The organism is Waddlia chondrophila WSU 86-1044 (assembly GCF_000092785.1).
GTDB lineage: Bacteria > Chlamydiota > Chlamydiia > Chlamydiales > Waddliaceae > Waddlia > Waddlia chondrophila.
On the sequence record NC_014225.1, the window covers coordinates 632,987 to 690,657 of the forward strand.

At 43.1% G+C, this 57,671-nt stretch carries 54 protein-coding genes and 1 pseudogene (2 of these 55 running past the window's edge); 37 read left to right on the forward strand and 18 right to left on the reverse strand.

Annotated features, from left to right (window positions below):
• The 8 genes from nusG to WCW_RS02840 form a co-directional block, all read left to right on the forward strand.
• Positions 1–230: the final stretch of a transcription termination/antitermination protein NusG gene (gene nusG / locus WCW_RS02805; RefSeq protein WP_013181680.1), read on the forward strand. It extends 313 nt beyond the left edge of the window; only the last 230 of its 543 coding nucleotides appear in the window; its start codon lies off the left edge, out of view; it ends in the stop codon at positions 228–230.
• Positions 231–247: 17 nt separating this feature from the next.
• Positions 248–673, forward strand: coding sequence for a 50S ribosomal protein L11 (gene rplK, locus WCW_RS02810; RefSeq protein WP_013181681.1), 426 nt, complete (start codon positions 248–250; stop codon positions 671–673).
• An 8-nt stretch (positions 674–681) separates the two neighbouring features.
• Complete coding sequence (rplA, locus tag WCW_RS02815; protein ID WP_013181682.1) at positions 682–1,380, forward strand: 50S ribosomal protein L1; 699 nt, start codon at positions 682–684, stop codon at positions 1,378–1,380.
• A gap of 14 nt (positions 1,381–1,394) precedes the next feature.
• Positions 1,395–1,919: a 50S ribosomal protein L10 gene (rplJ, locus tag WCW_RS02820; protein ID WP_013181683.1), complete on the forward strand. Its 525-nt coding sequence runs from the start codon at positions 1,395–1,397 to the stop codon at positions 1,917–1,919.
• Positions 1,920–1,948: 29 nt separating this feature from the next.
• Positions 1,949–2,341: a 50S ribosomal protein L7/L12 gene (gene rplL / locus WCW_RS02825; RefSeq protein ID WP_013181684.1), complete on the forward strand. Its 393-nt coding sequence runs from the start codon at positions 1,949–1,951 to the stop codon at positions 2,339–2,341.
• 255 nt (positions 2,342–2,596) lie between these two features.
• On the forward strand, positions 2,597–6,367 hold the full coding sequence (gene rpoB / locus WCW_RS02830; RefSeq protein ID WP_013181685.1) for a DNA-directed RNA polymerase subunit beta: 3,771 nt from the start codon (positions 2,597–2,599) through the stop codon (positions 6,365–6,367).
• A 22-nt stretch (positions 6,368–6,389) separates the two neighbouring features.
• Positions 6,390–10,553 carry a DNA-directed RNA polymerase subunit beta' gene (gene rpoC / locus WCW_RS02835; protein WP_013181686.1) on the forward strand — a complete coding sequence of 1,388 codons (4,164 nt, stop codon included), beginning with the start codon at positions 6,390–6,392 and terminating at the stop codon, positions 10,551–10,553.
• A gap of 292 nt (positions 10,554–10,845) precedes the next feature.
• Positions 10,846–12,411 carry a hypothetical protein gene (locus WCW_RS02840; protein WP_013181687.1) on the forward strand — a complete coding sequence of 522 codons (1,566 nt, stop codon included), beginning with the start codon at positions 10,846–10,848 and terminating at the stop codon, positions 12,409–12,411.
• Here WCW_RS02840 and WCW_RS02845 read toward each other — a convergent pair.
• The 3 genes from WCW_RS02845 to WCW_RS02855 all read right to left on the reverse strand — a co-directional run bounded on the left by WCW_RS02845 (position 12,408) and on the right by WCW_RS02855 (position 15,189).
• Positions 12,408–13,799 (reverse strand): Npt1/Npt2 family nucleotide transporter, encoded by a 1,392-nt coding sequence (locus tag WCW_RS02845; protein ID WP_013181688.1) that lies wholly within the window; start codon positions 13,797–13,799, stop codon positions 12,408–12,410. The two genes, WCW_RS02840 and WCW_RS02845, sit on opposite strands and share 4 nt — an antisense overlap.
• A gap of 66 nt (positions 13,800–13,865) precedes the next feature.
• A complete protein-coding gene (gene tal, locus WCW_RS02850) occupies positions 13,866–14,813 on the reverse strand; it encodes a transaldolase (RefSeq protein ID WP_013181689.1) in 948 nt (315 codons plus the stop codon).
• 4 nt (positions 14,814–14,817) lie between these two features.
• Positions 14,818–15,189 carry a hypothetical protein gene (locus WCW_RS02855; RefSeq protein WP_013181690.1) on the reverse strand — a complete coding sequence of 124 codons (372 nt, stop codon included), beginning with the start codon at positions 15,187–15,189 and terminating at the stop codon, positions 14,818–14,820.
• A gap of 143 nt (positions 15,190–15,332) precedes the next feature.
• On the opposite strand from WCW_RS02855, the gene WCW_RS02860 reads away from it, so the two are divergent.
• A complete protein-coding gene (locus WCW_RS02860; protein WP_013181691.1) occupies positions 15,333–17,219 on the forward strand; it encodes a hypothetical protein in 1,887 nt (628 codons plus the stop codon).
• Positions 17,220–17,222: 3 nt separating this feature from the next.
• On the opposite strand, the gene WCW_RS02865 is transcribed toward WCW_RS02860, so the two are convergent.
• From WCW_RS02865 to WCW_RS02880, 5 genes are all read right to left on the reverse strand, one after another.
• Complete coding sequence (locus tag WCW_RS02865) at positions 17,223–17,462, reverse strand: hypothetical protein (RefSeq protein WP_013181692.1); 240 nt, start codon at positions 17,460–17,462, stop codon at positions 17,223–17,225.
• Between the two features lie 15 nt (positions 17,463–17,477).
• Positions 17,478–17,762 carry a hypothetical protein gene (locus tag WCW_RS02870; RefSeq protein ID WP_013181693.1) on the reverse strand — a complete coding sequence of 95 codons (285 nt, stop codon included), beginning with the start codon at positions 17,760–17,762 and terminating at the stop codon, positions 17,478–17,480.
• 93 nt (positions 17,763–17,855) lie between these two features.
• On the reverse strand, positions 17,856–18,365 hold the full coding sequence (locus tag WCW_RS02875; RefSeq protein WP_143876341.1) for a hypothetical protein: 510 nt from the start codon (positions 18,363–18,365) through the stop codon (positions 17,856–17,858).
• On the reverse strand, positions 18,313–18,570 hold the full coding sequence (locus WCW_RS10125) for a hypothetical protein (RefSeq protein WP_143876342.1): 258 nt from the start codon (positions 18,568–18,570) through the stop codon (positions 18,313–18,315). The genes WCW_RS02875 and WCW_RS10125 overlap by 53 nt, the downstream gene beginning before the upstream one ends.
• A gap of 14 nt (positions 18,571–18,584) precedes the next feature.
• Complete coding sequence (locus WCW_RS02880) at positions 18,585–19,106, reverse strand: hypothetical protein (protein WP_013181695.1); 522 nt, start codon at positions 19,104–19,106, stop codon at positions 18,585–18,587.
• Positions 19,107–19,222: 116 nt separating this feature from the next.
• Between WCW_RS02880 and WCW_RS02885 the strand changes: the two genes are divergently transcribed.
• The 10 genes from WCW_RS02885 (at position 19,223) to WCW_RS02930 (ending at position 30,554) form a co-directional block, all read left to right on the forward strand.
• A complete protein-coding gene (locus WCW_RS02885; protein WP_013181696.1) occupies positions 19,223–19,852 on the forward strand; it encodes a V-type ATP synthase subunit E in 630 nt (209 codons plus the stop codon).
• Positions 19,853–19,859: 7 nt separating this feature from the next.
• A complete protein-coding gene (locus tag WCW_RS02890; RefSeq protein ID WP_013181697.1) occupies positions 19,860–20,636 on the forward strand; it encodes a DUF2764 family protein in 777 nt (258 codons plus the stop codon).
• Positions 20,633–22,423, forward strand: coding sequence for a V-type ATP synthase subunit A (locus WCW_RS02895; RefSeq protein ID WP_013181698.1), 1,791 nt, complete (start codon positions 20,633–20,635; stop codon positions 22,421–22,423). The genes WCW_RS02890 and WCW_RS02895 overlap by 4 nt, the downstream gene beginning before the upstream one ends.
• On the forward strand, positions 22,424–23,722 hold the full coding sequence (locus WCW_RS02900) for a V-type ATP synthase subunit B (protein ID WP_013181699.1): 1,299 nt from the start codon (positions 22,424–22,426) through the stop codon (positions 23,720–23,722). It abuts the gene before it with no gap.
• An 8-nt stretch (positions 23,723–23,730) separates the two neighbouring features.
• Complete coding sequence (locus WCW_RS02905) at positions 23,731–24,348, forward strand: V-type ATP synthase subunit D (RefSeq protein WP_013181700.1); 618 nt, start codon at positions 23,731–23,733, stop codon at positions 24,346–24,348.
• Positions 24,345–26,261 (forward strand): V-type ATP synthase subunit I, encoded by a 1,917-nt coding sequence (locus WCW_RS02910; RefSeq protein WP_013181701.1) that lies wholly within the window; start codon positions 24,345–24,347, stop codon positions 26,259–26,261. Before WCW_RS02905 ends, WCW_RS02910 begins: the two co-directional genes overlap by 4 nt.
• 19 nt (positions 26,262–26,280) lie before the next feature.
• A complete protein-coding gene (locus tag WCW_RS02915) occupies positions 26,281–26,703 on the forward strand; it encodes an ATP synthase subunit C (protein WP_013181702.1) in 423 nt (140 codons plus the stop codon).
• Positions 26,703–28,088, forward strand: coding sequence for a class II fumarate hydratase (fumC, locus tag WCW_RS02920; protein WP_041941489.1), 1,386 nt, complete (start codon positions 26,703–26,705; stop codon positions 28,086–28,088). The genes WCW_RS02915 and fumC overlap by 1 nt, the downstream gene beginning before the upstream one ends.
• 69 nt (positions 28,089–28,157) lie before the next feature.
• Complete coding sequence (locus WCW_RS02925) at positions 28,158–28,475, forward strand: hypothetical protein (protein WP_013181704.1); 318 nt, start codon at positions 28,158–28,160, stop codon at positions 28,473–28,475.
• 3 nt (positions 28,476–28,478) lie between these two features.
• Complete coding sequence (locus WCW_RS02930) at positions 28,479–30,554, forward strand: hypothetical protein (RefSeq protein WP_013181705.1); 2,076 nt, start codon at positions 28,479–28,481, stop codon at positions 30,552–30,554.
• Here the strand turns inward: WCW_RS02930 and WCW_RS02935 are convergent.
• The gene (locus tag WCW_RS02935; protein ID WP_013181706.1) at positions 30,545–34,105 is read right to left on the reverse strand and encodes an AAA family ATPase; all 3,561 of its coding nucleotides are present in this window, start codon (positions 34,103–34,105) and stop codon (positions 30,545–30,547) included. The genes WCW_RS02930 and WCW_RS02935 overlap by 10 nt on opposite strands.
• A gap of 182 nt (positions 34,106–34,287) precedes the next feature.
• Here WCW_RS02935 and WCW_RS02940 point away from each other — a divergent pair, with 182 nt between their 5' ends.
• The gene (locus WCW_RS02940; RefSeq protein WP_143876343.1) at positions 34,288–35,472 is read left to right on the forward strand and encodes an F-box protein; all 1,185 of its coding nucleotides are present in this window, start codon (positions 34,288–34,290) and stop codon (positions 35,470–35,472) included.
• Positions 35,473–35,494: 22 nt separating this feature from the next.
• On the opposite strand, the gene WCW_RS02945 is transcribed toward WCW_RS02940, so the two are convergent.
• The 5 genes from WCW_RS02945 to WCW_RS02965 all read right to left on the reverse strand — a co-directional run bounded on the left by WCW_RS02945 (position 35,495) and on the right by WCW_RS02965 (position 37,764).
• On the reverse strand, positions 35,495–36,190 hold the full coding sequence (locus WCW_RS02945) for a putative quorum-sensing-regulated virulence factor (protein WP_013181708.1): 696 nt from the start codon (positions 36,188–36,190) through the stop codon (positions 35,495–35,497).
• Positions 36,180–36,641, reverse strand: coding sequence for a YbjN domain-containing protein (locus tag WCW_RS02950; protein ID WP_013181709.1), 462 nt, complete (start codon positions 36,639–36,641; stop codon positions 36,180–36,182). The genes WCW_RS02945 and WCW_RS02950 overlap by 11 nt, the downstream gene beginning before the upstream one ends.
• Positions 36,642–36,715: 74 nt before the next feature.
• Positions 36,716–36,913 carry a carbon storage regulator gene (locus WCW_RS02955; RefSeq protein WP_013181710.1) on the reverse strand — a complete coding sequence of 66 codons (198 nt, stop codon included), beginning with the start codon at positions 36,911–36,913 and terminating at the stop codon, positions 36,716–36,718.
• A gap of 109 nt (positions 36,914–37,022) precedes the next feature.
• A complete protein-coding gene (locus WCW_RS10240) occupies positions 37,023–37,199 on the reverse strand; it encodes a hypothetical protein (RefSeq protein WP_169302729.1) in 177 nt (58 codons plus the stop codon).
• A gap of 124 nt (positions 37,200–37,323) precedes the next feature.
• Positions 37,324–37,764: a FliO/MopB family protein gene (locus WCW_RS02965; protein WP_013181712.1), complete on the reverse strand. Its 441-nt coding sequence runs from the start codon at positions 37,762–37,764 to the stop codon at positions 37,324–37,326.
• 146 nt (positions 37,765–37,910) lie between these two features.
• On the opposite strand from WCW_RS02965, the gene WCW_RS02970 reads away from it, so the two are divergent.
• The 7 genes from WCW_RS02970 (at position 37,911) to WCW_RS09920 (ending at position 45,951) form a co-directional block, all read left to right on the forward strand.
• Positions 37,911–43,070, forward strand: a complete 5,160-nt coding sequence (locus WCW_RS02970) for an RHS repeat-associated core domain-containing protein (protein ID WP_013181713.1) — start codon at positions 37,911–37,913, stop codon at positions 43,068–43,070.
• A complete protein-coding gene (locus WCW_RS09670) occupies positions 43,070–43,561 on the forward strand; it encodes a barstar family protein (protein ID WP_049767110.1) in 492 nt (163 codons plus the stop codon). The genes WCW_RS02970 and WCW_RS09670 overlap by 1 nt, the downstream gene beginning before the upstream one ends.
• 313 nt (positions 43,562–43,874) lie before the next feature.
• Positions 43,875–44,279: an IS5 family transposase gene (locus tag WCW_RS02980; protein ID WP_013181716.1), complete on the forward strand. Its 405-nt coding sequence runs from the start codon at positions 43,875–43,877 to the stop codon at positions 44,277–44,279.
• Positions 44,276–44,374: a hypothetical protein gene (locus tag WCW_RS10505; RefSeq protein ID WP_227738832.1), complete on the forward strand. Its 99-nt coding sequence runs from the start codon at positions 44,276–44,278 to the stop codon at positions 44,372–44,374. Before WCW_RS02980 ends, WCW_RS10505 begins: the two co-directional genes overlap by 4 nt.
• A 48-nt stretch (positions 44,375–44,422) precedes the next feature.
• On the forward strand, positions 44,423–44,701 hold the full coding sequence (locus WCW_RS02985) for a transposase (protein ID WP_013181285.1): 279 nt from the start codon (positions 44,423–44,425) through the stop codon (positions 44,699–44,701).
• Positions 44,698–45,459, forward strand: coding sequence for an IS3 family transposase (locus tag WCW_RS02990; protein WP_013181286.1), 762 nt, complete (start codon positions 44,698–44,700; stop codon positions 45,457–45,459). Before WCW_RS02985 ends, WCW_RS02990 begins: the two co-directional genes overlap by 4 nt.
• Before the next feature lie 171 nt (positions 45,460–45,630).
• A complete protein-coding gene (locus WCW_RS09920) occupies positions 45,631–45,951 on the forward strand; it encodes an IS5/IS1182 family transposase (protein ID WP_063124745.1) in 321 nt (106 codons plus the stop codon).
• A gap of 31 nt (positions 45,952–45,982) precedes the next feature.
• Here WCW_RS09920 and WCW_RS03000 read toward each other — a convergent pair.
• Positions 45,983–47,112 (reverse strand): IS3 family transposase gene (locus tag WCW_RS03000; RefSeq protein ID WP_143876344.1). Its coding sequence is split into 2 segments (ribosomal slippage): positions 45,983–46,854 and positions 46,854–47,112, totalling 1,131 coding nucleotides; the frame shifts between segments, so codons are not numbered across the junction.
• 278 nt (positions 47,113–47,390) lie between these two features.
• On the opposite strand from WCW_RS03000, the gene WCW_RS03010 reads away from it, so the two are divergent.
• The 5 genes and pseudogenes from WCW_RS03010 to WCW_RS03025 all read left to right on the forward strand — a co-directional run bounded on the left by WCW_RS03010 (position 47,391) and on the right by WCW_RS03025 (position 50,385).
• A complete protein-coding gene (locus tag WCW_RS03010; protein ID WP_041941491.1) occupies positions 47,391–47,759 on the forward strand; it encodes a hypothetical protein in 369 nt (122 codons plus the stop codon).
• A 39-nt stretch (positions 47,760–47,798) separates the two neighbouring features.
• Positions 47,799–47,999, forward strand: a pseudogene (locus WCW_RS10455) (RHS repeat-associated core domain-containing protein); the annotation flags it as partial.
• A 33-nt stretch (positions 48,000–48,032) separates the two neighbouring features.
• The gene (locus WCW_RS10510) at positions 48,033–48,710 is read left to right on the forward strand and encodes a polymorphic toxin type 37 domain-containing protein (RefSeq protein ID WP_420805049.1); all 678 of its coding nucleotides are present in this window, start codon (positions 48,033–48,035) and stop codon (positions 48,708–48,710) included.
• Positions 48,703–49,203, forward strand: coding sequence for a hypothetical protein (locus tag WCW_RS03020; RefSeq protein ID WP_013181720.1), 501 nt, complete (start codon positions 48,703–48,705; stop codon positions 49,201–49,203). The genes WCW_RS10510 and WCW_RS03020 overlap by 8 nt, the downstream gene beginning before the upstream one ends.
• A gap of 48 nt (positions 49,204–49,251) precedes the next feature.
• Positions 49,252–50,385 carry an RHS repeat domain-containing protein gene (locus WCW_RS03025; protein WP_013181721.1) on the forward strand — a complete coding sequence of 378 codons (1,134 nt, stop codon included), beginning with the start codon at positions 49,252–49,254 and terminating at the stop codon, positions 50,383–50,385.
• Between the two features lie 2 nt (positions 50,386–50,387).
• Here WCW_RS03025 and WCW_RS03030 read toward each other — a convergent pair.
• Positions 50,388–51,118, reverse strand: a protein-coding gene (locus WCW_RS03030; protein WP_420805047.1) for an IS1 family transposase whose coding sequence is annotated in 2 segments (ribosomal slippage) — positions 50,388–50,647 and positions 50,647–51,118 — 732 coding nt in all. Because the reading frame shifts where the segments join, the coding sequence is not laid out codon by codon here.
• An 18-nt stretch (positions 51,119–51,136) separates the two neighbouring features.
• Here WCW_RS03030 and WCW_RS10320 point away from each other — a divergent pair.
• Together WCW_RS10320 and WCW_RS03035 are read left to right on the forward strand one after the other, a co-directional pair.
• Positions 51,137–51,421: a polymorphic toxin type 37 domain-containing protein gene (locus WCW_RS10320; protein WP_193785809.1), complete on the forward strand. Its 285-nt coding sequence runs from the start codon at positions 51,137–51,139 to the stop codon at positions 51,419–51,421.
• Positions 51,414–51,971 (forward strand): hypothetical protein, encoded by a 558-nt coding sequence (locus tag WCW_RS03035; RefSeq protein WP_013181723.1) that lies wholly within the window; start codon positions 51,414–51,416, stop codon positions 51,969–51,971. Before WCW_RS10320 ends, WCW_RS03035 begins: the two co-directional genes overlap by 8 nt.
• Before the next feature lie 234 nt (positions 51,972–52,205).
• On the opposite strand, the gene WCW_RS03040 is transcribed toward WCW_RS03035, so the two are convergent.
• Complete coding sequence (locus WCW_RS03040; protein ID WP_013181107.1) at positions 52,206–53,459, reverse strand: IS256 family transposase; 1,254 nt, start codon at positions 53,457–53,459, stop codon at positions 52,206–52,208.
• Positions 53,460–53,532: 73 nt separating this feature from the next.
• Between WCW_RS03040 and WCW_RS10465 the strand changes: the two genes are divergently transcribed.
• The 3 genes from WCW_RS10465 to WCW_RS03050 are packed head-to-tail and all read left to right on the forward strand — an operon-like array spanning position 53,533 to position 54,871.
• Positions 53,533–53,664 (forward strand): hypothetical protein, encoded by a 132-nt coding sequence (locus WCW_RS10465; RefSeq protein WP_013181724.1) that lies wholly within the window; start codon positions 53,533–53,535, stop codon positions 53,662–53,664.
• A gap of 30 nt (positions 53,665–53,694) precedes the next feature.
• Entirely contained in the window at positions 53,695–54,528 is an 834-nt protein-coding gene (locus WCW_RS03045; protein ID WP_013181725.1) for an HAD-IIB family hydrolase, read from the forward strand.
• Entirely contained in the window at positions 54,506–54,871 is a 366-nt protein-coding gene (locus WCW_RS03050; RefSeq protein WP_013181726.1) for a dihydroneopterin aldolase, read from the forward strand. Before WCW_RS03045 ends, WCW_RS03050 begins: the two co-directional genes overlap by 23 nt.
• An 8-nt stretch (positions 54,872–54,879) precedes the next feature.
• On the opposite strand, the gene WCW_RS03055 is transcribed toward WCW_RS03050, so the two are convergent.
• A protein-coding gene (locus WCW_RS03055; RefSeq protein WP_013181727.1) for a DEAD/DEAH box helicase family protein crosses the window boundary here: on the reverse strand, positions 54,880–57,671 show its final stretch. 10,399 nt of this gene lie beyond the right edge of the window; only the last 2,792 of its 13,191 coding nucleotides appear in the window; its start codon lies off the right edge, out of view — the gene reads right to left on this strand; its stop codon occupies positions 54,880–54,882.

Below are 57,671 nucleotides of genomic sequence, written 5' to 3' on the forward strand. Positions count from 1 at the left end.
TGCAAGATATTGAAGAAAAGAAAGAAAAAGTTGTCCAGAAGCATCAATTCGAGGTCGGTGACAATGTGAAGATCATCGATGGTGTTTTCGTGAATTTTGTGGGTACAGTCACAGATGTGCAGCCGGATAAAGGCAGGCTTAGCGTGCAGGTCTCGATTTTTGGAAGAGAGACTCAGGTGGACGACCTTGAATTTGTTCAAGTCGAAGAAGTCACTGAAGAGAGCGAATAAAAAGGAAATCTTGGAAAATGGCAAAAAAAGCAGAAAAATTTATCAAACTGCAAATTCCGGCAGGAAAAGCTAATCCTGCTCCGCCAATCGGACCCGCATTGGGTGCGGCAGGCGTGAACATCATGGCCTTCTGCAAGGAATTTAATGCAAAAACTCAACAAATGGCAGGAGACATTCTTCCTGTTGTGATTACTGTCTACTCAGACAAGTCATTCACTTTTATTTGTAAAAAACCACCCATGGCTCAGATGTTGAAAAAAACATTGGGGCTTGAAAAAGGATCGGCTGTTCCTAATAGGGATAAAGTTGGCAAAATCACAAGAGAGCAGGCGGAACAGATTGCGAAAGATAAAATGCAGGATCTGAACTGTCGAGATCTTGATGCTGCTGTCAATATCGTTTTAGGAACAGCTCGTTCAATGGGAATTGAACTCGTAACATAAAGGATAATATGGGACGCCTTAGTAAACGTTTTCGGGAGATAGCGGAATCTATTGATGTGCAAAAACAACACACTTTAGAAGAAGCCGTCGAATTATTAAAACAACTTCCTCCGGTTAAGTTTGATCAATCGATTGAAGTTGCGTTGAAGTTGGGCGTGGACCCCCGTAAGTCAGACCAAAACGTACGTGGAACTGTTTCATTACCGAATGGAACAGGTAAAACCACACGTATTCTCGTGTTCGCTCGAGGCGACAAGATTCAAGAAGCTCTTGACGCTGGTGCGGATTATGCAGGGGATGACGAATACTTTGAAAAAGTCGGCAAGGGATGGACGGATTTTGACGCCGTCGTTGCTACGCCTGACTTGATGCGGGATGTGGGAAAATTGGGTAAAATACTGGGCCCTCGCGGCTTAATGCCCACCCCAAAAGCTGGTACGGTCACAAATGAGATCGGAAAAGCCATTCAGGATTTGAAAGGTGGAAAGATTGAATTTAAAGTTGATCGGTATGGGGTTGTCAATGCAGCTGTTGGTAAGCTCTCTTTCACTGTACAGCAGTTGGTAGAGAATATCAAGTCGTTGATTGACGCCATTCAGAAGCAAAAACCCGCTAGTTCAAAGGGTCAATACATGAAATCGTTGGTTCTTTCTTCAACGATGGGTCCAGGCCTCAAAATCGAACTACGCAAAGTAGAGACAATATAGGGGAGATGTGAAAGATGAGATCAGAAAAGCAACTTCTCCTTGACGAAATTAAGGAACAGATTGAAGGGCATGATAGCTTTGTTATCATGCAGTATTCAGGTCTGGATGCAAATCGTACAAGCGACTTTAGACGTCAGATAGCCGATCACGGCGGTAGTATCGAGATTGTCAAAAAGAGAGTCTTAATCAAGGCCGCTAACGAGTTAGGTATTGAGCTTGAGCTTGATCAGCTTCCTGGTCATATTGGAATTGTTTTCACAGGTGAAGACTCTATTCAAGCCACTAAAGCTGTTTTCGAACTTCGAAAGGCGACTAATAACGGCGTCAATGTTCTTGGCGGTCAGTTTGATGGGCGTCTGCTCAATGCTGAAGATGTTGAAACCTTGTCTAAACTGCCAGGCAAAGATGAAATGCGAGCGCAGTTGCTAGGTGTGTTCGCAGCACCAATGCAGCAAACAGTGGGTGCGATGAATGCTCTCTTGTGTTCCATTTTGTACTGCTTGGATAACAAGGTAAAAAAAGAAGAAGGATCTAACTAAAAGTTAACTATTTTTGAGAGGAATAAAAAGTGAGTACAAAAACAGAAAAACTCGTAGAAGAACTCAGTAAATTGACTGTTCTTGAGATGTCTGAGTTGAAAAAAGCTTTAGAAGAGCACTGGGGTGTAGAGGCTGCAGCAGCAGCTGTTGTCGCAGCTCCTGTTGCTGCTGCAGCTGGCGGAGAAGCCGCTGAGGAAGAAGCTACTGACTTCGAAGTGACTTTAACAGAAGTACCTGCTGACAAGAAAATTGCGGTGATTAAGATTGTCCGCGAAGTTACAGGTCTTGGACTAAAAGAAGCTAAAGAGTTGGCTGAGTCTGCTCCTAAAGTTTTGAAAGAGTCTGCTCCTAAAGCGGAAGCGGAAGAGATCAAGAAAAAGCTAGAAGACGCTGGTGCTAAAGCAGTCTTAAAGGGAGTCTAGTTCTTGATTAGTGCTGCAAACGTTGAATTTCAATTATTTCAGTGCTAAAATTATGCCCAGGCTTTAAGAAATATCAATAATATTTCTTATTGCCTGGTCTTGTGTATACCGATCGTGATTCAAAAATTGGGAATTTGACGAGAAAATGCCTGGGATTTGGATGAACCGAAGTTGATGATGTCAAAAATCAATTTTTGAATCACGATCGCTATATTTGTGAGTTTTTTTAGGTTTACAGTAGGGAGTCCTCCATTTATGACGCAACGGCCACCAAATCGTGTCAGTTTCAAAGAAAGCAAAGAGATTATAGATCTTCCCAATCTCATAGAGATTCAAATTAAATCATTCAATCAATTTCTGCAGATCGATAAATATCCTGAAGAAAGGGATAATATCGGCCTACAAGAGGTTTACAACGAAATTTTCCCCATCAAGTCTTATGATGAAAAAACGATCATCGAATTTTTGTCTTACAGTCTTGGTGTGCCAAAATATCCGCCTGATGAGTGCATTCGACGAGGAATCAGCTACAATGTCACTCTGAAAGTTAAATTTCGCCTGACAGATGAAACCGGTATCAAGGAGGAAGAGGTCTATATGGGGACCATTCCGATCATGACCGACAAAGGGACTTTCATCATCAACGGTGCTGAAAGGGTTGTCGTTTCCCAGCTTCACCGCTCTCCTGGAATTTGCTTTGAGCAGGAAAGGCATCCACGTGGAAACATTTTGTATTCTTTCCGCATCATCCCATACCGTGGGAGCTGGCTTGAAGGGGCATTCGATACAAATGACATGATTCACATTTATATCGATAGAAAAAAAAGACGCCGAAAAATTTTGGCAACGACATTTATCCGTTCTTTGGGGTATTCCACAAACGCCGATATTATTGAAGAGTTCTTTAGCACTCGTAAAATGAAAATTAAGTCGGAAAAAGATTTCGAAAAGCTTGTTGGTAAAATTCTTGCTGAGGATGTGCTTGATGAAGAAAGCGGGCTGATTTTTGGCAAGGCTGGCGAGAAATTGACAACAGCGATGCTCAAGAGAATGGCAGACTCTGATATCAGCATGGTCAGAATCGCAGAAGATGCTGACGAAACCAGTCCGATCATAAAAATGCTGGCAAAGGACCCGACGGACTCATACGAAACAGCTCTTAAGGATTTTTATAGGAAAATCCGTCCTGGAGAGCCTGCAACGCTTTCCAATGCCCGTTCGGCAATGATGCGTCTGTTTTTCGATCCCAAACGGTATAATCTTGGAAGAGTTGGCCGTTATAAGCTTAACTCCAAACTTGGATGCGAAGTGAATGATGAGGTGCTTGAAGTTGTGACCTTGTCTAAAGATGATGTGATTAACGCTGTCAAATACTTGATCCGTCTTCGATCCGGCGATGAAAATGCGTATATTGATGATATCGACCATTTAGGAAATCGGCGCGTGCGCTCTGTTGGCGAGTTGATTCAGAACCAGTGCCGCATCGGCTTGGCGCGCATGGAAAAGATCATTCGCGAAAGGATGAATCTTTTCGACTTTACTTCCGATACGCTTACTCCCGGTAAAATTGTGTCTGCCAAGGGGCTTTCAGGTGTCTTGAAAGATTTCTTCGGCCGTTCTCAACTTTCACAATTTATGGACCAGACAAATCCTGTTGCGGAATTAACGCATAAGAGGCGTCTTTCCTCTCTTGGGCCGGGAGGCCTCAATCGCGATCGTGCCGGTTTTGAGGTGCGCGACGTGCATACAAGCCACTATGGAAGGATTTGTCCAATTGAAACACCTGAAGGTCCGAACATTGGTTTGATCACCTCTCTTTCTTCTTTTGCGAAGATTAACGAATTCGGATTCATCGAGACTCCGTATAGAATCGTGCGCGATGGGGTTGTAACGGAAGAGATCGAATACATGACTGCTGATCAGGAAGAGAACTGCGTCATTGCTCAGGCTTCTGTTTCATTAGATGAGTTCAACATGTTTGAAGATGAAATTTGTTGGGCAAGGTACCGTGGAGAACCGCTTGAGATCGAGTCATCCAGAGTGACTCATATGGATGTTTCCCCTAAGCAGCTTGTCTCGATTGTCACAGGGTTGATCCCGTTTCTTGAACACGATGATGCTAACCGTGCGTTGATGGGATCAAACATGCAGCGTCAGGGCGTACCTTTATTGGCTCCTGAAGCGCCGATTGTTGGAACGGGGCTGGAAGCGCGTGCAGCCAGAGACTCGGGAGCTGTTGTGATTGCGGAAGAAGATGGCACAGTTCAGTATATCGATGGCAATAAGATTGTCATTGCTCCGAAGAAAAACCCCATGGAGAAGAAAACTTATCTTCTGAAAAAGTTCATGAGGTCGAACTCTGGTTCCTGCATCAACCAAAAGCCTTTGTGCAAAGTCGGGGAAAAAATTAAGTCCGGCGATGTGATTGCCGATGGTCCTGCTACCGATAATGGCGAGATTGCTCTTGGGCGCAATGTGCTTGTAGCGTTTATGCCTTGGATGGGATATAACTACGAGGATGCGATTATTATCTCGGAGAAGCTTCTTAGGGAAGATGCTTACACATCAATTTATGTAGAAGAGTTCGAGCTGACAGCGCGCGATACGAAACTAGGTAAAGAAGAGATTACCAGAGATATTCCAAATGTCTCTGAAGATGCCTTGATTAACTTAGGCGATGATGGAATTATCCGAATCGGAGCCGAAGTGAAGCCGGGCGATATCCTCGTCGGTAAAATCACGCCTAAATCGGAAACCGAGCTTGCTCCGGAAGAGCGTTTGCTTAGGGCAATTTTCGGAGAAAAAGCTGCTGATGTAAAAGATGCCTCGCTTGTCGTTCCTCCGGGGACTGAAGGGGTTGTGATGGATGTCAAAGTATTCAGCCGCCGCGACAGACTCTCCAAAACGGATGAGGAGTTAGTCGAAGAAGCTTCCCGTCTAAAGGATTTGCAAAGAGAGTATAAGCAGAAGCGCAGCGAGCTGAAGATGGAGCGTCATGAACGTTTGGGAGCTCTTTTGTTGAATGATAAAGCTCCAGGCACCATTGTTCATCGTAAAACAGCGGAAATTGTGCTTGAAGAGGGAGTGCTCTTAACTCAAGATGTGATTGAAACGTTTGAAGATTACAACGTCGATGATCTCATCATGCCGGAAAATCAGGTTTACCAAACGCTCAAGCAGGTGCTTCATGATTATGATGTTAAGCTGCAGACGTTGGAAACGCACTTTAAAACTCAGCTTGAGCATCTCAAGAAAGGGGATACCGATCTTGAGGCTGGAGTGATCCGCCAAGTGAAGGTTTACGTCGCATCCAAACGCAAGCTGCAAGTTGGTGATAAGATGGCAGGCCGCCACGGAAATAAAGGGGTTGTCTCCAATATCGTTCCGGAAGCAGACATGCCTTTTCTTGAAAGCGGCCAAACTGTCGAGATGATCCTCAACCCGCTTGGGGTGCCTTCACGTATGAACATGGGTCAGCTGTTTGAAACCCATCTTGGCTTTGCCGCCAAATTAAAAGGGATTAAAATTAAGACTCCTGTGTTTGAAGGATTTCCTGAAGAGGAGATCTGGAAGATGATGAAAGAGCAAGGACTTCCGGAAAACGGCAAGTTTTTCTTGCAGGACGGACGGACTGGAAACCGTTTCGACAACACCGTTGTTGTCGGATACATTTACATGCTTAAATTAAGCCACCTCGTTGCTGATAAAATTCACGCGCGTGCTGTGGGGCCATATTCGCTTGTTACCCAACAGCCGCTTGGTGGTAAAGCACAAATGGGTGGACAGCGTTTCGGGGAAATGGAAGTGTGGGCTGCCGAAGCTTATGGCGCCGCACACTTGTTACAGGAATTATTGACTGTAAAATCTGATGACGTAACAGGTCGTACCCGTATCTATGAATCAATTGTCAAAGGGGAAAATGTTCTGCGCAGTGGAACACCTGAATCCTTTAATGTATTGATTAAAGAGATGCAGGGATTGTGCCTTGATGTGCGCACAGAATCAGTTGAGGAATCAGAATTTTAGTCTTATAGGAGTTGTGAAATAAATGGCAGACTTAAGTGAACAACAGCAGGAATTTGATAAGCTCACCATTCAGATTGCAGCTGATGATGTGATCCGAGGCGACTGGTCCCATGGGGAGATTAAAAAGCCTGAAACGATTAATTACCGTACGTTCAAACCTGAGAAAGGCGGGCTATTTTGCGAAAAGATTTTTGGACCGACTCGTGATTGGGAATGCGCTTGCGGGAAATACAAAAAGATTAAGCATAAAGGGATTGTTTGTGATCGTTGCGGCGTAGAAGTGACGCTTTCAAAAGTTCGGCGTGAAAGAATGGCCCACATTGATCTTGCAGTGCCGGTCGTCCACATTTGGTTTTTCAAAACAATGCCTTCCCGTATCGGCAACGTCCTTGGAATGTCAACGACTGATCTGGAAAGAGTTATCTACTATGAAGAATATGTCGTGACGGATCCAGGGCACACTGAACTTGAGAAAAAACAGCTTCTGAACGATGTAGAATATCGGGAAGCTCAAGAGAAGTGGGGAAGGGACGCGTTTGCCGCTCGTATGGGAGGTGAAGCAGTCTATGAACTGCTTGCCACAGAAGATCTTCAACTTCTGCTGATCGATTTAAAGGAAAAGCTTCGTCGCACAAAATCGCAGCAAGCACGCATGAAGCTTGCCAAGCGTTTGAAAATTGTTGAGAGCTTTGTGACTTCAGGTAACAAGCCTGAGTCAATGGTGATGTCTTGTGTTCCGGTTATTCCTCCAGAGCTAAGGCCTCTTGTGCCGTTAGATGGCGGAAGATTTGCAACTTCGGATTTGAATGACTTATACCGTCGGGTGATCAACCGAAACAATCGTCTGAAGGCAATTCTCAAACTCAAAACACCGGAAGTGATTGTCCGTAACGAAAAGAGAATGCTTCAAGAAGCTGTCGACGCTCTTTTTGACAACGGACGCCATGGTCATCCTGTCATGGGTGCAGGAAATCGTCCTTTGAAATCTTTATCTGAAATGTTGAAGGGGAAACAGGGACGTTTCCGTCAAAATCTCCTTGGTAAACGTGTCGACTATTCCGGGCGCTCTGTGATTATTGTAGGACCTGAATTGAAATTCAATCAGTGTGGTCTTCCAAAGTTAATGGCGCTTGAATTGTTTGAACCGTTTATTGTGAAGCGTTTGAAGGATCTTGGCTATGTCTATACCATTCGGTCAGCTAAAAAGATGATCCAAAGGCAATCGACAGAAGTTTGGGATGTTCTCGATGAAATCATCAAAGGGCATCCGGTTCTTCTCAACCGTGCGCCGACGTTGCACAGATTGGGAATTCAAGCGTTTGAGCCGGTACTTATCGAAGGTAAGGCGATCCGTATCCATCCGTTAGTCTGTGCGGCATTTAACGCCGACTTTGACGGTGACCAAATGGCTGTTTACGTCCCATTATCTGTAGAAGCACAGTTAGAAGCAAAGCTTCTGATGATGGCGCCGGATAATATCTTCTTGCCCTCTTCAGGAAAGCCGGTGGCGATTCCTTCTCAGGATATGACCCTGGGATTGTATTACCTCATGTGCGATCCGATGTATTTCCCGCAGGAACATGGAAAGAAAACACGCGTCTTTAGTAATGCTGAAGAGGTTTTATTGGCATTGCATGCCAGCGGTTCTTATTCATGGTACGAAGAGGAAAAAGGGGAGGAGCACCTGTTCTATAATCGGGGCATCCGCATCCATGAAGAGATTAAGCTAAGAACCAAAGACGGGATCATCAAAACAACTCCAGGGCGTGTTGTTTTCAATACGATTGTGCCAGAAGAGTTGGGCTTTCAGAACTACAGTCTTCCAAAACAGAAAGTCGGACAGCTGATTCAGACTTGCTATAAGAAGGTTGGGCTTGAACGCACTGTTCAATTTTTAGACAATTTGAAAAACCTTGGCTTTAGAGAAGCGACTCGTGCTGCACTTTCCATGGGGGTTTCAGATGTTTGTGTACCGGATAAGAAGCAGAAAATTATTGATGAAGCCCACGAAAAAGTTGCTGTGATTAAGAAGCAATACGAAGACGGGATCATCACTGATGGTGAGCGGAAATCAAAAACCATTAGCATTTGGACAGAAGTTCAAGAAGTGCTGTCTGATGAACTTTTCGAAATGTTGACTGATGTCCGCGATGGTACGCGCAATCCGATCTATTTGATGATGGATTCCGGTGCTCGAGGAAATAAATCTCAAGCTAGACAGCTGGGAGCTTTGCGTGGATTGATGGCTAAGCCTTCTGGAGAAATTATTGAATCTCCGATTACATCTAACTTCCGTGAAGGGTTGTCTGTTCTGGAATTTTCGATCTCTTCTCACGGTGCGCGTAAAGGTCTTGCGGATACTGCTTTGAAAACAGCGGATTCCGGATATTTGACTCGTCGTCTTGTCGATGTGTCTCAAGATGTGATCATCACCGAAGATGATTGCGGAACGTTGAATGGAATTGAAGTTTCTGCGATCAAGCAGGGGCAAGAGGAGCTGCTTCCGTTGAAAGACCGTATTTATGGCCGCACTGTTTGTGAAGATATTCTTCTTCCAGGCGATTCAACGAAAATTTTAGCTAAAACTGGCGATGTACTGACTCTTGTGCAAGCAGAAAGCATAGACGACTCAGGGATTGAAACGGTGAAGATCCGTTCTGTATTGACTTGTGAGACACGTCGCGGTGTTTGTCAAAAGTGCTATGGAACGAACTTGGCGAACGGTAAATTGATTAGCCAGGGAGAGGCAGTCGGTATTATTGCTGCTCAGTCGATTGGTGAACCGGGAACTCAGTTGACGATGAGAACCTTCCACCTCGGGGGGATCGCATCTGCTTCCTCTAGCCCTCACCTTGAAACAGAGTATGAAGGAATTCTGGTCTATCAAGATTTGCGCACGGTTCTGAATGAAGAAGGACAGTGGGTGACTTTGAACAAGAACGGAACTCTTAATATCGTACCGGACGAGGGGCGTTCTCTTGAAGAGTATAAGAAGCTCTTGTCGACGAAATCGATCGAACCGCTGCAAACATTTACAATTGAGCTCGGAACGAAGATTCTTGTCGCAGATGGTTCTGTCGTTAAAAAAGATCAATTGATCGCTCAGTGGGAGCAACATAACATTCCAATTATCTGCGATCGTCCGGGATACTTGAAGTATGAAGACCTTGTTGAAGGGATTTCGACAGAAAGGGAAGTGAATAAACAAACTGGACAGGTAGAGCTTGTCGTCAAACAGCATCGCGGAGAGCTTCACCCTCAGATTACTGTCTATGCTGATGAAGAGTGCAAGGAGCTTGTCGGTACCTATCCGATCCCTTCGGGGGCAATCATTTCTGTTGAAGAAGGTCAGTATGCAAAAGCTGGAACGATGCTTGCACGTCTGCCTCGCGGAGCGATGAAGACGAAAGACATTACTGGCGGTCTGCCTCGGGTAGCAGAGCTGTTTGAGGCTCGCAAGCCGAAAGATTCTGCTGAGATTGCGAAGATTGACGGAACTGTTGATTTTCGTGGTGTTCAGAAGAATAAGCGGATTGTCGTTGTCAGAGATGAAGTTTCGGGAATGGAAGAGGAACATCTGATTCCTCACAACAAGCATTTGATTGTGCAAAAAGGAGATCATGTTGTTAAAGGGCAGCAATTGACAGATGGTGTTGTGATCCCCCATGAGATCCTTGAAATTTGCGGTGTTCGCGAGTTGCAGAAATATCTGGTTAATCAGGTGCAGGAGGTTTACCGTCTGCAGGGAGTCGACATCAACGATAAGCATGTTGAGATCATCATCAGACAGATGTTGAAAAAAGTGCGTGTTGTTGATCCTGGCGATACAAGACTTTTGTTTGGCGAGGAAGTGGATAAAAAAGAATTTGAGCTTGAAAACTTGAAAACAGTTGCCGATGGTGGAAAGGCTGCACAGGCAGCTCCTGTCCTTTTAGGAATTACCAAGTCTTCGTTAAGCACGGATTCGTTTATTTCTGCTGCTTCATTCCAGGATACGACACGTGTGTTGACTGAAGCTGCGTGTGCAGGAAAAACCGACTATCTGCTTGGTTTTAAAGAAAACGTGATCATGGGGCATGTTATCCCTGGTGGTACTGGTTTTGAGAAACACAAGCGTGTCAAAAAATTTGTCGATCGTGAATTGATCGAAGAGTTAGTCTTCGATTTTGAAAGTGTTCCAAATTAATTGGAATGCTTCTTTATTAAAGGCGAGGTTCTACAACCTCGCCTTTTTTCCATACTGAATCCCTCAGATTTTGAATTTATTTCACTATATATGGAATCAACTTCAAAAATCGGTTTTTGACGTCGTCGGCAGCTTCTAATTTTGAGGCCTATTCAGGCTCGCGCTGCAACAGCTTCGGCTTTGCCTGGTTCAAATTCAATACAATAAGAAATGTCAAATATTCAATAGATTGATTTAATTTAATTAATAAATTATAATTTTTTAAGGGTGTTTTTGTTAAATGAGGTGGGAAATGACAGTTAATTCAATTTTTGGAGGAGAAAGAAATTTTGATCAATTAAGTTATCAAGAGATGATGGATTGTGAGATAGATAAAGGGGTTAAAATTTCTGATGTTATCTTAGTGATGTCAAAAGCTAATCATGCAGGGCGTTTTTTTACTCAGTTAGGTTTTTTTTTTAAAGGAAAAGGATGGGTTAGTCCCGATATGCTAAAAAATTTGAGTATTAACGATTTAATACAGATACGGCAAATCTGTAAGAAAACTATCGACCTTTCAGGAAAAATACAAGAAAAGGCCAATGTAAAGAAACAAAAAAAAATCATGCAGCAGGTTGCTGTATTGGGGACGGCTACTCTCACAGAAGTCTCCCAAAGAGAAGAAAGTTTATCAGATTTTCTTAAAGATATAGCTGAAGTTTCACCTAAAGTATTACATGCAAGCCCAAAACTTTCTGCTCTCTATTCCTCCTATCTTCAAATGGTTAATCAAAATCAAGAGGAATCCGATCTAAAAGGCTTTAGTCATTATTTAGCTAAAAAGGAAGCCGAACATAATTTTTCGAAACTTGAAGAATTTGATATTCACATTGGAAGGAACCAATTGATAGGCAATCAAAAGGAAGAGGAAAATTGGCAACAAAAAATGAAAGATTATTTGCTTGCATTAATGACTCCTTATAAAGATCAGGAAGGGGCGAAAAAGTTGTTCGAAGAATCTCCAGAGATGAAAGAAGCATACGAGGCGTTCAAAGAAGAATGCTATGATGCAATAGATAAAGAACATGGAATTTTATGTAAATCTGATTATCAGAAAATCTTAGAAAAAAAAGAAAATGCAGTTAAGACAGCTTCTTCTGCAGAAGCTAAGAAGGATGCAGAAAAAGAATTGGAATATATTAGAAAACAGATCGAAAAGCTACCAGAAAAAAGATCAGATGATCAAAGAAGTATTTCAAAATTTAAAAGGCGTAACGAGTATCCTTTTTATGATGTTTTTCTGAATCAGATCATTGAAAAGAGGATTGTTGGAGTTCCTGTTCAGAGCAATGAAGGAAAATGGTTGGAGGGTTTACCTGAGCAGTTAAATTTTTGCTCTGATTTATATAAGAAAGCATTTGAAAACCTCGGCATTATGATCTCTTTAAAAAATAGCAATATACGAGACAGTGAACGTAAACAATTCCAGTATATTAAAGTTCTTGTTGAAGACCCTAGGTTTCAATTGAGTGCAAAAAAATTTTTAGAAAATTTTTTGAAAAATGAAATGAATTATCAGGAATTGTATAGTAAATATGCTAAAAATTTCGATCAATTAAAGAAAAATTATGAAGATTTGATCTTTAAAGAAAAAGGAATTAAGCCGCCAGATACGTACAGTAGGAATTTCGCATCTGCTTTGTATTTAGCTGCTGCGTTACATTTAAGTGCTGATGAACTGGAAAAATTTGGCAGTCGTATGGAGAATTTGGAGAAAACTGTTTCGGGAAGAGATGAAGCCTCTAACTTTATTGCTACCTTAGCATCTGGAGTTCGTTGGCCAAAAAAGGTGGGAGAATCTGACCCTTATGCGGATTAAGTTTTTGCGAGTTGCTGATCGACTTTTTTTCCCAAAAGAAAAACACAGCGGATGCAAAGGCTGATTCCAATAATCACCAGTATTCCTACAACAGGTGCGCAAGCAGACACGGTTGGAAGCCCGATCAGCAGTGCTTGGTAGATCATCGAGCTTCCCGTTTTTCCCACTCGCGCGCCCACGCCGTCGATTGCCGCTTTGCCATGGATCTTTTCTGACTGAGACAAAGGGGTAAATGCGAGCTCTTTGGTCGGTTCAAATAGCGTGTATTTTCCTCCACAGCTGAGACAGATGTGTAAGGAACCTAGGAAAGCTACTGTTGAAAGAGGAATAACCACCGGATCTCTTTCAGAAAAAAATAACGCTGTAAAAAACACCGCAGCTGTTGCTAATGTGACAAGAGGCGTTAACAAGGCTGTTTTTGTCCATCCGCAATGTTTTAAAAAAGGACGGCAGATGAAAAGGGTAAAAACTGTCGAAATCAAACCTGTGACAAGCGTGACGTAGCTCAAATAGGATGTAAAATCTTGCGGATCTGGATAAAGCTTTAGAACTTCATTTTTCCAAACAACATCTGACAAGTTAATCACAAGGTTGTAAGTGAGTCCTATCGACGCTAAAATCATCAAATAGCGTGATTTGAATACTCCAATAAATGTTTTAAGAAAATGTTTCTTCTCTTTAGCCTCGGTTTCTTTAGACGGTACTGAAGGGCAGTACTTGAGGAAAATGATCAATGCAGCGATTCCGCAGAAAAGAACAAGAGTGGTGAGAGTGTAAAGAGAAAAATCAAATGGGTTGGCAAAGAGGTGAGAGAAGCGGCTTGATGTCAAAAAGATCGCTATCGGTCCGGCAAACAAAGCGGCTGTTGTTCCCGCTAATGTCAAAAAGGGATAGATCTCTTTTGCATCATGAAATTTTGTAACTGCGTTTGCGTACCCCCAGAAGACAACCGAATAGACCATCGTGCACCAGCATTCCGCAGTCACATAAAATAACGAATAGCTCCAATATCGAACAACTGCGATCAATCCTTTCCATCCAGCTGGAAGGATAAGCTGCATTTGATCGGCAACGCTGTTTAAATGTAGAGACTCGCGTAAAGGATAGCAGAAAAAGGTGAAAAAGGCATAAGAGGAAAGAAAAAATACGATGATTGATGAAACAGCAAACCGAAATGAAATTCTTGTTGCCATCCAAGTGAAAACTGCTAGAAACACCATACTTATAGGAAAAAGGAGCCACATTTTCGCAAAAGGGATCGCTTCAGCTCCTGCATCAGGAGCTGTCACTAGCAAGGTTTCTTTTAATGCCTTTAAAATAAAGTAATTAAATGCTAAGAAAAACGAGACGAATACTAACGGAAAATAATGGCTCTTAAACTTTTGCATTTTAACAGATTATCAAATAATCTGTTAAATATCAATCGTTCGAGGAAGTTTTGCAACTTCCTCATTCTAAAAATACTTGTCCTGTATCTTTTTTTCAAGCTTGGCAGAGTCTGCTGCGAATTTACGAATCCCTTCGGCTAATTTTTCTGTCGCCATCGCATTTTCATTGAGCATCCAACGAAATGTTTTTTCATCGATTTCAATTTTTTCGATCGGCTCGTCTTTGGCATGATCTGCAGAAAGCTTAATGGGAAGTTCGCCTTTCTCATTGCTGATCTCCTCAAGAAGGTTTGGAGAGATCGTCAAAAGATCGCATCCAGCGAGCTCGAGCACTTCCTCTTTATTCCGGAAGCTGGCACCCATGACTTGTGTTTTAATTCCAAATTTCTTGAAATAATGATAAATTTGGGTGACTGAAAGCACTCCGGGATCTTGATCGGCAGGATAGCTTTCTACTCCTTCTGATTTTTTATACCAATCGAGAATGCGACCGACAAAAGGAGAGATGAGCGTCGCGCGCGCATCGGAGCAGGCGACTGCTTGTCCTATGCTGAACATGAGCGTCATATTGCAGTGGATTCCCTCTTTTTCCAGCTCTCGGCAGGCTTGGATTCCTTCCCATGTCGAGGCGAGCTTAATCAGAACTTTTTCCCTAGGAACCCCGACTTCATGATAAAGGCTGATAAGGTCCCGTGCAGTTTGGATGCTCTCCTCCACATCAAAAGAGAGGCGGGCATCTACCTCTGTAGAAACACGGCCAGGAATAAACTTCAGGATTTCAGCGCCGAAATTGACAAACAGCTTTTCCATCAAGAGTTTTACCGAGCCGCCTTTACCTTTGGCATAATGGACTGCATCTTCGATCAGATGGGCATATTGCGGCTTTTCCGTTGCCTGCAAAATAAGAGAGGGATTGGTGGTCGCATCTGTTGGGGCATGAGCTTTTACCGCATCAATATCACCAGTATCCGCAACGATTGTGGTGACTTTTTTTAGTTGTTCAAGTTTATTCATTTTTTTACCTCTCACTTCTTAAGTCTAAGCCAGGTTCCATGCGAAACAAGATGGAGACACTGCGATCGCCGATCGTTAAGTCTAGGCTTGAATTCAGCCTGGTAAGCAAGAGATTATAAGGGATTTTAACCTTTTGGCTGCCAACGTCGATACCAATCGCAGCGTTTCCTAAAATCTCCTCGCTCTCAACAATCTGCCTGCAAAGCGCTTCAAATTTTCGCAGCTGTCTTCTCAGGGTTTCATCATCGAGAACGTAATGCTTCCGACAACCCGAGCATATGATGGGAGAGTCTGGTTTGTCCAGATCAAAAATCGAAAAATTCACAGGTTCGCTGCACTCTAGGCAGTCAAACTCCAAATGGTGGCCTTTTTGCATAAATCGTCCGTTGAATTTGGCTTCTCTTAAGCTATCTTAACATAGCTGCCTCCAATTGCTCAAGTTGATGTTTGAATTAAATAAGCCATTGAGTAAGAATAGTATCAGCGGCATAAGTTCTTAGCGAGAGGATCGGTTTCTGTATGAAACCTATTGATTTTCAGGGTATTGCAAATTTTGATAAGGCTCTTCTTGAGCATCTTCACGCTTATCTTTCCTATAGCGAATCTCAGCTGGCTAAAAGCATTATCTATTCCATTCATCCATTGCCTGGAAAAGCTTTGCCTCTCGTTCTTCCTCAACTGGACTCTGAACGGCTGCGCTCAAGAGATGCAGTGCAGAGTTTTGGCAAATCTGTTGCAATGATTACCCAAAGCGATGAGAAAATCGTTGCCTCGAACGACTGGGAATCGGCATCGAGACAGCTCAACGGTGCGTTATGGGAATATGTGGAAATTTTGGAAGGCTGTGCAACTGAGCTTTTCCAACAGCTAAATCAAGTGGGATTTGAACAGTGGCGTTCTGACTTGATGAATATCGTGGAGCAGGTGAAACAGTCTCTTCTTCGTCAGATGAAAGAGTGCGAGTGGCTGTTGAATAGGATGGAACCTCTGCTGAAAGATTATCGCAAGGCTTGTCAAAAAGAAGGGAAAAAGGGCAGTTTTTGGAAGTCTCTCTTTGGTTTTAGGGCTTCAATGATCGATCGTTCTCTTTATTCTTATCTGAGAAAAAGCAGGCGCTTTCTTCATCTCCAGTTCAAATGGTTTTCTCAAAGATTGAGCGATTATCAAAAACTAAAAGAGAAGATTGAAAAATCTTCACGCAAATTCAAGAGTTATCACGCTTTTGCAGAGTTGGATGAATCGGTTCAAAAAGATTTCAAGAAACTCTATGAACTATTGAAATTATGGAATTTGAATCAAAAAACGAAGTCGCTGCCTCCGAGAGAACCCATCAGAGCGCTCCGCAGTTTATTTAGTCTGGAGCGTGCAAAAGAGGTGTTCAGCCACTATTTCTGGATGCTCGAGGAGGCATTGTATGAGAAAAGCAGGGCGGTCAAGACCGATCCAGCCGATTTGTATCGGAACCCGTCTAATAGGCAGACAGTTGCTGAGCTTGTCAAAGGGATGCAAGCGGAAGTTCACACTCTTGGAGCAACAATTGAGGGCTACCGCGACTTCGACCTGAGAACCCACCCTGATCCCTATGTAAGAAATAGGTGGGGATTTACAGAATGGGTTGTCGGTCCTGAGCCGGAAAAAACGCGAGAGCTGCTTGATTTGGTCTATGAAGTGGAACTGCTGGGTAAATTGTTCGAAAGATTCAGCGCTTCTCTCAACAAAGAGGATCAACAAAGCGATTTTCTATATTCGCAGTACGAGGCGATTAATCGTACTTTGCATGAAATGGGACAGCCTTTGTCTTCTCGTGTGATCATGCGTGCTAGAGCAGAGAGGCTTCTGGAGCAGGTTGACGCAATGGATGAGCTGGGGTCTTTCAATTTGCTGGCCATAGACTATGCGGGAAGAGTTTTTTCTAAAGCGATGCGGGCAGATTGGCAGTACAATGTTTTGTTTGAAATTCCTCAATTTCATCACCTCTATCGAGTGCATCATGGATTGGTTGGAAAGAATCTGGATCAGAAGCATCTGAGCAGGCTAAATAAATTCAAAGAAATTATTGAAGAACTTCAAGGGTGGGTTAAAAAATGCGACACTCATCGGCACGTGCATGAAATTGAGGCTGATATGAACGATATGAAAGGTTACCTTCAAGATTTTTTAGGATTTGTTCAGCGTGTTTGCAGTAAAGAAAATTTAGATGCATTCGATGCAAAAAATGAGATCTCAGAAATTTTCAATCAACTGCTTGAGTACCGCTACTTGTTCGGTTCTTTTTTTCACATGCTTCTTCAGCATGAGCCAGAAGGAAAACTGATTAGAAACCAATTCTTATTTGTGGATCAATACTTTGAAGCAGTAGAAAGCCAGCTGCATGAAATGCAGCAGAAATGGCGCTTACCTAGATAGTGCTTACTGAGTATGAGCATTTGTCGTATGCGAGCTTGAACTGCGGTTGTGAACGCCGACTGCAATGATTCCAGCGATAGCCACTAAAGCAAATGCGATTGCCGGTGCGATGCAGCACGATTGATAGGCATCTTCGTAAGCACATCCTCCGGTGTCTGTGCAGTACTCAATCCCCTCGGAAGTGTTTAAGCATAGCATTGATGAGCAAGTTAAAAGAATTGCGGTTTTTTTCCAAAGCTTCATAAGAGAATCCTTAAGTTAATCACTATGTGCGTGGATCACAACTCCTGTGTCCCCGCTATTGTTCGTCAAAGCAATGATGGTAGCAAGTGACGCGACTGCAACGACGCCCACCGCTAAACAGGGGGAAAAGCAGAGGGTGTTGCAAGCGCTTTCATAAGCTCTTCCTGCAGCGGGGATGTAGCCTCCGTAATCTTTACAGCATTGTTGGGAGGAACCGCATCCTTGGTAGCATTCGACATTGCCGGGCGTGAAGCACAACAATGCAAAGGTAATGACCGAAGCGAAGAATTTTTTCAACATAGCACTATCCCACCATAAAGCTAATCAAACGAGGGAGCTTGCTCATCTTTCGCCCAAAAATGCCGCAAAGCCCGAGTCAAGGTATTCATTTCCCTATCTTTTCTCATAAAGATTTATTTTTTGACAATGCTTTTTTGAAAAATTTCCTGGAGAAATTTTGACATCAAAGCGTCCGGCAATCATCGCAACGGGTTTATTTTCCAGCAGCGCTTGGACAAGAAGATCTCGAGCATCTTCGGGTAAAAGCAGCCGCTGCCCTCCTTCCAATCTGTGCGCAAGGAAGATCTGCTCTTCATCTTCGATTTTGATGACAACTTTCGTCTTATTCTCATCTAAGCGATCAGAAGGGAATGTTAAAGAGAAGACGTTGAGATAAGCGTGCGTTCTTGAAGAGGTGCGGACGAATTCCAGCTCCATTCCACGGTAGAGATTATCAGGTTTTTGAGAGATGCTGCAAGCCTGATAAGAGGGGTGGCGGCTTTTTGTCTCGCTTACTTTCCAAGATGGCGGACTTGACTGGCAAGAGACCGCTAGCAGGCATGGAATGAGATTACGAATGATTGTGGCTATGGCTGTGATTGTGGCTGTGGTTGGAAAATCCATGGCTGTTTCCATTGGTAAACACGAGTGTGATGACTCCAGTTGCGATGACTAAACCTAAAGCATAGGAGGGAGAAATGTGGGGAGCGCGCCTGCAGTCTTCATAGGCGTATCCTGAATTGCAGCTGTCATCTGCATACGTATGGGGTATGGCAAACAGCATGGATGCGATAAATCCGGCAAATGCTAAATGGGTTAATTTCTTCATAAGATTCTCCTTATTCAGTGATGAGGTGCTATATTTGTGATTTTCAATGATTTGAAACTTTTAAAAAATGTCTGGTAGAGAGTCGGAAATTCTTTTTTTAAGGAGGCTGCAGTCAAAATGTAGATGACGTCATCGCGTAAAAGGATGACGTGCATCATCCGTATAGGTCCCCATTCTGTGATTGCGTCAGCTTGAGAGAGGCTGGCATCGCCCGCTTCTGTTTTGATCATCCCGAGATTTTTCCATTCAGATCCTTGCGAGGAATTGATCTCTTTGACAATTGCAAGATATTCCCTAAGTGTTCCTTTGTATTCTTCAGTACTGAGGTTAATCGAAGGGGGAAATTCATATTTTCCTTTTCCGATCACCATGAAGCGAACATTGCCTTTCAGCTGTTTCGCATCGACCATCCGCCAGTTCTTTGGAGGAACGAAGGTGACTGTGCCAGGTTCTTCTAGAGGCTTCTCCACAGCCGCTTGAGCAGGCAGACAAACTGTTAGAACAAAAAGGCATATGGAGAGAAAGCTCTTTTTCACGATCGGTCCTCTTGGATTTGTCTCAGTATAGCATTGTCTAATAAAATAGATGTAGAAAAATTGGTAGACACGTGCTAACCTACGGAATCGAAAGTGAATAAAAAATTGGTGGCGGAATGGAAAAGACTCTCGAAAAAGGCGAAGAAAAAATCCAAAAGATTTGCGATGCCCTGCGTAAAGAAACTTTGGAGCCGGCAAAGAAGGAGGCTGAAGAACTGGTCAATGATGCTAAGCTGCGTGGAGAGCAGATCATTGCAGAGGCTAGACAGGAAGCTGAGAAAATTCTTGCTCACGCCAGGGAAAATATTGAACAGGAGCGCAATGTCTTTCACTCCTCGCTTGAACAAGCTTCGCGTCAAAGCATTGAAGAACTGAAGCAAACGATTGAGAAGCGATTGTTTAATGATGAACTCTCTCAATTGGTCTCTAAACATGTTCAAGACCCGAAGGTGATTGGCAAGTTGATTGACGCAATTGTCAAGGCAATTGAAAAAGAGGGGTTGAAAACAGAAGTTTCTGCAGTGATCCCCGAAACTGTCAAGCCTGAAGAGGTCAACGCAGTGCTTGCCGGCAGCGTGTTGAAAAAGCTGAAAGAGGGCAGCGTCAAAATCGGCGGCTTCACAGGCGGAGCGCAAGTAAAGCTGCTTGATCAAAGAATGACGATCGACATCAGTGAGCAGTCGATCATTCATTTATTGGCAAAATATTTAAGGAAAGACTTTCGACAGTTGATTTTCGGAGATTAAAAGAGAGATGGATTACTATTTTTTAGCGTCTGCTCTACCTGAGTTGCAAATCGGGTATCCTCCAGATATCCATTTCAAGGCGCTGGATGCCTTGATGAAGATCAACCTGACTAAGGAAGATTATCAAAAGGCTGCGGTGTTGCGACGCTATTACGATATTCAAAACATCCGAGCGTTTTGGCTGGGAGAAGAGATCGACCGCAGAGGCATATTCAATGAGGTGGATCTGGAAGAATCTCTGGTTACTCGACTTGGGCTTCCAGAGTATGTATATGCGTTTCTCGAAAAATATGACAATAAAGAGAGTCGGCTCAAGCATTTTCCGGAGCTCGTGGCTGCCTACTTCAAAGAAGAGGGGGCAAGCGCTGAAGGGTTTCTCAAAGAGTATCTTGCGTTTGAAAGGGAAATGAGAATTGTGTTGATCGGATTCCGTGCAAAAAAAATGGGCAAGGATTTAGCTTTTGAGTTGCAGTATGAAGATCCTTATGATGAGATTGTAGCTCAGGTTCTTGCACAGAAAGATAGCAAAAATTATGAGCCGCCTACGCGTTATGCAGACCTAAAAGCCTTATTCGAAGAGCACTATGAAGAACCGCTGAAATTGCACCAGGCGCTTTGCGAATACAGGTTTTACAAAGTTGAAGGGATGTACGAAATGGATCTATTCTCAATCGGACGGATCCTGGCTTATCTTGCGCAATTGATGATTGTTGAGAGATGGCTTGAGTTGGATAAGAAAAAAGGACTAGAAGTTATAGACACTATTGTAAAGGAAGCATCATGAATCAAGAAAGCAACGCCTCGTCCGATGTCAAAGGTAAAGTTGTGAAAGCCTTTGGAAACTTGCTGGAAGTGAAATTTGACGGAAGCATTCGCCAAGGCGAAGTGGCAATGGTTCAGGTTGGAAGTTTGGAACTGAAAGCTGAAGTGATTGAAATTATCGGAGATATTGCAAAGATACAGGTTTTTGAAGACACGAAAGGCATTCAGTTAAACACTCCTGTCAGATTCACTGGAGATCTTCTGGAAGCTGAACTTGGTCCGGGCCTACTCTCATCAATCTTCGACGGGTTGCAGAACCCTCTGGTGGAGGTTGCTGAAGAAGCCGGACTTTTTCTTCCTAGAGGCATTTATCTTAATGCGCTTGATCGAGATAAAAACTGGGAATACGAGTCGAAGGTCAAGGTTGGCGATGTTGTGAAGCGGGGAGATACCCTTGGGGTGACTCATGAAGGAAGATTCCGCCATTACGTCATGGTGCCATTTAAGAATTTTGGAGAGTATACGATCACCTGGGTGATTGATAAAGGCTCTTATAATATCGACACGGTTGTTGCCAAGGGCAAAGACAAAAATGGCAATGAGCATCGCTTCACAATGGTGCAGAAATGGCCGGTCAAAACAGGGTTGATGCAAGGGGAAAAAATTCGTCCGACAGAGATGATGGATACGGGCTGCCGCATTCTGGATACTCAGGTTCCGGTTGTGAAAGGAGGCACGTTTTGCAGTCCTGGGCCGTTTGGAGCGGGTAAAACCGTGTTGCAGCACCATTTAGCCAAATACTCCTCTGTCGATATCGTCGTTGTTGTCGCTTGCGGAGAACGCGCAGGAGAGGTGGTGGAGATGTTGAGAGAATTCCCCCATCTCATCGACCCTCATACGGGAGAAACGTTGATCACTCGTACAGTGATTATTTGCAACACCTCTTCAATGCCGGTGGCTGCTCGCGAGTCTTCTATCTACATGGGAATGACGGTTGCAGAGTACTATCGCCAGATGGGATTGGATGTGCTTCTGCTTGCCGATTCAACATCCCGCTGGGCGCAAGCTTTGCGCGAAATGTCTGGTCGATTGGAGGAGATTCCGGGAGAAGAGGCGTTTCCTGCGTATCTCTCTTCACGCATTGCCGATTTTTATGAGCGCTCAGGTGTTGTTTCCTTAGACGATGGCAAAACGGGCTCTGTCACTGTTGGAGGAGCGGTTTCTCCGGCAGGAGGTAACTTCGAGGAACCTGTGACGCAGGCGACTCTGTCTGTAGTTGGTGCTTTCCATGCGTTGTCTAGAGAGCGTTCAGATGCCCGTCGTTATCCAGCGATCGATCCGCTTCTCTCTTGGTCGAAATACATCAAAGATGTTGGACGCAAGCTTGAGTCTCAGGCGGAGGGCTGGTCTGAGATGGTGGAAAAGGCAAATTGGTTCCTGCGTAACGGCAATGAAATTGGAAAGCGGATGGAAGTTGTCGGAGAAGAGGGAACGGCAATTGATGATATGGTTGTTTATCTGAAAGCAGAGCTCTACGATTTTAGCTACTTGCAGCAGAATGCGTTTGATAAAGAAGACGCTTACTGTCCCTTGCCGCGGCAGATTGCTCAGTTCAGTCTCATCAACAAGGTTTTCGATACGGAATTTGATTTTAAAACCCATGATGAAGCCAGGGAATTTTTCCTTTCCTTGCAGAATCAGGTGAAAAACTTAAACTACATGACATTTGATTCTGGAGAATATCGATCCGCTTACGAAAAGCTTGTCGAGTTGATCCAGAGTCGTGAAAAACAAGAGGTTTTGGCTTAAGTGAAAACGGTATACGACAGAATCAATGATATGCGAGGCAACCTCGTGACGGTGACAGCGGAAGGGGTTGGTTTAGGGGAATTGGCTCAAATACAACTCAAAGACGGCAGAAGCGTATATGCCTCAGTCCTTAGAATTGATGGAAAAGAAGTGACTCTTCAGGTTTTTCAGAATACGCGCGGGATTTCCACTGAGGATAAGGTCACTTTTCTCAATCATCAGATGCAAGCGACATATGGCAACAGCTTGTTAGGAAGGCGCCTCAGTGGATCTGGAAAGCCTATCGACGGCGGTCCGTCAATCATCGGCGAGCAAATCGATATCGGCCAGCCTTCGTTTAATCCTGTGAAGAGGATTATTCCAAGAGAGATGGTGCGTACGAATATCCCAATGATCGATATGTTCAACACATTGGTGCGTTCGCAGAAAATCCCCATTTTCTCTGTGGCGGGCGAACCTTACAACCAGCTTCTTATGCGGATTGCAAACCAGACCGATGCGGATGTGGTTGTGATTGCGGGCATGGGACTGACATTCAATGAGTATCAAGCATTTATCGACAACGCCGAACAGGCGGGGTCATTGAATAAAACGGTGATGTTTATCCATCGTGCTACAGACCCTGCTGTTGAGTGCATGCTGGTTCCGGATATGGCTCTTGCTTGTGCTGAAAAATTTGCAATCGATGATAAGAACGTGATTGTGCTTCTGACAGATATGACAGCATTTTCCGATGCGATTAAGGAAATTTCCATTACGATGGATCAGGTTCCCTCCAATAGAGGGTATCCGGGATCGCTTTATTCCGACCTTGCTTCTCGTTATGAAAAAGCTGTTGAAATTGAAGGCAGCGGTTCGATTACGGTGGTAGGCGTGACAACGATGCCTGGCGATGACGTTACTCACCCTGTGCCGGATAATACCGGCTACATCACAGAGGGGCAGTTTTATCTGCACGGAGGACAGATCGATCCGTTTGGATCGCTTTCCCGTTTGAAACAGCTTGTGATTGGAAAAGTGACAAGGGAAGATCACGGCGATTTGGCTAATACGATGATCCGCCTCTATGCCGATTCGAAAAAATCAAAGGAGCGGCAAAGCATGGGCTTTAAGCTTTCCCGTTGGGATGAACAGTTGTTAAGCTATTCAAAATTGTTTGAGGTGCAGATGATGGATTGGAATGTCAACCTGCCTTTGGAAGAGGCTTTGGACACGGGTTGGAGGATGCTTGCACAGTGTTTCAAACCTGAAGAAGTGGGAATCCGCGATGATGTGTTGAAAAAATTCTGGCCTAAATAGGTAGGGCCATGGCGGAAATCAAGTTTACAAAAAATGAACTCAGGGCTCAGGAAAAGAAATTAGGGCAGCTGAAAAAGTATCTCCCTACATTGCAGCTGAAAAAAGCGATGCTGCAGGCGGAGATTTACGAAGCGCGTCTTGAAATTGACCATTGCGAAAAAGAGTTGCAAAAGCAAAGAGGCAAAGCTGAAGAGTTTTCCCCTTTGCTTTCTGCACGCCTTTCCCTGAATCTCAAAGATGTTGCGCGGATCGATAAAGTGGAAAAACGGTACGATAATATTGCAGGTGTTGAAGTCCCCTATTTCGAGTCGATCTCTTTTCACAAGGTAGAATATGGGTTGTTCGATACCCCTGCTTGGGTTGATGCGGCCGTGATTTTGCTGAGAAAGCTTGCGGAAGGGAAAGTGCGCGTGATGGTTGCAGAAGAGAAAAAGGGTGCGTTGGAAGAAGAGCTGCGCATGGTCTCTATTCGCGTGAACCTTTTTGAAAAGATCCTGATTCCGAGAGCGCAGGGAAATATCAAGAAAATTAAAGTCTTTTTGGGCGATCAGGAGTTGGCCGCGGTTTCTCGCGCGAAGGTTGCCAAACAGAAGATTGAGCAGAAAAAAACACAGTTGGCGACATGAGAGTAGATGTAAAGAAATTTCTGTTTGTGGGATTTAGAGGAGCTCTCCAAGCGTTTTTTGAAAAAGCGCAGGAGGCGGGTTTGGTGCATTTTATCGACCCGCGCCGCTTGAAAGCGAAAGAGGTTCCTCAAAAAATACAGGATATTGTCAATGCGATCAAGGTTGTTAGGGAGCTGCCGACCCTTAAACAGGAAGAACCGGAGAAATTTTCTGAAGTCAATGTAATCGCTGAAAAAATTCTCTCTATGAAGCACGACATTGAGCGCTTGGAAGAAGAAAAGCGGACATTGAAGCTGGAAATTTCTCGTGTCGATGTGTTTGGCGATTTTTCTTTAGAGGACATTCAGCACATTGAAAAAGAAACCGGCAGAACTCTTCAGTTTTATTTTGGAAAAAAGGGGACTGTAGAGGAAGAGCTTCCCGATGAAGTGATTTATATTGCTTCTAAGCATGGACTTGATTATTTCATGGCGGTCAATAAGGAACTGAAACACTATGAGCAGCTCGTCGAAATGAAGATCGATCAGGAGCTCCATGTGCTCCGTTCCCGTCTAGAAGAGGTTCAAAATGACATTGTCCGCTTGGAGGCTTCGCTAAAAAAATATAACAAATATAACGAATTTTTACACTACGCCCTGACAGTCAAATATAACGCTCATGAACTGGACAAGGCAGCAAGCTATGTGGAAGAACCGATCGAGGGGCAACTTTTTTCTGTTGAAGGCTGGGTGCCGGTTAATCGAGTTGAGGAGTTGAAACATGATTTAGCCGATACCGAGGTTCACTTGGCAGAGATCTCTTTGAATGAAGGTGAGGAGCCGCCTACCTATTTGGAAAATAAGGGCTATAGCCGAATAGGGGAAGATCTGGTTCATATTTATGATACTCCATCGAACACAGACAAAGATCCCTCTCTTTGGGTTTTAGTCTCTTTTGCAGTCTTCTTTGCAATGATTATCAATGACGGAGGATACGGCCTTTTGTTTTTGGCTGGAGCTCTCTATTACAGATTTAAAAATGGTCAGTTAAAGAAGGCTGGCATGCGTGTTTGGAAACTGCTGGTTGTTCTTTTCGGTTCTTGCGTTGTTTGGGGGTTGTTGACAAATTCGTTCTTTGGAGTAAGCATTGGTCCAGATAATCCGTTGAGGAAGGTGTCCGCATTGCACTGGCTTGTGGAAAAGAAAGCTGAATATCATTTGAAGCAGAAGGATGAAGTCTACAAAGATTGGGTGAAAAAATTTCCCGGTATTGCGAATGCCGAGGATCCTCAGGCATTTTTGTTGGGAGCTAAAAAAGAAAGCAATGGCAAGACGGCTTACGAAATGATCGATAAATTTAGTGACGGCATTTTAATGGAGCTTGCGCTATTGGTCGGAATTATTCATGTCTGCATCTCGTTTATTCGTTATCTAGGCCGCAATTGGGCAGGGCTTGGTTGGGTGATCGCAATTATCGGAAGCTACCTCTATCTCCCGCTTTTCTTGGGAGCTACCTCGCTTGCGACTTATGGTTTTGGTTTAAATCGCGAAGAGATTGCTCAAGGTGGTTTGTATATGATTTATGGAGGCATTGCCATTGCTGTCATATTGGGGATTGTCAAAGATAAGTGGCTTGGGTTGTTAGAAGTTACGAACGTGATCCAGATTTTTGCCGATGTCCTTTCCTATCTTCGATTGTATGCGCTTGGCCTTGCTGGGGCGATCATTGGCCAAACAGTCAATGATATTGCAGGCTCGCTGATGTATCTTCCCGCTTTAATCTTGATTGGGATTGGACATGGATTGAATATGGTGTTAGCAGTGGTTGGCGGTGTGATCCACGGGCTTCGTCTCAATTTTATTGAATGGTACCACTACAGTTTTGAAGGGGGTGGAAAACTGTTCACGCCTTTAAAAAAGTTAGAAACAGATTGAAATTCAAGGAGTATAGAACATGAGCTATGATATGATTGGGCCGGCACTTGCACTGGGCTTAAGCGCGATCGGCAGCAGTATTGGCTGTGGGATAGGAGGAATGGCTTCGCACGCAGTGATGAGCCGAGTGGAAGAGGGACATGGTAAATTCATTGCGATGTCTGCGATGCCTTCTTCTCAGATCATTTATGGATTTATTTTAATGCTTTTGATGCGCGATGCAATTGCTCAAGGTTCGCTTTCAGCTCTTTCAGGGATAGGAATCGGATTTTCTTCGGGGTTGGCAATCATGATTTCGGCAATTTATCAAGGACGTGCAGCCGCTTCCGGAATTCAGGCTTCTGCTAAGCAGCCTGCCATTTTCGGTAAATGTTTAGCGGCATTGGGAATTATCGAGTCGTTTGCCTTATTTGCATTTGTCTTTGCCCTCATGCTGCTGTGATGGAAGCGAGGATTGAGAAAGACTCGTTAGGCGAGGTTGCTGTTCCGGCCGATAAATACTGGGGAGCGCAAACAGAGCGCTCTCTGGAAAATTTTCCCATTGGCAGCCACAAGATGCCGATTGAAGTGGTGCATGCGCTTGCTTTTGTGAAAAAAGCTGCAGCTCTTGTCAATTTCGATTTCGGTTTGTTAGAGGAAAAAAAATGCATCGTGATCTGCAGCGTTTGCGATGAGATTATCGAAGGGAAGCTCGATGGGCATTTCCCTTTGGTTGTTTGGCAAACAGGATCGGGTACGCAGACCAACATGAATGTGAATGAAGTGATCAGCAACCGATGCATTGAACTTCTTGGCGGCAAGATGGGAAGCAAAATTCCTATCCATCCTAATGATGATGTCAACAAATCGCAATCCTCCAATGATACGTTTCCTACTGCAATGCACATCTCTTCTGTACGGATGATTGACCAGCTCTTTTTTCCCAAGCTGCGGGCTTTGCGGCAGTCGCTGGAGGAAAAGACTGTTGCATTTATGGAGATTGTCAAGATTGGACGGACGCACTTAATGGATGCTACCCCTTTGACTTTGGGGCAGGAGTTTTCCGGGTATGTCAGCCAGATCGACCACGCTCTGAAAGCTGTAGAGAATGCCTTGCCGCATTTGCGCGAGCTGGCATTGGGAGGAACTGCTGTGGGGACGGGAATCAACACCCCGCCAGGATTTGCGGAAAAAGTTGCAGCTAAGATTGCCGAGCTGACTGGCTATCCTTTCATCACTGCGCAGAATAAGTTTGAAGCGTTGGCTGCGCATGACGCTATCGTTGAAATGAGCGGTGCGATCAGGCAAACTGCTGTATCATTGATGAAGATTGCCAATGACATCCGTTTAATGGGATCTGGGCCTCGGTGCGGGATTGGAGAGCTGATTCTGCCGGCAAACGAGCCTGGATCGTCCATTATGCCTGGAAAAGTCAATCCCACACAATGCGAGGCGTTGACAATGGTCTGCACCCAGGTGATTGGCAATGACGCAGCAATAGCGATCGCGGGAATGAATGGACATTTTGAACTCAATGTCTTCAAGCCGATCATGATTTACAATTTGCTGGAATCGATCAGGATTTTAGCGGATGCTTCATTGAGCTTCAAAGAGAGATGCATTGATGGTATCCAGCCGAATAAAAAACGGATTAAACAGCTTTTAGATCAATCGTTAATGTTGGCGACGGCTCTGAATACTGAGATCGGCTACGATCAGGCTGCTCAAATCGTCAAAAAAGCCTTTACTGAAGAGATCACCTTAAAAAAAGCAGCCCTTTCCCTAGGATTGTTATCAGAAGAGGCTTTTGATCGCATCGTTGATCCATCTAAAATGATCAATAGATGAAATCTTTATTAATTCTTTAAATAAAATTATCATAATTTGAGTTTGAAAATTAATAAAATTTAACTATAGATGAATTTTAATTTAGAAGTTTCATTTGTTCAAAGGGGAGTTGAAAATTTAATTTCTTTTCGATCCCGTCATGAAAGCAATTTGGGAAAAATTTCGACTGTATTTGGAGGGATTGGTCTTGGATTAGCTGGATTAATCGAAACGATTTCAAGTTTTGCTTTAAGTCTTTTGACGCTGCCCGCACGATTAGTGGGTAGCGATCTCTCGGAAAAGTTTTATTCCAGGGCGTGTAGTGGAATTAACATGACGGCAATAAGCGCTACGCTGCTGCAATATTACAACATCTTTGGCACCGCACGAGATTTTCAAACGGAGTAAAAGATGGCAACGTCAACGCTTATCCATTCCATTAGCTACGATTTCAAAGTTGTAGGGTCGCTCCGCGAAAACGAACGGCTGTTGACGAATGGAAGAAAATTTTCAAAATTACAAGCCCCCGACCGTTTTTTTAAAAATTCGCAAAACCCGCTTTTAAAACTCCTGCACAAAATTGTTACCCTGGCACTGAAAATCTTGCAAGCCTTGGAAAGGGCAATACGTGGAGAGCAGTCGGAAATCAATCTGCACAATGTAGAGGAGTTGACGCATGAGCTATCCACAGTTTTGGAGAACGATCTCCTTCTTGAAAGAGAAGGGGAGTTGTATACGGTCTTGAAGGATTTAGGGCACCTTTCTCACAGCCTTCATCAAAGTGTTAGCGGAAGCTTGGAGAATTACAAGACAACTCTATTGAGTAGAAGTGCGTGTGTAGATGCCAGTTCGATGGATGACGAGGCTTGGCAAATGGAAAAGTTTAAAAAAATCACAGATCAAGTTGCAAATGAGATTCTCCCTAAATTAGGTCGTGTGATTGAAGGTCTCGAATCTAAAGTTGCAGAAGAGGATCGTAAACAGTCAGAGAAATTTTTCAGCCAATTATTCAGCAAAGATCCATTAGATTTGGATATTCGAGTTTCTGCAAAATCGTATACAGAAATTTTAAAATCCAAATTTGGAGTGTCTGCAGTTGAGCGTGCATTGCGCGACTATGAGCTTGAATATGAACTTGCCCTGTCAGGATCGGATATGGCTGCGCTGGCAATTGGAGTGGTTGCTCATTTCAAAGAGGAAGATTTAAAGGAATATATTCCTCTTTTCGATCAAGAGTCTGAAGAGGCACTGTGCTGGCAGCTGATTGATTTGCGATCAAGCATGAATCCTCACGTTTTTTCGATGAGAGTGTCCAAGCCATATCGATGTCAGTTGGAACACGATCAGAAATTTTTACAGTATGTCAATGATATCGAAGATTGGGTTGCAGTTGATGAGCATGTAAAATCTAAAGGATTAAAGCATTACTCCTATGCGGAATATCTGTCGCGGCATATCATCTATGCGCTTTTTAGCGAGTCTCATGCTTGCTTTCCTGATGGCCTTTTGGTTCCGATGTACGATGAAGCGAATGCCTTGCGTTTGATGACTGTGCATCAACTTGTTTCTGTCAAAGGGCTTCACGGAGCTCTTTTCAAATCTTTTCGCCCAGTAAGCGAACAGAATAAAATGCATGTCGTTTTTAGAGGGACCTATTGCAGATATTCCATTTTGCGTGATATCAGCCCAACGGAAACGATGCAAAATCGTTTGTTCGATGGTCCGGGTCGTTACAGCTTTACAAAACACCAAGAAAACATCTATGACAAAATATTGGAGCATGCGTCGTCGGTTCCCCATCCAGTCTTTGAGTTTGGAGGGCATAGCTTGGGAGCTTCTGACGCTATGCGGGCGATGGAGTATTTCATGTATCGGCAGGCAGAAAGTGTGGAGCGATTTCCTCTTACTAAGTTTGTTCTCAATGCATTTAACACACCAGGTATCGAACCAGACGTTTCTCGAAGGTTTATGCAGAGTTTGAAAATATTGAATGTTGAAACGGATTTACGCTATTTTGATGTGCATCACGATATCGTTCAGGAGCTAGGGGCTGTCCGTTTAGGATATTGGAGAAGCGATGAAACACGCCCTGACTTTTTAAAGATCTCTATTTTTAAATTTAACCGCAGAGTTGAAGAACGTTTAGTGGCATTGGCCAGAAATTTTTTCAAGAAGATGAGTTTTAATCTGAAACAAGCTCTGGAGGCGCATACCTTCTATTGTTTAAAGCTGCATGATACTGAAAATCCTAAGAGATTGAACGATACCTTTATCCAGGAAATTCTGTCCAACCATCCTGATGATCTCGGCGTTTCTTATGGCAAAGAGGGTGATAAGAAATCTGAATTAGCATCAGACGATCAGTTATCCGACAGCTTGCTGACCACAAGCTGCCGGATCGGAAGAAAGCTCAAGCAGATGAGCAAAAAGGTCGCCACTTTGTTCCACAGGTTGACGACTTTCAGAGCAACCGCTTCTCATATATAGAGGTGGCGGATGCTTTCAGGGATCTCTTTTTCCTGAGTTTGCTCCTTCAAAGCCTTTTCAAAATCCTCCATTGTGACCATACCTTCAGGATGGGTGCTCAGTTCTTCCTTGGGACATTTCAGTTTGCTAAGGCGTGCAAGAGAAAAGAGAGAAGCAGACTCCACAATTCCTTCAATTGCAGCTCCTGGAAGCTTATCGGTTTTTTCAGCTAAAACATCTAAATTGACACTCTCGTGAAGCAGTCCCTCTTTTGCCAGTTTGCGTGTGTGTACCTCGAAAATCTTTCGGCGAGCAGTTTTAGTAGGCAGGCCGATTTCAATGTGAACCCCTAACCGCCCGTGACGAAGCGCTGCTGGATCGATCTCGTTTTTTCTATTGGTCAGCCCAATGACCAGCAAATTGTTTAATTCATTCAATCCATCAATTTCACCGAGGAATTGGTTGACAAGACTGTCGCGCACTTTATTAACAGATCCGCCTCTTTGAGGAAGGAGAGCGTCGATTTCATCGATAATAACGATGTAAAGCGGGCTCTTGTTGCCGTATTTTTTCTGCGCTTCCCGTGCAGGTTCAAAGAGCTCTCGAATGTTTTCTTCGGATTTTCCGAACCACATGTTGAACATTTCTGTTGCCGTAATCAATTGCAGACGTTCTCCGGAGCATCCAAGCATATCGCCTACATGACGTGCGAGAGTTGTTTTCCCTGTGCCTGGAGGACCGTAAAACAGAATCCCTTTAATCGGCTTTGTCCCTCTTCTGCGTGCTTCTTCAATAAGTCGATCACTGCGAGAGTAAAAGATGCGAAAGGCTTGCTCAAACTCTTTATCGATACCTGCCATTCCGAGATCTTCCAGGTAAGCGATAGGATCTTCTACTTCCAGTACTTTAGGCTCGGAACGGATGGCAATGCTTGTTTTTTCCTTGCCTCGGAAAAGGATTTCCGTTTCTGGAGTGATGGCAGTGAAAATTTTCTCCTTATTGATCGAAGAGACTTCATTTTTCAGCTTCACTTCTTCAATTTGAACAAAGAGAGTATGGTTGTTCTTTGTTTCCAACTTAAGGATTTGCCCTCTGATTAGTTGGTCTGGAAGAACTTCCATTAATGCTTTTTTGATTTCCCCTTCCTTAATCGAGATGTGTTCTCCCGATTTTTTTGGGAAGACGATGAACTTAATTTTCTCCAAAGGATAAATCTTCCCATTATCGATTGGCGTCAGATCCAAAGAGGAATCAACCATTGCGCTGACTTTTGTCTCTTCAGAAAGCTGCCAAATCGTTTCTCTTCTTTTTTTAGGCAGCTTTGCTTTGCGATCTTTTGGCTTTGCTGATTTAACTTCCACAATGTACTGTCCGGTTTTGAGATGAACGAAAATTTTCTCTCCGATGACCAAAGGCCGGCCCTTTTCCAACAGTTCTCTTTTCAACTCTTCTACGTTGATCCAAGACCCCTTTTCAAGAGAAGTATCCTCTGTCGTAAAATCCTCTTTTATAGAAATAATTTCTAAATGCACTCTCGCTGCTGAGATAGGGCTTCCTTGAGTAAGGGCAATCAGTTGGGCTCCTCCTTCAAGAAGCACTTCTGTCTCCTCTTGAATCGCGTAACCTTCCTTCAGAGAGCGAGACGACTGGGCATGCGGACCGCTTTTCTTCAATAATCCTTTGCGGAAGGTGACTTCGATATCCCATCCGTTATCGAACGAAAAGGATTTGCTGAACCCTTCTGTAATGTAGGGGTGTTTGGCTAATTCTTCTCTAATAAGACGAGTCAGCTCCATTCGGTTAATAATTATTGGAGGATTGTCATGCTTACCCAGATCGCTTTGTTTAGAAGCGCGCATGGAAAAGCGCATTGCTTTGAGATTTTCGGAGTGCACTTGCTCAACCACGGTTAATTTTTCGGATGGAGATGTGGAAAAATCTATTTCAGAGTTTTCTTTGAGAACTCCGAAAACCGATACTTCATCCGTTTTTTCAACGGATTCGCCAAACATGGTGCGCAGGACTTTGAATTCCAGCCGATCTCTATCTTCTGTTATTACTGAGAAAATATGATTTTCTACAAGCCGTTTCGGTGCTTGTGTAAGAGCTAGTTTCTTTAGTTGGTCGAAAGTGATTTGCAACCCTTTTTCGGGAATTTTCTCCGATTTAATCTGAATTGATGCTCGCTTGATCGGATGAATGCTGTGATCTTTGAGCACATTGAGATTGAGTTCTTTTTCTGTGGCGATTTGAATGTCTGTCTCCTTTTTGACTAACCAGAGCGGTTCGGTTGTTTTCCGCTTTAGCTCACCTGTTCCTTCTAAACTTTGAGCTTTAATCGTTTCGATGTAGAAGCTGCCCGAAGAAAGAGAAACTTCAAACATTTCGCCAACAGCAAAAGGACGATCAAGTTTCAAGATTGCCTGTTTAAGCTCTTCTAAGGCGATCCAAAGCTCCTTTTCGTGGTCGATATCCACTTTCTGAACTCCTGGAAGATCAAAAATTTTAAATGTGATTTTTTCAGCAGGTTTGGGCTCTCCTTCACTTAAAAGAATGCTGGATGATTTTTTTAGACGGATCGGAGTCTCCTCCGACAAGATAAATCCAGGAGTGTAGTCGAACAAAGGCAGCTCGCGCTTACTCTTTCCATCTTCAGCTAATATCCCCTCGCTGAATTTGACTGTGATATCCCAGCCATTGGAGTGATGGATCGTGAATTCAGCTTCTTTAGCCACAACACGGTTTTTAAATCGATTTCTAATTTCCATCATGATTTCTTCTTGCGAAATGCAAACGGGAAACATTGAATGAGAAGCAAATTGAGAGCGTTTAGTTACCGATAACTGAAAATCCATGCGCTCCACCTCTTCTCGATAAATGTGATCAGTTATGATTACGTGTGGAGACAATTTCGGGATAATGGCCAATTCAGTGTCTCGCTGAAGAGTTCCGAAAGCTGTATCGGAAACTATTGTTTCCTCCGCCGGATGAATCGCACGAATTGTGATCTTAAAAGCTCCTTGTGGAAGCGTCAGAATCAACGTTTTATTGCGTGTGATGACCTCATTTTTCAGCATTTTTTTCAGATGGTGCTGAACGTCGTTTACAGAAATAATGCATTGGTGATCTTTGCTAAAAGGGGTTGCCTCATCATCGATTTCGACTTCCAATTTTCCGATTGCGAAAGGGATGTGCTCAGATATCTCGTATGGGGAGGCACTAATTCCACGGTAATTAGTGGTGCTGTAGATCCCTTCGGCAACTGAATCCATTTGAAAATCAGCCATTCCTATGCGTCCTTGATCAATGACTGCTAGAGCAACCCGGAAAATTTGGCCGGCAATCTGGAGATATTTGGGAGAGTCTAAGCCGACTTCTCCAAAAATTTGGATAAAATCCAGCTCATTTAGCAAGACGACATTTTTTTTCTTCAAAGAAAGCTCTGAAACAGGCTGTATTTCTAGAGCTTTTTGCACAGGGAGTTTCTTGAACTGAGGGACTTCAAGATGTTGACCATCTGTTTCTATTCCTTCTAAAGAATGCGATGTGTCTGATTTTATTCTTACTGTCATCGGGATACCTCCTAATTTGAGGGATATTAAGGCATGATTGTCTTTATAGAATTAGCAAACAATTTATTTGAAATCATTTTTTTAAATATGTGAAAAATATTTTTACTCAGGGCGTGTCGTCAATTAGCTAAATGTGCAGATTGTCGTCGATTTTCATGAATTGAGCAAATTTCAAGGAGGAAATGATGATCGATTTTGAAAGTATCAGTTGGATTGTTCCTAAAGAGCAAGATCACCAAAGTTTGTCTGAAAGCCCTTTTTCAATGATTCCTGAGCCCATTATTCTTAAGATTTTTAAGAAGATCGGCGAGGAAAATTTAAATCGAGCGTCTTCAGTATGTCATTTGTTTCATCGGATCAGCTATGATCGAACATTGATTGTAAAAGATGTAAGAGCGGCTGTTGCACTTTTGAAGTATCTGTTTTCAATCATTCAAGAGGGAAACACTTTGTCGGGAGAACTTGAACGCTTGATGGAAAGCAAAGATTTGCTTCCTCTTAAGTTAATGAAGTTGATTAAGTGGAGCGAGCATCTTTTGTTGAATTTGCCATTTGATGCTGCCGTTAAGTGGTCGCCGCCAGTGAGCAGCCATAGAGTACAGGCTTTTACGAACAATACCTACAAACAATTTTGGAACGTTTTCATAGAGAAAAATTTAAAAGAGTATCGCTCGATTAATTTGAACGCTTTTTTTCAGGATTGGGCATTTGATCAGTGTTTGGAAGCGCTCATTGAAAAGAAAAAGGTTCCTGGATTACTTGTCGGAGAGCTTCTTTCCAAGCAGCATGTTGAAAAGTTGGCAGAGGCCATTGAATCGGGATGTTTGGAAGTGGGTCAATGCTCGTTTTTTGGAGCAGCTCTTTTAGAGGCTTTATTGCAAGCGCTTTCAGCCAGCTCCGCTTTGAAAAAACTCTCTTTTTCCATGTGCAATCTGTGGGATGCCGATATCAAAAAAATTGCGCAATTGTTTCAGCAACATGAATCATTGGAGGAAATTTCAATTAAAAAATTCGCTTTCTCTTTGAATGGAATAAAGAACTTGTTGAAGATGTGCCGCTTGGCGCCGTCTCTTTCAGTACTTAGATTGGAAGAATGTTCTGATGAAGAATTACGAGCGCTAGTTGATCGGCACGGAAAAAGTGGATTGCGGGAATTGCATCTATCTTGCTTGAGCTTATCTCTTCAAACTGAAAGTGCGATCATCGAAAAGTTTAAGGAGGCATCGACTGTGGATCGCTTTATTCTTTATTACCGCGATTATTCAGCCAGGTTTTCTTTCGAACGTATGGAGAAATGTTTGAAAGGCTCTTTTTATTATCGGGTAAAGGAAAGGGGTTCTCATCAGATAGAGATCGCAAAGCTGTGAGTCTATGCGTCAAATTTTCAATTCATTTCAGTATGCCAAGTTTGATGAAGCTTTCTTTCAATGACAAGTTTTCAGGTTTCTCAAATGCTTCCGACTTCGCCAGCCATTTGACGTAATCTTCCGGCACTTCTTGAAGCGGCTTGCCTTGGTATTTGCCAAAAGGCATCACTGTGATGTCTCTTGGCATGCATAGCAAAGAATAGGATTGTTCGATGTCTAGATCATCGCTCATCTTTTCAAAAACCTTATGAAGGACAATCACATCATCAAGAGCTCTGTGGGCGTTGTTTGCTTCAATACTGTAGATTTCCCTCAAGAACTGTAGCGCGTGGCGAGGAAGATCTGGGCGATAGCGGCGCGCCCATTTTAATGTATCGAAAAAACGCCATTCCGGCATTTCTAATGCATGCCGCTTAAATTCATGGCGGAGAAAATGAACGTCAAAATTGTCGTTGTTGTGAGCGATTAGAATCACATCGCCAGAGCAAAACTCGATGAATTTTTGGCCAACCTCCTTGAATGTCGGAGCATCTTTGACCATATCGTCTGTGATATGGTGTACCTTGCTAGCTTCTTTGGGAATTGGAATGCCGGGGTTGACAAGCTCTTCTAAAGAGCAACCGCTGATTGGGTCGTAAGCGGCGATCTCGACAATGCGATCGTGTTCAGCCTTGATTCCAGTTGTTTCCGTATCATAAAAGATAGGTCTAGCCGGCATTTTTTGCTTTCCTAAGAATTTCTTCAAACGTTGCAACCTCGCTTGCTACGGCGATTACTGTCGGCGCAATTTGTTCACAAATAAGTGTTAACGATTTTAGATAAGATTCCAATACCCGTTCGTCGATTTTGTTATCAATAGTCGGTAGCATGACTCGGTAAAAGCAAGTATCTGAGTCTTCATCCATACCAAATCCTGGAATGTCCAACTCTTTGTTGATCTGATGCAGCAGTCTAGCCAGATCGCTTTTGGCACGGCTTTTTATAGGGATCGGGATGAAAACCAGGAGTTGCAGCAATTCGCTTCCTTCAAATGGACGTAGGAAAAGAGGAAATTCGCGATTGGCAATTTTAAGAATGGAGACCACTTGACCGGTTTCTTTTTGAATTTCGGACTTGAATCCATTTTTTTTGAGAAAATCGATAAGGGTTTCTTTAGTGATTGACAACATAAATAAGGAGGTCCTTTAAGAGGGTGTTTACAAAGTAAATGGAATTCGAATTCCATTTACTTTGTAAACACCTCCTAAGATGCTTCGAGTTCTACTCGGGAAATTTGTTCATTTTCTTCGTTGATGAGTTCATTTCGGTAGATAGGAGTTTCTTTATCGGCTTCAATCCCTATAGATACCTTATCTCCTTGAATTTTTAAAATTGTGATGACAACTTTTTTATCTTTTCCAATAGTGACTTTTTCTTCTGATTTCCTGGTCAGAACTAGCATGTCTATTCCTCTTGAATTGGTGAACCTAGATGTATCCCAAATAGAAGCAAATCCTTTTATTCAGATAGATTCGTGGATTTTGAATTTCATTTACTTTCTGAACACTCTTTTAGAAGCCACTGGATGTCAAAGGGTTTTCAGGTTTATGAGTGCCGACAACAGAGGGATTGTTAGTGGCAGGGATTACTGAGTATTCGCCTTCTTTTGGAATGCGATAACAGCCTGTCATGAGAGTAAAATTTAGTGCCAGAATCGTAAATGTAAAAAGAAATTTTTCAATTTTCAAAATTTTATTCCTTCTCATATGATGTGTGAAGGACATCATACGAGAGGCTGAAAATATCGGCAAGTTGAAAATCACGATTCAAAATTCAACGTATGCAATAATCTGATTGATGTGTGAAGCGTGTTTATGGGGTCATCAGTTCGTCGAAAGAGGCATTATCGTTAGCTTTTCCCAGCCGTGTTTCTCCTAGTTTAGTGACTCCGTTTAACGATTCGGCAATTGTGTAAGTTTTATCTTGAAAGCCAACGACATACAGCGTTGTTTTTTGCGAAAGAGTACGGCTTTCCAGAATTTTAATTGCGCTGCTTCGATTGGATTGTTGGATTTTTGCAGACATCATTCTTTTAAGAATCCACATAAAAAGAACCATAAAGGCAACGATGCCTGTCAAGTAGATCATCATTTGAATGAATTCATCGAAGAAGCGGGAATCGCCGGATTGGTCGGCATTCTTCAGCTCTTCAGCAAAGTATTCTGGATATTTTTCCAGAGGGTCATCGTTTTTTTTCTCCTGGGCAGGCAAGGGAGAAAAAAGGATGAGGAAAGCAAGGATTATCTTTTTCATAATCTAAATTAATAGAGGACAGGGGAAATAAATTCAATCTTATACCGATCATTCCCCCCCATCTTTTTTCAGAAAATTATTTTTATTTGCGTTTATTTTTTGAATTTTTCTATTCTTTTTGAATTCTCATCATTGCGGAGTCATTTATGCTAAAGAAATTATTGATATCTCTATTGTTCCTTCCGTTTTTGATTTACAGCGATGAAGAGAATCAAGTGGAGCTTCTTTCAGACCGTTTTCAAGCGCCTTCAGGCATCGTTGCCGGCTGCGTCAATGTCGTCACAGGCAATTACTTCCTCGTTGAAACAGACCTTTATGTTCCAGGCCCCGTACCGATTATTTACAAACGTTTTTACAATAGCGGAAACCTTGGAGGCGGAATACTTGGCGGAGCTTGGGGGGCGTGGAACGATAACTACCACACTTTAGCAATCCGCCATAAGTGTGTAGTATCAGAAGGCCCGGCAATCGTTCATATTAATGATGGAGCAGGGGTTTTGCAGTATGAAGGGGAGTTAAACACAGACTATGAGCATTTAAGCTATGCCAGCGACCATCTCAAATGGGGAGTGATCAACGGACTTCAGGGATCAGATAGCGCGCGCTATAACGTCATGAAGCGAAAGGTTTATTTGAAATGCGATCCTTATCCTGCAATCAAGATTGCTCATGAAAATGGGGAGGAGTGGCAGTTTACCGCGTTTTCAGACTCTCCTTTTCGCAACTGGATGCGGATGAATCAAAAGATAAGCGACAACCAAACATATCAAAGCTATAGTTATCAAGGGCCCGGCAACGTTGTGATTGACTGTGTCAAATTTTACGACAGCCGGGACCTCATGCTAGGCTCCCTTAAATTCATCAGGCATTACAACAACAAAGAACTGAAGCAGCTCGACTTAAACTTGCATGACGGCCAATGGGCCACAATGTTGTATAAGAACGAAAAGATTGCTTATGTTTCAAGACCTGTTGCAGCGCACACAGCTTACGACTGGAAAGATGGCCGCATCGTCAAGCGGATGCTTCAAGTCGATACCCATTTCACAGAAATTCAATATTATGAGAAGGGAAAACCAACCATTGGCGGCAGAAAAGTCAATATCAGATATGAAGACGACCGGCGTATCGGACGAGTCGCCGAGCTTCGGGCACCCGTTGGAACAAGTGCAGCCCCCATTGCCACACATCGATTTTACTATTATTTACAAGATAAAAATCGGGCAAAAGGCCCAATTAGCGGCTTTTGTGAAGTAAGGGATGCTTATGACTATAAGAAAGTGTACACCTTTAACAACAAGCAGCGTCTGACCTGTATTGAGGATTACACCCGAACAGAAGAGATTTACCGAACAGAAAGATTTTTTTGGGATAGCCACTATTTCGCATTTAGCTGCAAACATGATGAATCGGAGAAGATCTCAAAAGGTTATTTCCAACACTACGACGACCAGCGAAATATTTCCCAATGCACCATTGTAGGCAACTTAACCGGATTATGCGAAAAACTGCCTGAATATCTCCCTTTATATCAATCCGTATATCCACCTAGGTACGTCTCTGGGCGGAGAAAAAAAATAAAGTACGAGAGTCATCACATCCATTACAAGTACAATGACCGCAATCTCGTCACCGAAAAAAATGACGGCAGGCAAACCGTCCACACCACCTATGTAGGAGACTCTTCTCAAATAGCTTCCAAGATCATATCGGATAGCGATGGCATAAAAGAGAGAACTTTTTACACATATGATGCCGCAGGCGCAGTCATTGAAGAGATCAAAGATAACGGCAGCACACCCCATGTTTCCGACTTAACAGGAGTATCGCAAAGATTAATCACACGTACACAGCCGACAACAACATCACCTGTAGGCCTTCCGAGAATCGTCGAAGAGTTTTACCTGAACCTTGAGACGCAAGAAGAAATCTTCCTGAAAAAAACAATCAACACCTACGATCGGTGCGGCAGCCTGATTAAGCAAGATATTTACGACTCAGAAGGCAATCATGCCTCCACTCGCGAATGGAAATACAACGAGCACCGCAAAGTCACCTGGGAAAAAGATCCATTAGGAAGAGTTTCAACCTATACCTATGATGCCCATGACAACTGCCGCAAGAAAATCACCCCGACACAAGAAGAGGAATGCACATACGATTTCTCTAACCGTTTAATCAAAAGAACAATCCGTCGGCCCGTTTTCCTAACCGAGTCGTATACCTACGACTACAAGCACAACTGCACCTCCTCAACCGATATCTATGGCAATACCACTCATTACGCTTACGATGAATTTGACCGGTTGATCAAAAAAACACTTCCGGAGGGCGCCGTTGAAGAGTATCGCTACGATATCGACGATAATCAGACACAAGTCATCGACGGCAATGGACACCTGACGCAGAAAAAATATACCGCATACGGCCTTCCCTACCATATCAAATATCCCGATGGAACAGAAGAGAGATACATCTATCAAACAGACGGCGTATTAGAACAGCACATCGACCAAAACGGCACGCGCACCGTCTACACCCACGACTACAAAAAGCGGAAAACCTCAGAAGAGGTTTACTCTGATAAAGAAGAGCTTCTGTTATCGAAATACTGGATCTATAACGCCTACCATCTCATAAAAGAGATCGATCCCGAAGGAACAGTCACCGAATACAGCTATGATGGAGCCGGAAGGCTCGCTTCAAAAACATGCGGAGAGCGTGAAACCCTCTACGGCTACGATTCCCTCGGCAGGCAGAATCAAACATGGGAAAAATTTGCCGAAGGGCAATACCGCGTCTCCATTAAAATCTTCGATCCCTTAGATCAAGTCATTGAAGAGCGGATCGAAGATCAAGAAGGCACCCTTTTTTCAAAAACCCTCTTTTCCTACGACTTCGACGGCAACCTCGTTAAGCGCACCCGTTTGACAGACAACGGCTTGGAGACAGCCTCCAAGGAGTATAACGCCTTAGGTCAAGTGACAAAAACCATCGACCCCAATGGAAACGAAACCCATTTTACCTATACCTATGGCAAGCAGCCCGCCACCACCAAAACCGATCCCCTCGGCCGGCAGACCCGCTCGCTATTTGACAGCCAGAACAACCTCATCAAAGAAGAGAAGTTGGATCCTTTAGGAAACCCCCTTCATACAGCCATCTTCGTTTACGACCCCGCCGGCAATCTCTTAGAAAGAGAAGATCGTGTCTATGTCGATCAGACACATGAAAGAACGCTTTTCACAGCATTTGAATACGATGCCTTAAACAGGCAGACAGCCATCATCGAACCTGAAGGGAAGATCACTCGGACCGACTATACACCGACAGGGAAAGTTGCCTGCATCTACAAACCGGACGGCAAAGCGATCATCCACGTTTATGACCCTCTAGATCGATTAAAAGAACTGTTCTCATCCGATGGAACCGTGCATGACCATTATTGCTACGACCTGAACGATCAGATCGTTCAAACCACAGATCAGATCCATCAAACAACACTTGAAAGAGTCTTTGATGCCCATGGAAACATCCTTTCAGAAAGCTTCGGCGATTACACTATCGACTATGCTTATGACCCCTTAGGGCGTTTAATCAAGCAGACGCTTCCCGACGGCTCCACAATCAACTACACCTACAATGCAGAGCATCTGTTGTCTGTTGCGCGGGATCATTGTATTCACCAGTATGCTTATGATTTGTCAGGGCGGGTAAAAGAGACCCATTCACGCACGGCAGGCAAGACAGCGTATCATTATAACTTAAACGGAGCTCCCCTTGCATTGGAGTCAGAGAAACTGGTTCAGGAGTGCACCTATGATGCCGTTGGGAATTTGACCGCGTTAAAGCAGATCGACCCGTTAGGGGAGGTCAACTGCCAGTATCGCTACGATCATTTAGATCAACTCGTATCAGAGTCTGGATTTGCGGAGCACACCTATCATTCAGACTCCCTTGCAAACAGGCGGCTAAAAGATCAATCGCACTATCAGGTAAACGATTTAAACCAGCTTATCGATCTCGACGGCCGGCAGTTTTCCTACGATCAAAATGGCAACTTAGAATCTTTTGAAACAGAGCACAATTGTGTCTACGACGCTCTCGATCGCCTGATTGAAGTGCACACGCAAGAGTGCACCTGCCTCTATACCTACGATCCCTTTCATCGCCGGCTGAGTCGAACGGTACTGAACCAAGAGGGATCTTTGCAGCAACACTATCTCTATAGCGGCGATAAAGAGATTGGTTTGCTTGAGCAGGGGAGGATTCGTCAGTTGAGGATCTTAGGCAACCCCGCTGAAGAGATCGGCTCGGCAGTCCTGTTTGAAATCGATGGCATCAAGTACGTTCCCCAGCATGATTTAAGGGGGAATGTTGCCCTTTTGCTCAGTCCAGCCGGAAAGGCAGAGGTCTATCGTTACTCAGCATTTGGAGAGGAGTTGTTTCAGGAACCGGTTTCTCCTTGGCGTTTTTCTTCCAAGCGGGTAGATGAAGAGACGGGCTGGGTTTATTTTGGAAGGCGTTATTACGCACCTTCTTGGGGAAGGTGGACGACAGCGGACCCCGCCTGGTTTGCAGACGGCCCGAACCTCTATGCCTATGTGCACAACAACCCTTTGAAATATGTGGATCCGGACGGTCTGTCGGCAATCGAGCATCAGCAGATGAACAGGCCCGGGACGCAAGGGACGTTTTTTGGAAGCTTTTCCCGAGGCATATTGGATGATACCAGCTGGGGAGCGAGCAGCTGGATGCTGGGAGATTACGTGTGTGATAACTGGCAGTCAAGTCTAGGATATGGAATGGGGACCGGAGTCTCCATGATGGCAGGTCTTGTCTATGGCGGAACGGAGGCGAAGTTGCTTGGCGCTGCAGGAAAGGGCCTGAACCGGGCGGCGCGTTGGCTTAACTTTGCAGAGAAGGAGGTGAAGGCTGCGTGCAAGATGGAGGGAACGGCAGCTAAAATCTCCAGAGACATTGCGCCAAAGATTGAACGGTCTGTGAAGGATGTTGTTTCGAATGGAATACCTTCAAAGGTTAGGGATACACTGGATCATATTAACAAAACTGGAAATATTCCCTCTGGATATAAGGGAGGGAGAATATTCAAGAATGATGGCCGGGGTGGTGGGCAACAACTTCCTCAAAAAGATGTATTTGGAAATCGAATCACATATAAAGAATATGACGTCGCTCCGTATCAGAAAGGTGTGAATCGAGGAGCTGAACGTCTTGTTCGCGGAAATGATGGAAAGTCTTATTACACGAACGATCACTATAAAACATTTACACCTATGGAGTGATGGCAATGACCATTTCTGGATTTATTTCTAGGCCCGAGAAACCTTGGTTGTTTACTACACAAAAGACAATTACTCAGCAAGATATTCCTGAAGGTATTCTTCTTTTGGAGTTAAATGCTGTTTCTATGTCTAATTTGGATGATCTATATCGGGAATTTGCTGCTGCATTTAAATTTCCTGATTATTTTGGATATAACTTTAATGCTCTTGATGAGTGCATAACTGATTTAGAATGGCTTCCTGCTGATGGCTATCTATTAGTAATTAAAAATTCTGATCGCCTACTTAGTAAAGAGCCTAATGATATTTTGGAAAGCTTTTTATCGATACTGGACAGCGCTGGAGAGGAATGGGCAACTCCTATCGTGCAAGGCGAAGACTGGGATCGAGAGGAAGTGCCTTTTCATGTGCTTCTAGAGTTAGATAAGGGTAAAGTTCCTAGTTTTCAGTCAAGGCTTAAAAACCTTGGTTTTGAGATCGATAATTTATGAAAACAATAATTAGTCGGGGAAGGAGGTGAAGCTGCATCAAAAGTAGAGGGAACAGCAGCTAAAATCGACAGGGATATTGCGCCAAAAATTGAACGGTCTATGAAGGATGTTGTTTCGAATGGAGGAAAGGCTAGAAATGTTTTCCCTGAAAATCCAAAAAATTTGCTTTCAGATCTTCCTCGTGATGCAAAAGGACATATTTATGCATCTGATAACATTCGCATACGACCGGAGCAACATTTGCTAAGAGGTTGTATGTGAATTAAACTTTTAGGTATAAATTAGCGCATTTTTTGAATATGTGGGGGCTAAAATGCGCAAACCTTATCCGGATGACCTAACAGACAAAGAGTGGGAGCAAATCAAGCCACTTTTAACCAGCTCAACTTACCGTAATGCCGGCAGGAAGCCAAAGCACTCTCGACGGGAAATGTTTAATGCTATCTTTTACCTTTTGAGAACAGGATGCCAATGGAGACATCTCCCTCATGATTTTCCTCCATGGACAGCTGTACAGGGCCAATATTCTCGTTGGAAAAGAAAGGGAGTTTTTCACATGGTTCACGATTATTTACGTAGAAGATTGCGAATTCTTCTTGGTAAAGCCGAGGATGCAAGCGCGGGTATAGCAGATAGCCAGTCTGTAAAAACAACAGAAAAAGGGGGCTTAAGGGCTATGACGGAGGTAAAAAAATCAAGGGTCGAAAAAGGCATATAGTAGTTGATACCTTGGGTTTCATCATAGCTGTAGCAGTTGGGAGCGCTTGCTCAGGAGATCGAAATGGGTTTATACTGCTCCCCGTTAAGACATAAAAGGAGCTAAGAGAGTAAAATAACTATCTAAACTATAGGGTTTTACTCATGAAACGAAGAAAATGGACTCCTGAATTAAAAACAAAAATTATATTGGAAGGATTAAGGGGTCGTCCCCTTGCCGAAATTTGCACTGAATACGAAATAAGTCAGGCTCAGTTCTACCAATGGAAGGACTGTTTTCTAAACAATGCGAGCCGAGCGTTTGAAAAAGGAAAATCAGACCAAAAGGAAGCACGTCTTCAGAAGCAAAACAATCGTTTGAAACAAGTGGTTGCAGATCTTACTCTCGAGTTAAAAAAAAACGACGAGGAGTGGTATCTGTGAAGAGAAAACGTCCTGAGATAAGAAGAAAAATCGATGATGTCCTCGCCGAAAGAATTGCTCAGATAAAAATGGAGCACCCCTTTTGGGGTTACAGGCGAGTATGGGCAAGTTTGCGTTATAGAGATGGAATACCGTGCAATTTGAAACGCATTTATCGAATTATGAAAGAGCGAAATCTTCTTTGCGCCAAAAAAATGAGGCCTAAAACTGCTGATAGACATCATCGACCGAAGCCCAAGGCGGAAAAACCTAATCAGATATGGGGAACAGACATGACAAAAGTTTTTGTCGAAGGCGATGGCTGGACTTACATAACAGTTGTACTTGACTGGTACACGAAAAAAATTGTGGGGTTGAAGTCTGGAAGGCGCTCTAAGTCAATAGACTGGCTAGAAGCATTAGACCGGGCGCTTAACACGCAATTTCCAGAAGGGGCCCGTGGCAAAGGACTAAAACTTGTCTCAGATAACGGATGTCAGCCCACTTCAGAGGCTTATATGCGTTACTGCTCAAAAGTAGATGTAGAGCAAATTTACACAAGCTACAACAATCCAAAGGGAAATGCAGAGACCGAGCGATTCATGCGCACCATGAAAGAGGAGCTTTTATGGCTAAAAGAATGGAGGTCTTCAGAAGAACTCTCAAAAGAATTGCAAAGTTGGGTTCTGAAATACAATTCCGATTACCTGCACTCTACTTTGAAATACCGATCTCCAAATGAAATGGAAAAACATTATTATAAATGTGAGGCTGCTTAATGCGAGCGCCCCTGATAGGAAGCATTGAAGGAGAAATCAGATTGCGGTCAATGCCGAGCGTTAGCGAGCTGAAAGGCAGCATTTACTGCAATCTGAGAGCTTCGAAAATTCCTGTATCAGGGGGGCGAAAACTCTCTTAGTTTTTGCTTGATTAACGGGTAGCACTACAGGTTGAGAGTCCTGCTCGATAGATTTCAAAGTGCTTTTCTCAAGCTAAAGTTATTGTGGACAGATATGGGGTACAACGGGGAAGAGATGCAAGACGATCTTTTTAGTTTAGGAGTTCGACAAGAGGTAATTGGTGGAATCAGATCAAAAGGCAAAGGGTTCCATGTTGAACCGAAAAGGTGGATCGTGGAAAGAACTTTTGCATGGCTTGGACGGTTTCGAAGGCTCAGCAAAGATTATGAATACTACCCATCCACGAGTGAATCTATGATTTACTTAAGTATGAGTCGTTTAATGCTGAAGAGGATTGCTAAATTGAGTTAATTCTGACCTTGCCCCATAATTAGGTCCAGTTTCAACTAGAGGTTCCTGTTAACTGTAGCATTTTTTCACTAGAGTTCAAACACTCACTGAGCTGGCTAGCCAGCTCGTGAGGCGTCAGTCCTCCAAGTGCACTATGTGGACGATATAAATTGTATTCATTAGCCCACTTTCCGACAATTCTCCTTGCATCTGATAAATTTAAAAACCAATTTTCATTCAAACATTCATCTCGAAGCTTGCCGTTAAAACTCTCTATGTTACCATTTTGATATGGTTTCCCTGGCTCTATGTATTGCCAATCTATTCCCTGATCAGACGACCATTTTAGCACGGTATTCGAGGTAAACTCTGTTCCGTTATCACTAAGGACTACCTTTGGCTTTCCATTTGCAACCATAATTTCGCTTAATATCTCTGTTACCTTCCTCCCATTTATAGATGTGTCCACAAATATCCGAAGGCATTCTCTGGTGTAGGTATCAATCACAGTCAGGAGCCTGATTCTCCTGCCATTAGCTAGAGCATCATGGACAAAATCAAGAGCCCACTGTTGATTGCGAGCGAAAGGTTTATCTTGAGCTCTTCTTGAGCCAATAGCGCGTTTTCTTCCCCCTCTCTTCAGGACCTTTAATCCACAGGCACGGTAAATACGGTACACCTTTTTATGATTGACTTTCACGCCTTCGCGTTTGAGTATCATATGTATGCGACGATATCCAAACCGCCGTTTCTCGTAAGCGATTTGTTTTATCTTGGTTATAAGAGCGGTTTCATCTTGTTTTCTTGAGCTGTATCGTACAACCGATCGATGAACCCCAACAAGCTGACATGCGCGCCGCTCACTTCTCTTGTGTTGTTTTACAAGAATTTGCACGCATGCCTTCTTGGCTCGCGGGGTTACCACTTTCGCGAAACAACATCCTTCAAAGCTACGATGTCGAGAGCTTGCTCAGCAACCAATCGCTTTAGCTTGTTGTTTTCTGCTTCAAGAGAGCGAAGCTTTTTTGCATCTGAAGCAACCATACCGTCAAATTTAGCTTTCCAGTTGTAGTAAGTAGCATTTGAAATTCCGTATTTGCGACAGGCTTCTTCGACTTTAAGACCTGCTTTTACTTCATTGAGAACATTTATTATTTGTTCTTCCGAAAATCTTTTTTTCATGGCTTGTGTTCCTTTTTGTGGTTAATAGTTTACACAAACCTCTAATTTTATATGGACCGATTTCAGGGGAGCAGGTCAATTCGCCTACACCCTCTAAGGCAAGGTGAAACATATAATGCTAGACATCATGGACAGCATTACCATGTTGATATTCGCCGTGATCCTATGCTGAGTTGGAATAATCGAAATAATGTTATTAAATTAAAACCAGAAGGCTATTCCTCTGGTTCTGGAACGGGATTCCTTCCAGGTGAAAAATTTCCAGGAGGGATAATGTAATGTCTATTAATAAAGATCTTATTGAAATTGATGTAGGAGTTGGCTTGAGTGATTCTGAATTAATTTCTTATTTTTATCATAAAACAGAAAACAAACTTGTAATTAAATTGCAGATTTGGGATGCAAGCGTCGTAGAAATTTGTTGCGATAGTCCAATATTATTTGTGGATAGAGGGTGTGGTGAAACATCTCTATTTTGTCAGAAGACATCAGATTCGGACATGCTAAAAAGGGCATTAGAAACAAATTATGACAAAGGGATTATTCCAAATAACCATCCTTATAAGGTATATCAAATTCTAGACCTTGATGATAATCCCTCAATAGAAATTATTTGCAAAGGTATTGAGATTCATAGAATAAGGTAATGGGATTTACAGGAATGGAGGTGTCGCTATTCAGCATTTGGAGAAGAGTTGTTTCAAGAATCGGTTTCTCCGTGGCGTTTTTCTTCCAAGCGGGTAGATGAAGAGACAGGCTGGGTTTATTTTGGGAGGCGTTATTACGCATCTTCTTGGGGAAGGTGGACGACAGCGGACCCTGCCTGGTTTGCAGACGGCCCGAACCTCTATGCCTATGTGCACAACAACCCTTTGAAATATGTGGATCCGGACGGTCTGTCGGCAATCGAGCATCAGCAGATGAACAGGCTCGGGACGCAAGGGACGTTTTTTGGAAGCTTTTCCCGAGGCATATTGGATGATACCAGCTGGGGAGCGAGCAGCTGGATGCTGGGAGATTACGTGTGTGATAACTGGCAGTCAAGTCTAGGATATGGAATGGGGACAGGCGTCTCCATGATGGCAGGTCTTGTCTATGGCGGAACGGAGGCGAAGTTGCTTGGCGCTGCAGGAAAGGGCCTGAACCGGGCGGCGCGTTGGCTTAACTTTGCAGAGAAGGAGGTGAAGGCTGCGTGCAAGATGGAGGGAACGGCAGCTAAAATCTCCAGGGATATTGCGCCAAAGATTGAAAGAAATTTGCCGGATGTAGGAAAAGGGAGCTATGTACCGGGTGTAGGAGGTTCTCCTAAGTCAATGCCTGAAGGGCATATGTGGACTTCTGGAAGCCCTTTTAAAAACAAAACTGCAGAAGAGCTTCATCAGATGTTTGTTGATAAAGGGTATGACTATGGAGCAAGGAGTCCTGAACTGCTAATAAGAGGAAAGGGAAATTACATTAATCCTAAGAACGGCCGCCAATTTCACATCGATCCAAAAAATTCCGGGAGATATAGAGAGCCAAATCATGTGGATGTTTCAAGACCAGAAAAATATAATGGAAGTTTACCCAAAAAGAGGTTTTCATATTTAGATGATTGATTTTGACAATTTACCTGCAGATATTACAAACCACATCCTGCTTTTCAGGGAATTTCTAAATATTTCATGGGATCATGTGATTTATAAGATAATGGATGAGCATGACTGGGATGATGATGGTAATTTCATATATAATTGGATGCAGATAAATTGGGAGTTATTGGTTGAGAGAGAGCTTCTTGGGAAATCTTTCAATTTATCCCAATTTTCTTCTACCCATCTTTCCGACAATATTTTGCACCCTAATGTAAAACCAGATTTTATGGTTGTTGGAAAATCTTCAAGGGATTTAATAGATATTAGATCAGGTAAGGAAATATCAAAAAATCAAACTTTAAGGCTGTTTACATTTAAAACACATACTTATGAATCTAAAGGTTTTGCTTTTGGGCCTCCTTTTGAAGTAGCTGGTTTAATTGATATCGAAACAAATGAACTGTATCATGTTCTGTTCGAAGAGTTATCCTTTTGGTTAGAAAAATTCATCAGTTGAGCGGCTTCGAAAGTGTATGTTAAAGGATAGTACGTTCATTATCCTTTGGTGGATCTCGACGGCCGGCAGTTTGCCTACGATCAAAATGGCAACTTAGAATCTTTTGAAACAGAGCACAATTGTGTCTATGACGCTCTCGATCGTCTGATTGAAGTGCACACGCAAGAGTGCACCTGCCTCTATACCTACGATCCCTTTCATCGCCGGCTGAGTCGAACGGTATTGAACCAAGAGGGATCTTTGCAGCAACACTATCTCTATAGCGGCGATAAGGAGATTGGTTTGCTTGTGCAGGGAGAGATTCGTCAGTTGAGGATCTTAGGCAACCCCGTTGAAGAGATCGGCTCGGCAGTGCTGTTTGAAATCGATGGCATCAAGTACGTTCCCCAGCATGATTTAAGGGGGAATGTTGCCCTTTTGCTCAGTCCAGCCGGAAAGGCAGAGGTCTATCGTTACTCAGCATTTGGAGAGGAGTTGTTTCAGGAATCAGTTTCTCCTTGGCGTTTTTCTTCCAAGCGGGTAGATGAAGAGACGGGCTGGGTTTATTTTGGAAGGCGTTATTACGCACCTTCTTGGGGAAGGTGGACGACAGCAGACCCCGCCTGGTTTGCAGACGGCCCGAACCTCTATGCCTATGTGCACAACAACCCTTTGAAATATGTGGATCCGGACGGTCTGTCGGCAATCGAGCATCAGCAGATGAACAGGCCCGGGACGCAAGGGACGTTTTTTGGAAGCTTTTCCCGAGGCATATTGGATGATACCAGCTGGGGAGCGAGCAGCTGGATGCTGGGAGATTACGTGTGTGATAACTGGCAGTCAAGTCTAGGATATGGAATGGGGACAGGCGTCTCCATGATGGCAGGTCTTGTCTATGGCGGAACGGAGGCGAAGTTGCTTGGCGCTGCAGGAAAGGGCCTGAACCGGGCGGCGCGTTGGCTTAACTTTGCAGAGAAGGAGGTGAAGGCTGCGTGCAAGATGGAGGGAACGGCAGCTAAAATCTCCAGGGATATTGCGCCAAAGATTGAAAGAAATTTGCCGGATGTAGGAAAAGGGAGCTATGTACCGGGTGTAGGAGGTTCTCCTAAGTCAATGCCTGAAGGGCATATGTGGACTTCTGGAAGCCCTTTTAAAAACAAAACTGCAGAAGAGCTTCATCAGATGTTTGTTGATAAAGGGTAGTCCTAAACAAGTAATGCCATCCTTTTGTTGTAATCACAAATGAAATACTGAATCATACCAATATGGTTGGCTAATTTTTTTGAAAATGACAGGGTTTTCCTAACCAGCCTCGAACATCTTTGCCTCAAGGTGTTGTTAAATCTTTCAATGTAACTCGTTTTTCCTGAATTTTTTCCGACTGCCTGGTGTTGCTTCCAAGGAAGGACTTCGTAGTACACAGAGAACCTATCAGAGTAAAAGAAGGCTTTTTTTTTAAATCCTCAGGAAGTTTTGCTAATAATGCTTCGGCAGCTCTCTTATCCCTTTTTCCTACATGCATTGCCAAAACCTGCCTGCTAGCCGAATGGAACGCCAACCAAAGCCATTGCTGATTTTTCTTATTTCCGACATAACTCCACTGTTCATCAAGCTCTATAATTGCCACTTCAAAATCCTTATAATCCTTGACCACAGTAGCGTTTAAATCGTCGGGCAACTCATAAATTATCTGTTGTATAAAGCTCAATAACCAGGGCATACTCACACTGAAAATTCTACAGATGCCTTCTAAAGAAACTCTTTCCAGAAGTGCTTGACGGACCTCACTTTTAGTTTGATCTGTAATAATTTTTTGTTGGGGGTCTAGAACAAATTGGCGGCCGCAAACAAGACAACGATGATTTTGTTTTCCATTGTGGATATGTCCATTCTTTTTTACCGCAGTTGACTCGCATTTAGGGCACGATGGGTTCATTTCATTTCTCCAGCTGTTATGGCTGAATATGAAACTTTAAATTTCCATCAGTGTCAAACGAATTTTGATTTGAGCATTACATGTTTAGGACTACCTGATAAAGGGTATAAACTTAAACCCGAAAATTCTGATTTATTAATGAGAGGAAAAGGGAGTTATATTAATCCCAAAAATAAGCGTCAGTACCATATCGACCCAAAATATTCAGGGCGTTATCGTGAGCCAAATCACGTAGACGTGTCAAGGCCTAAAGGCTATGAAGGTAATTTACCTAAAAAGAGGTTTTCATATTTAGATGATTGATTTTGACAATTTGCCAGCAGATATCACAAACCATATCATGCTTTTCAGAGAATTTCTAAATATTTCATGGGATCATGTGATCTATAAGATAATGGATGAGCATAATTGGGACGATGATAGTGATTTTATTGACGATTGGATGCAAATTAATTGGGAATTACTAGTTGAAAGAGAATTATTAGAAAATCGTTTTACTCTAGCACAATTTTCCACTACGCACTTAGGAGAAAATATCTTGAATCCTGGTAAGTTACCTGATTTTATGGTTGTGGGAAAATCTGATCATCTGGAACTAAAAGATATTGTTTCAAGTACTGTTATATCTGAAGACAAAATCTTGAGATTATTTACCTTCAATACATGGTCTCTTAAGTCTAAAGCACTTGCCTTCGGTCCTCCTTTTGAGGTGGCTGGATTAGTGGATATCGAGACCAATGAAATATTTCACGTATTAGTAGAACATTTATCGTTTTGGCTATACAAAATTCAAACACATACATACATGAAAGGTATGTGTAAATTTCAGAAATATGTGTTGGATAACAATTAGAGGAATTCCATGGTAAAGATCAATCATGGTAGCCGCTAAACAGCGGACCCCACCAAAACATAGACATTCAACTAATCTTGAGTACTTTTATGGCGAATGATAAATTTAAAAAAAAATTAGTGTTTGAGGTCTTATTCTAGACGATCCTCCTTGGGAAGAAGATGGTGCTACCCCAGAGATATTTTCAAATGTTGTGTTTGGAATCCTTAAACGCACCCTAATTTAAAAATTCTTTTAAGCTACTTTTTCTTTTTCCAGAACCTCTTCTCCATCTTTAAAGACCACTCCGTTGATTACTTTTTCAATCATTTCACAACCTTTGAGTTTTCTCCATTTTTTCTCGGCTGTAGTAGCCAGCTTGAATACCATTGTCAAAGTGGCAGCCACTGAACCGCAGCCTTTGGTTTGCCTTGTCCGGTGTCTTATTGTTGCAAAAGTCGATTCAATCGGGTTAGTTGTCCTGACGTGCTGCCAATGGATCGCCGGAAAATTGTAGAAGGTAAACAGTTGCGCCTTATCCTTCTCAAGACAAGCACAGGCTTTGGGGTATTTGTCTCGGTATGTTTTTAAAAACACCTCAAACGCCGCCAGTCCATCTTCTTTGGTAGGGGCCATATAAATTTCATGAATGGCCTTTTTCGCATTCACTTGAATACTTTTGGGCATTTTATCCAGCACATTGGCCGTTTTATGCACCCAACACCGCTGCTGCTTTGTCTTCGGAAAAACTTCCTCTATTGCCGACCAAAATCCAAGCGCACCATCTCCTATCGCAAGCTCAGGAGCTGTACACAGCCCGCGCCGCTTCAAACTCTCCAATACCTCTGTCCAGGAAATTTTGCTCTCTCTATAACCATTGTGGATCGCCACAAGTTCCTTTTTACCATTAGGAAGAGCACCAAGAATCACGAGAAAGCAAATTCGGTCATCTCCAAGACGAACATTGAAATAGATCCCATCTACCCAGATGTAAGCGTAGCGCTTTCCTTCAAGAGAGCGCTTGTTCCAGTCTTTGTATTCCTGCTCCCAAGATTGTTTTAAACGAGTGATGTTAGCTGCGGATAATCCTTTCGCATCCTTGCCCATGATCGCTTCAAGTGCATCCTGGAAATTGCTTGTAGAAATCCCCCTGAGGTAAAGAGCTGGAATCACCGCATCAAGAGATGGCACCCTCCTTAGATATTTCGGAAGAATTGCGCTTGAGTACCCTTCAGAGCTCTCTTCTCTGTTTCGAATTCTAGGTTGCTTCACTGATATCGGTCCGATTCCTGTTTGTACTTCTCTTTCAGGGAGGTAGCCGTTGCGGACAAATTGTTTTCTTCCCTCGAAATCCCTCCTGCTTTTCATCGATTCCAGGTATTCATTGACTTCATTTTCAATAGCCTGTTGAAGCAACAGGCGAGCTCCTTCCCTCAAAGTTTGTTCCAGCAAGCTGTTCATTTCACTTGTTGCGTGAAATTTATCCAAAGAAATGACATCATTCTTCATGAGCGTATCTCCTATAATTTTTTTTGATTCTAAAATTTCATAGGGTACGCTCTTTTTATCTCAAACACAACTTTTGATCATATCTCAGGCGAAGTTGCTTGGCGCTGCAGGGAAGGGAGTGAACCGGGCGGCGCGTTGGCTTAACTTTGCAGAGAAGGAGGTGAAGGCTGCGTCTGAGATGGAAGAAACGGCAGCTATAATCTGACATTTTGGTGTTCTAAAAGTAGGAGATAAAATGAATACACTAATCGCACTTGACATTGACGGCACATTGACCTCAGACTTGCACTCCATACCTCAAGAGATTGAATCCTATCTAGGACTGCTTGCTGGCAAGGAGGTCATGATCGCCCTTGTCACTGGCCGTTGTTTTTCTCTTGCTTATCCCCTTTTGAAGAGCTGGACGTTTCCCTATCTCCTTGCTATTCACAATGGAGCGATTATCTTGCGCATGCCGGAAAAGAAGATTATTTTTAAACAGTATATCGATCCGAAAGTTGTCGAGACGCTTGATGAAATTGTTTCTGGCGAGGAAACTGACTTCGCGTTGTATACAGGAATTGAAAATGAAGATATTTGCTATTTTCGCCCGAAGCAGTTTTCTCCAAGATTGCGCAGCTATGTACGCAAGCGTGCAGAACTGTGCAAAGAAAATTGGGTGGCAGTCGATCATTTTGATTCATTGCAATTGAATAGCTTAACCGCTATCAAATGTTTCGGCAGCAAGGAATCTGCCCAGCGAATAAAAGGAAAGATAGAGAAGCAGCTGTCGCTGCATGTTCCTGTGATTAAAGATCCCGTTGACCAATCCGTCTATATTGCACAAGCGACACATCCCAACATTGATAAAGGAACGGCATTAGGGTCTATTTTGAATGGGGAAAAATATTTAATTATTGCCGCTGGAGACGATCACAATGATCTGCCCATGCTGAAAAAAGCAGATGTTAAAATTGTGATGGATTCTGCGCCAAGCGAGCTGAAGCAGATGGCAGACATTGTTGCTAAGCCCGCACAAGAACTTGGAATTATTGAGGCACTGGAAAATGCAAGGAACTATTGGATTTAATCATTTACGCATCAATTGCATCATTGGCGATCTCCCTGAAGAAAGAGAAAAGGTGCAAGAAATTGAAGTTTCAGTCAAAGTCGCCTGCGATTTTTACGCTTGTTCATTATCCGACGATCTCGCAGACACTGTAGACTATGTTTCTCTCGCTGCTGCTTGCCGTCGGGAAGCTGAGGAGGGGAGATATCACATGCTGGAAACATACGCCAGTCGTACATTAGATAAATTGTTGGAGGAGTTTCCCATCGATTATGCGTGGATTCAGGTAAAAAAGGCGTCAGGGCTTCCTGACGCCGATTGCTCTTTCGTGGAGCTCTCAAAGAAGAAAAAATATCCGGGTTAGGGACACGTTTAAGCTGCTTGAGGTGATAAATAGACCTCAAAATATCGGTAGAGTCTATGAGGATTTGTATTGATCTTTTTCATCACATATTTTCCTTTTCCTCGGTTCGCTAGAAAAATGATAAATGGAATTAAGCTGGTATAAGCCACCAATGCTGCAAGGCAGGAAACAACTCCCAAAACAATGACACCCACTGTATAGGCTAAAAATTGTCCCCAACTTCTTGATTTTAACTGATCTCTTGTTAAATGTTTTACCCTCCAGAAGGAAATCTGCTTAATTTGTTTTGCATTTGTGAGATATCTAAGCCGTGATGAGGCGAGATACTGAATTTTTTCTGGCTCAAGAGCGTCAATGATCGGCTTCTCCACGCGTCCCCAAAGAGGATGCCGACTTTCAAGAGTATTGACTTGCTCGATAGTCACATTTGCCACTTGTTCCGCTGTCAAATGTTCTGCAGCTCTTCGGTTCCGAATCAAGTGGATTTGTTCCGGTCGAACGCGCTCAATTAAAGGATAAGCATTCTCATTGACCTGCAAACGCTCTACAAGGGCATCGTCAAAGTTCGCAACAACATCAGGGTTGACAGCGTGGATTTGAAGTGGTGAAAGCCTTTTTAATTCGTCCAGACAATCCATTTGGGAAATCTGATCTTCAGATAGCAGTGTAATCTGCTCATCTGTTAAGTATTGAAATTGTTTTTTGGTAAATTTTTGCACCCAGGCTTTTTCTGCCGGACAGTGTTGGACTTGTTCTTCCCCTTCCAAATAAGGAACTTGATTTTTACTAATATGGGGAACTTGCGTTTCCGGGTCAAGATGCTTGACTAATTCATCTGGACAAGCTTGAACTTGCCAAGGTTCTTGGAGAAATGGAACTTGGACGTCCGATAAGTGATCATGGATTTGATCGGCAGCTAATAAATCAATAAGCTCTTGACTATCGAAACAGTTAATCTGATGAGCTGTCAACCGATCTCTAAAATCAGGCCATTCATCCCCACTCTTTAATGGATGTAGCTGCAAAAGCTGCTCATTCGTTAAACCATGTATTTGTGTAGGGATTAGCCAGCCAATCTGCTCTTTTTTTAACAAGGAAATGTGTTGATCATTGATCAGGTGAGGCACCTGCTTTGCATCCATTTCATGGATCCATTCCTGTTTAACAGGGCAAGCTCGAATTTGCCAGGGTTGTTGGAGAAATTTAACTTGAGTTTTCAGTAAATCGTTCGTCACTTGCTCTTCACTAAGTAAATCGATCAACTCTTGATTGTCAAATGTTTCGATTTGGGATCGAACAAGTTCTTGTTGGAAGGGGATCCAATGATCGACTTGATTGAATTTTTTCAGAAGCTGATCATTATTTAAGCCTTTTACATGGCTGGGATTGACCCAAGGAATCTGAAGATCGTCGATCCATTTCATTTGAGAAGCCTTAAGACCTTCAAAGATTTGGGGAGACTTAATCACTTGAACTTGTCTTTTACCCACAAGAAATTTCGCTTGTCTTTGTTCAATCAATGGCACTTGTGTTAAGGGAAGCAACTCCTTGACAAGATGATCCGGGCATGAGGCCACTTGCTCTTTTATTAGAAGGAATTTTACTTGATCCTTGCAGAGCCATTTGTTGATCTGTTCTGGGGAGAGAAGATCGATGAGAGCTTGACTGTCAAATGTGCTGACTTGAGCTTCGACAAGCCCATCAGAGATTTCTTCCCATTTGTCTGGATATCGTTGCTTTAAAGTGAGTAATTGATGGTTTGAAAGTCCTTGTACCTGTGTTTCGGTAACGAGTGCAAGTTGATCCTCGGTGATATGGGTCATTTGATTGACGGTTTTCTGCTCTAAAGACTCAACAGCCGTTAAATGGGAGAAGCGTTTAGGATCTGTGAGCGCTTGGATCTGGTGAGGCAGCTTGAGGAAGGGAATTTGGTCAAAGGAAAGATAATTGAGCTGATCACCTTCAAGATGGGAGATTAACTCCTTTGGACATGCTTGAATTTGCGCTTCTCCTTCAAGAAGTTTGACTTGTGAACTCTCAGTAATCAAAGGAACCTGTGTGGCGGGATCCAAAAAGCGAATTTGCTCATTCGGAACAGCGCGAATCTGTTCTGAATGATTTAAAAATCGCAGCTGACTTTTAAAATCAATAAAAGGTACCATTTCTTTTGAAATCCATGAGGTCCACAGACCTTTTTCAATTTCAGGTTTCCCTGTAAATGTTTGAGCGATCTGTTCAAGTTGAACAATTAACTCAGGGTCTGTGATTTCCTGGATCTGCTCTTGACACACTTTGTGTAAATATTCAAGAGGAATATTGCGCAACAGGTTTCCATGAATCCAACTAAATTTTTGAGGGATATTTAATGATCTAAAAGACTCTTTATTAGTTTCTTGAGGAAGATTTTTCACTTGTTTCTTTGATAACCATTGCCACTTGTTTTCTGGAATGAGAGCAACATATTTAGGATCGATGGCCTGAATTTGCCACGACTGGGAAAAGGTAGGATAAAAGAGTGGGTTGACATAGGGGATGAGGTGCTTTTGAGAAGACCTTAATTGAGCAACTTGTTCTTCTGATAAGTAGTATGTCCAGTTTTCTTGTGAGTGATCACAGATTTGCTCTGGATGTTCAAGATATTGAATTTTAGATGGCGGTAACCACTTTATTTGCTTTTTTGTAAGGAAAGGAACTTGGAAAGGTTGTAAATAGCGGAATTGATCCTGGGTGAGTTTTTCTGCCTTTTTTTTCAGAGTCGCATCCAAATTGTCGCGATTTTTTTCAGGAATTCTTTCTATCA

Bases quoted from the DNA above. Each gene is read 5' to 3' on its own strand.
- WCW_RS02905 (WP_013181700.1), top strand. From the start codon at position 23,731: ATGGCGGAAATCAAGTTTACAAAAAATGAACTCAGGGCTCAGGAAAAG.
- WCW_RS02875 (WP_143876341.1), bottom strand. From the start codon at position 18,365: ATGGATTTTCCAACCACAGCCACAATCACAGCCATAGCCACAATCATT.
- rplJ (WP_013181683.1), top strand. From the start codon at position 1,395: ATGAGATCAGAAAAGCAACTTCTCCTTGACGAAATTAAGGAACAGATT.
- WCW_RS02930 (WP_013181705.1), top strand. From the start codon at position 28,479: ATGGCAACGTCAACGCTTATCCATTCCATTAGCTACGATTTCAAAGTT.
- WCW_RS02985 (WP_013181285.1), top strand. From the start codon at position 44,423: ATGAAACGAAGAAAATGGACTCCTGAATTAAAAACAAAAATTATATTG.
- WCW_RS02955 (WP_013181710.1), bottom strand. From the start codon at position 36,913: ATGCTAGTTCTGACCAGGAAATCAGAAGAAAAAGTCACTATTGGAAAA.
- WCW_RS10320 (WP_193785809.1), top strand. From the start codon at position 51,137: ATGGCTGAATATGAAACTTTAAATTTCCATCAGTGTCAAACGAATTTT.
- fumC (WP_041941489.1), top strand. From the start codon at position 26,703: ATGGAAGCGAGGATTGAGAAAGACTCGTTAGGCGAGGTTGCTGTTCCG.
- WCW_RS02885 (WP_013181696.1), top strand. From the start codon at position 19,223: ATGGAAAAGACTCTCGAAAAAGGCGAAGAAAAAATCCAAAAGATTTGC.
- rplA (WP_013181682.1), top strand. From the start codon at position 682: ATGGGACGCCTTAGTAAACGTTTTCGGGAGATAGCGGAATCTATTGAT.
- WCW_RS03010 (WP_041941491.1), top strand. From the start codon at position 47,391: ATGTCTATTAATAAAGATCTTATTGAAATTGATGTAGGAGTTGGCTTG.
- WCW_RS02840 (WP_013181687.1), top strand. From the start codon at position 10,846: ATGACAGTTAATTCAATTTTTGGAGGAGAAAGAAATTTTGATCAATTA.
- WCW_RS02870 (WP_013181693.1), bottom strand. From the start codon at position 17,762: ATGTTGAAAAAATTCTTCGCTTCGGTCATTACCTTTGCATTGTTGTGC.
- WCW_RS02890 (WP_013181697.1), top strand. From the start codon at position 19,860: ATGGATTACTATTTTTTAGCGTCTGCTCTACCTGAGTTGCAAATCGGG.
- WCW_RS02865 (WP_013181692.1), bottom strand. From the start codon at position 17,462: ATGAAGCTTTGGAAAAAAACCGCAATTCTTTTAACTTGCTCATCAATG.
- WCW_RS02965 (WP_013181712.1), bottom strand. From the start codon at position 37,764: ATGAAAAAGATAATCCTTGCTTTCCTCATCCTTTTTTCTCCCTTGCCT.
- WCW_RS03040 (WP_013181107.1), bottom strand. From the start codon at position 53,459: ATGAAGAATGATGTCATTTCTTTGGATAAATTTCACGCAACAAGTGAA.
- tal (WP_013181689.1), bottom strand. From the start codon at position 14,813: ATGAATAAACTTGAACAACTAAAAAAAGTCACCACAATCGTTGCGGAT.
- WCW_RS02940 (WP_143876343.1), top strand. From the start codon at position 34,288: ATGATGATCGATTTTGAAAGTATCAGTTGGATTGTTCCTAAAGAGCAA.
- WCW_RS03020 (WP_013181720.1), top strand. From the start codon at position 48,703: ATGATTGATTTTGACAATTTACCTGCAGATATTACAAACCACATCCTG.
- rpoC (WP_013181686.1), top strand. From the start codon at position 6,390: ATGGCAGACTTAAGTGAACAACAGCAGGAATTTGATAAGCTCACCATT.
- WCW_RS02945 (WP_013181708.1), bottom strand. From the start codon at position 36,190: ATGCCGGCTAGACCTATCTTTTATGATACGGAAACAACTGGAATCAAG.
- WCW_RS03045 (WP_013181725.1), top strand. From the start codon at position 53,695: ATGAATACACTAATCGCACTTGACATTGACGGCACATTGACCTCAGAC.
- WCW_RS02910 (WP_013181701.1), top strand. From the start codon at position 24,345: ATGAGAGTAGATGTAAAGAAATTTCTGTTTGTGGGATTTAGAGGAGCT.
- WCW_RS02915 (WP_013181702.1), top strand. From the start codon at position 26,281: ATGAGCTATGATATGATTGGGCCGGCACTTGCACTGGGCTTAAGCGCG.
- WCW_RS02970 (WP_013181713.1), top strand. From the start codon at position 37,911: ATGCTAAAGAAATTATTGATATCTCTATTGTTCCTTCCGTTTTTGATT.
- WCW_RS09670 (WP_049767110.1), top strand. From the start codon at position 43,070: ATGGCAATGACCATTTCTGGATTTATTTCTAGGCCCGAGAAACCTTGG.
- WCW_RS03035 (WP_013181723.1), top strand. From the start codon at position 51,414: ATGATTGATTTTGACAATTTGCCAGCAGATATCACAAACCATATCATG.
- WCW_RS10510 (WP_420805049.1), top strand. From the start codon at position 48,033: ATGAACAGGCTCGGGACGCAAGGGACGTTTTTTGGAAGCTTTTCCCGA.
- WCW_RS02895 (WP_013181698.1), top strand. From the start codon at position 20,633: ATGAATCAAGAAAGCAACGCCTCGTCCGATGTCAAAGGTAAAGTTGTG.
- WCW_RS10125 (WP_143876342.1), bottom strand. From the start codon at position 18,570: ATGAAGAAATTAACCCATTTAGCATTTGCCGGATTTATCGCATCCATG.
- WCW_RS02935 (WP_013181706.1), bottom strand. From the start codon at position 34,105: ATGACAGTAAGAATAAAATCAGACACATCGCATTCTTTAGAAGGAATA.
- WCW_RS02860 (WP_013181691.1), top strand. From the start codon at position 15,333: ATGAAACCTATTGATTTTCAGGGTATTGCAAATTTTGATAAGGCTCTT.
- rpoB (WP_013181685.1), top strand. From the start codon at position 2,597: ATGACGCAACGGCCACCAAATCGTGTCAGTTTCAAAGAAAGCAAAGAG.
- rplK (WP_013181681.1), top strand. From the start codon at position 248: ATGGCAAAAAAAGCAGAAAAATTTATCAAACTGCAAATTCCGGCAGGA.
- WCW_RS02845 (WP_013181688.1), bottom strand. From the start codon at position 13,799: ATGCAAAAGTTTAAGAGCCATTATTTTCCGTTAGTATTCGTCTCGTTT.
- WCW_RS02925 (WP_013181704.1), top strand. From the start codon at position 28,158: ATGAATTTTAATTTAGAAGTTTCATTTGTTCAAAGGGGAGTTGAAAAT.
- WCW_RS02980 (WP_013181716.1), top strand. From the start codon at position 43,875: ATGCGCAAACCTTATCCGGATGACCTAACAGACAAAGAGTGGGAGCAA.
- WCW_RS02950 (WP_013181709.1), bottom strand. From the start codon at position 36,641: ATGTTGTCAATCACTAAAGAAACCCTTATCGATTTTCTCAAAAAAAAT.
- WCW_RS03050 (WP_013181726.1), top strand. From the start codon at position 54,506: ATGCAAGGAACTATTGGATTTAATCATTTACGCATCAATTGCATCATT.
- WCW_RS02855 (WP_013181690.1), bottom strand. From the start codon at position 15,189: ATGCAAAAAGGCCACCATTTGGAGTTTGACTGCCTAGAGTGCAGCGAA.